At 64.9% G+C, this 53,155-nt stretch carries 61 protein-coding genes, 1 tRNA gene and 1 pseudogene (2 of these 63 cut by a window edge); 28 read left to right on the top strand and 35 right to left on the bottom strand.

What is annotated here, in order from left to right:
- A protein-coding gene (locus KOF26_RS08235; protein ID WP_253201238.1) for a PEPxxWA-CTERM sorting domain-containing protein crosses the window boundary here: on the bottom strand, window positions 1-117 show its 5' portion. The gene continues 624 nt to the left of window position 1, outside the view; the window shows 117 of its 741 coding nt (coding positions 1-117); its start codon is at window positions 115-117; the stop codon falls past the left edge of the window.
- A 441-nt stretch (window positions 118-558) separates the two neighbouring features.
- Here KOF26_RS08235 and KOF26_RS08230 point away from each other — a divergent pair, with 441 nt between their 5' ends.
- The 9 genes from KOF26_RS08230 to KOF26_RS08190 all read left to right on the top strand — a co-directional run bounded on the left by KOF26_RS08230 (window position 559) and on the right by KOF26_RS08190 (window position 6,148).
- Window positions 559-1,056 carry a DUF892 family protein gene (locus KOF26_RS08230; RefSeq protein ID WP_216322956.1) on the top strand — a complete coding sequence of 166 codons (498 nt, stop codon included), beginning with the start codon at window positions 559-561 and terminating at the stop codon, window positions 1,054-1,056.
- Between the two features lie 363 nt (window positions 1,057-1,419).
- Complete coding sequence (locus KOF26_RS08225) at window positions 1,420-1,608, top strand: hypothetical protein (RefSeq protein WP_216322952.1); 189 nt, start codon at window positions 1,420-1,422, stop codon at window positions 1,606-1,608.
- Window positions 1,605-2,333: an SDR family oxidoreductase gene (locus tag KOF26_RS08220; protein ID WP_216322949.1), complete on the top strand. Its 729-nt coding sequence runs from the start codon at window positions 1,605-1,607 to the stop codon at window positions 2,331-2,333. Before KOF26_RS08225 ends, KOF26_RS08220 begins: the two co-directional genes overlap by 4 nt.
- Before the next feature lie 13 nt (window positions 2,334-2,346).
- Window positions 2,347-3,417, top strand: a complete 1,071-nt coding sequence (locus tag KOF26_RS08215) for a lactonase family protein (RefSeq protein WP_216322945.1) — start codon at window positions 2,347-2,349, stop codon at window positions 3,415-3,417.
- Window positions 3,414-4,151: an SDR family oxidoreductase gene (locus KOF26_RS08210; protein WP_216322942.1), complete on the top strand. Its 738-nt coding sequence runs from the start codon at window positions 3,414-3,416 to the stop codon at window positions 4,149-4,151. Before KOF26_RS08215 ends, KOF26_RS08210 begins: the two co-directional genes overlap by 4 nt.
- Window positions 4,152-4,524: 373 nt before the next feature.
- Window positions 4,525-4,833, top strand: a complete 309-nt coding sequence (locus tag KOF26_RS08205; RefSeq protein ID WP_216322939.1) for a hypothetical protein — start codon at window positions 4,525-4,527, stop codon at window positions 4,831-4,833.
- Window positions 4,834-4,845: 12 nt separating this feature from the next.
- Window positions 4,846-5,133: a hypothetical protein gene (locus KOF26_RS08200; protein WP_216322936.1), complete on the top strand. Its 288-nt coding sequence runs from the start codon at window positions 4,846-4,848 to the stop codon at window positions 5,131-5,133.
- A 25-nt stretch (window positions 5,134-5,158) separates the two neighbouring features.
- Complete coding sequence (locus tag KOF26_RS08195) at window positions 5,159-5,992, top strand: MBL fold metallo-hydrolase (protein WP_253201237.1); 834 nt, start codon at window positions 5,159-5,161, stop codon at window positions 5,990-5,992.
- Between the two features lie 15 nt (window positions 5,993-6,007).
- On the top strand, window positions 6,008-6,148 hold the full coding sequence (locus KOF26_RS08190) for a hypothetical protein (RefSeq protein ID WP_216322933.1): 141 nt from the start codon (window positions 6,008-6,010) through the stop codon (window positions 6,146-6,148).
- On the opposite strand, the pseudogene KOF26_RS08185 reads toward KOF26_RS08190, so the two are convergent.
- The 5 genes and pseudogenes from KOF26_RS08185 to KOF26_RS08165 all read right to left on the bottom strand — a co-directional run.
- A pseudogene (locus tag KOF26_RS08185) lies at window positions 6,118-6,415 on the bottom strand (hypothetical protein); the annotation flags it as partial. The gene KOF26_RS08190 and the pseudogene KOF26_RS08185 overlap by 31 nt on opposite strands.
- 3 nt (window positions 6,416-6,418) lie before the next feature.
- Window positions 6,419-6,946 (bottom strand): DUF4142 domain-containing protein, encoded by a 528-nt coding sequence (locus KOF26_RS08180; protein WP_216322929.1) that lies wholly within the window; start codon window positions 6,944-6,946, stop codon window positions 6,419-6,421.
- A 25-nt stretch (window positions 6,947-6,971) separates the two neighbouring features.
- Window positions 6,972-7,304 carry a hypothetical protein gene (locus tag KOF26_RS08175; protein WP_216322927.1) on the bottom strand — a complete coding sequence of 111 codons (333 nt, stop codon included), beginning with the start codon at window positions 7,302-7,304 and terminating at the stop codon, window positions 6,972-6,974.
- A 616-nt stretch (window positions 7,305-7,920) separates the two neighbouring features.
- The gene (locus tag KOF26_RS08170) at window positions 7,921-8,334 is read right to left on the bottom strand and encodes a putative toxin-antitoxin system toxin component, PIN family (protein ID WP_216322924.1); all 414 of its coding nucleotides are present in this window, start codon (window positions 8,332-8,334) and stop codon (window positions 7,921-7,923) included.
- Window positions 8,335-8,337: 3 nt separating this feature from the next.
- Complete coding sequence (locus tag KOF26_RS08165; protein WP_216322923.1) at window positions 8,338-8,598, bottom strand: ribbon-helix-helix domain-containing protein; 261 nt, start codon at window positions 8,596-8,598, stop codon at window positions 8,338-8,340.
- Window positions 8,599-9,051: 453 nt separating this feature from the next.
- Here KOF26_RS08165 and KOF26_RS17110 point away from each other — a divergent pair, with 453 nt between their 5' ends.
- The 4 genes from KOF26_RS17110 (at window position 9,052) to KOF26_RS08150 (ending at window position 11,935) form a co-directional block, all read left to right on the top strand.
- Window positions 9,052-9,324, top strand: coding sequence for a DNA-3-methyladenine glycosylase I (locus KOF26_RS17110; protein ID WP_363182085.1), 273 nt, complete (start codon window positions 9,052-9,054; stop codon window positions 9,322-9,324).
- 35 nt (window positions 9,325-9,359) lie between these two features.
- A complete protein-coding gene (locus tag KOF26_RS17105; protein ID WP_253201236.1) occupies window positions 9,360-9,467 on the top strand; it encodes a DNA-3-methyladenine glycosylase I in 108 nt (35 codons plus the stop codon).
- Between the two features lie 150 nt (window positions 9,468-9,617).
- On the top strand, window positions 9,618-10,238 hold the full coding sequence (locus KOF26_RS08155; protein ID WP_216322921.1) for a YqiJ family protein: 621 nt from the start codon (window positions 9,618-9,620) through the stop codon (window positions 10,236-10,238).
- A complete protein-coding gene (locus KOF26_RS08150) occupies window positions 10,235-11,935 on the top strand; it encodes a flotillin family protein (protein WP_216322919.1) in 1,701 nt (566 codons plus the stop codon). The genes KOF26_RS08155 and KOF26_RS08150 overlap by 4 nt, the downstream gene beginning before the upstream one ends.
- Before the next feature lie 36 nt (window positions 11,936-11,971).
- Here KOF26_RS08150 and KOF26_RS08145 read toward each other — a convergent pair whose 3' ends face one another.
- Both KOF26_RS08145 and KOF26_RS08140 read right to left on the bottom strand, forming a co-directional pair.
- A complete protein-coding gene (locus KOF26_RS08145; protein WP_216322917.1) occupies window positions 11,972-12,397 on the bottom strand; it encodes a hypothetical protein in 426 nt (141 codons plus the stop codon).
- Complete coding sequence (locus KOF26_RS08140) at window positions 12,376-12,915, bottom strand: class I SAM-dependent methyltransferase (protein ID WP_216322915.1); 540 nt, start codon at window positions 12,913-12,915, stop codon at window positions 12,376-12,378. The genes KOF26_RS08145 and KOF26_RS08140 overlap by 22 nt, the downstream gene beginning before the upstream one ends.
- A 263-nt stretch (window positions 12,916-13,178) precedes the next feature.
- Here KOF26_RS08140 and KOF26_RS08135 point away from each other — a divergent pair, with 263 nt between their 5' ends.
- The gene (locus KOF26_RS08135) at window positions 13,179-13,655 is read left to right on the top strand and encodes a Ros/MucR family transcriptional regulator (protein ID WP_216322911.1); all 477 of its coding nucleotides are present in this window, start codon (window positions 13,179-13,181) and stop codon (window positions 13,653-13,655) included.
- A 366-nt stretch (window positions 13,656-14,021) separates the two neighbouring features.
- Here the strand turns inward: KOF26_RS08135 and KOF26_RS17100 are convergent, their stop codons facing one another.
- A complete protein-coding gene (locus tag KOF26_RS17100; protein ID WP_253201235.1) occupies window positions 14,022-14,729 on the bottom strand; it encodes a metallophosphoesterase family protein in 708 nt (235 codons plus the stop codon).
- Between the two features lie 49 nt (window positions 14,730-14,778).
- On the opposite strand from KOF26_RS17100, the gene KOF26_RS08125 reads away from it, so the two are divergent.
- The 7 genes from KOF26_RS08125 to KOF26_RS08095 all read left to right on the top strand — a co-directional run bounded on the left by KOF26_RS08125 (window position 14,779) and on the right by KOF26_RS08095 (window position 22,232).
- Window positions 14,779-15,735 (top strand): chromate resistance protein ChrB domain-containing protein, encoded by a 957-nt coding sequence (locus tag KOF26_RS08125; protein WP_216322908.1) that lies wholly within the window; start codon window positions 14,779-14,781, stop codon window positions 15,733-15,735.
- The gene (chrA, locus tag KOF26_RS08120; RefSeq protein WP_216322904.1) at window positions 15,732-17,129 is read left to right on the top strand and encodes a chromate efflux transporter; all 1,398 of its coding nucleotides are present in this window, start codon (window positions 15,732-15,734) and stop codon (window positions 17,127-17,129) included. The genes KOF26_RS08125 and chrA overlap by 4 nt, the downstream gene beginning before the upstream one ends.
- 104 nt (window positions 17,130-17,233) lie before the next feature.
- Entirely contained in the window at window positions 17,234-18,055 is an 822-nt protein-coding gene (locus tag KOF26_RS08115; RefSeq protein ID WP_253201234.1) for a DUF1259 domain-containing protein, read from the top strand.
- Between the two features lie 388 nt (window positions 18,056-18,443).
- Complete coding sequence (locus tag KOF26_RS08110; RefSeq protein ID WP_253201233.1) at window positions 18,444-19,862, top strand: recombinase family protein; 1,419 nt, start codon at window positions 18,444-18,446, stop codon at window positions 19,860-19,862.
- A 501-nt stretch (window positions 19,863-20,363) separates the two neighbouring features.
- Window positions 20,364-20,735 carry a hypothetical protein gene (locus KOF26_RS08105; RefSeq protein ID WP_216322901.1) on the top strand — a complete coding sequence of 124 codons (372 nt, stop codon included), beginning with the start codon at window positions 20,364-20,366 and terminating at the stop codon, window positions 20,733-20,735.
- A gap of 76 nt (window positions 20,736-20,811) precedes the next feature.
- A complete protein-coding gene (locus KOF26_RS08100; protein WP_216322898.1) occupies window positions 20,812-21,141 on the top strand; it encodes a hypothetical protein in 330 nt (109 codons plus the stop codon).
- Entirely contained in the window at window positions 21,090-22,232 is a 1,143-nt protein-coding gene (locus KOF26_RS08095) for an ImmA/IrrE family metallo-endopeptidase (RefSeq protein ID WP_216322895.1), read from the top strand. The genes KOF26_RS08100 and KOF26_RS08095 overlap by 52 nt, the downstream gene beginning before the upstream one ends.
- A 3-nt stretch (window positions 22,233-22,235) precedes the next feature.
- Here KOF26_RS08095 and KOF26_RS08090 read toward each other — a convergent pair whose 3' ends face one another.
- Genes KOF26_RS08090 through KOF26_RS08080 form a run of 3 tightly spaced genes read right to left on the bottom strand, consistent with a single transcriptional unit; the run spans window position 22,236 to window position 25,165 of the window.
- Complete coding sequence (locus tag KOF26_RS08090) at window positions 22,236-23,219, bottom strand: hypothetical protein (RefSeq protein ID WP_216322894.1); 984 nt, start codon at window positions 23,217-23,219, stop codon at window positions 22,236-22,238.
- A gap of 28 nt (window positions 23,220-23,247) precedes the next feature.
- The gene (locus tag KOF26_RS08085; RefSeq protein WP_216322890.1) at window positions 23,248-24,159 is read right to left on the bottom strand and encodes an alpha-glutamyl/putrescinyl thymine pyrophosphorylase clade 3 protein; all 912 of its coding nucleotides are present in this window, start codon (window positions 24,157-24,159) and stop codon (window positions 23,248-23,250) included.
- On the bottom strand, window positions 24,146-25,165 hold the full coding sequence (locus KOF26_RS08080) for a thymidylate synthase (RefSeq protein WP_216322887.1): 1,020 nt from the start codon (window positions 25,163-25,165) through the stop codon (window positions 24,146-24,148). Before KOF26_RS08080 ends, KOF26_RS08085 begins: the two co-directional genes overlap by 14 nt.
- A 635-nt stretch (window positions 25,166-25,800) precedes the next feature.
- On the opposite strand from KOF26_RS08080, the gene KOF26_RS08075 reads away from it, so the two are divergent.
- The gene (locus tag KOF26_RS08075; RefSeq protein ID WP_216322884.1) at window positions 25,801-26,649 is read left to right on the top strand and encodes a PDDEXK family nuclease; all 849 of its coding nucleotides are present in this window, start codon (window positions 25,801-25,803) and stop codon (window positions 26,647-26,649) included.
- Here the strand turns inward: KOF26_RS08075 and KOF26_RS08070 are convergent.
- The 4 genes from KOF26_RS08070 to KOF26_RS08055 form a co-directional block, all read right to left on the bottom strand.
- Entirely contained in the window at window positions 26,625-27,575 is a 951-nt protein-coding gene (locus KOF26_RS08070) for a DNA-methyltransferase (protein WP_216322880.1), read from the bottom strand. The two genes, KOF26_RS08075 and KOF26_RS08070, sit on opposite strands and share 25 nt — an antisense overlap.
- 151 nt (window positions 27,576-27,726) lie before the next feature.
- Complete coding sequence (locus tag KOF26_RS08065; RefSeq protein ID WP_253201232.1) at window positions 27,727-28,722, bottom strand: site-specific integrase; 996 nt, start codon at window positions 28,720-28,722, stop codon at window positions 27,727-27,729.
- Complete coding sequence (locus KOF26_RS08060) at window positions 28,719-29,777, bottom strand: hypothetical protein (protein WP_216322876.1); 1,059 nt, start codon at window positions 29,775-29,777, stop codon at window positions 28,719-28,721. Before KOF26_RS08060 ends, KOF26_RS08065 begins: the two co-directional genes overlap by 4 nt.
- A 286-nt stretch (window positions 29,778-30,063) precedes the next feature.
- Entirely contained in the window at window positions 30,064-30,282 is a 219-nt protein-coding gene (locus tag KOF26_RS08055; protein ID WP_216322873.1) for a hypothetical protein, read from the bottom strand.
- A gap of 146 nt (window positions 30,283-30,428) precedes the next feature.
- Between KOF26_RS08055 and KOF26_RS08050 the strand changes: the two genes are divergently transcribed.
- A complete protein-coding gene (locus KOF26_RS08050) occupies window positions 30,429-30,764 on the top strand; it encodes a helix-turn-helix domain-containing protein (RefSeq protein WP_216322870.1) in 336 nt (111 codons plus the stop codon).
- Between the two features lie 3 nt (window positions 30,765-30,767).
- Here the strand turns inward: KOF26_RS08050 and KOF26_RS08045 are convergent, their stop codons facing one another.
- The 13 genes from KOF26_RS08045 to murA all read right to left on the bottom strand — a co-directional run bounded on the left by KOF26_RS08045 (window position 30,768) and on the right by murA (window position 43,144).
- A complete protein-coding gene (locus KOF26_RS08045; RefSeq protein WP_216322867.1) occupies window positions 30,768-31,325 on the bottom strand; it encodes a hypothetical protein in 558 nt (185 codons plus the stop codon).
- Between the two features lie 274 nt (window positions 31,326-31,599).
- Window positions 31,600-32,406 (bottom strand): hypothetical protein, encoded by an 807-nt coding sequence (locus tag KOF26_RS08040; protein WP_216322864.1) that lies wholly within the window; start codon window positions 32,404-32,406, stop codon window positions 31,600-31,602.
- Between the two features lie 197 nt (window positions 32,407-32,603).
- A complete protein-coding gene (locus KOF26_RS08035) occupies window positions 32,604-34,208 on the bottom strand; it encodes a DUF6538 domain-containing protein (protein WP_216322862.1) in 1,605 nt (534 codons plus the stop codon).
- 101 nt (window positions 34,209-34,309) lie between these two features.
- Window positions 34,310-34,385: transfer RNA gene (locus KOF26_RS08030), tRNA-Glu, on the bottom strand.
- 42 nt (window positions 34,386-34,427) lie between these two features.
- Complete coding sequence (gene recJ / locus KOF26_RS08025) at window positions 34,428-36,206, bottom strand: single-stranded-DNA-specific exonuclease RecJ (RefSeq protein WP_216322859.1); 1,779 nt, start codon at window positions 36,204-36,206, stop codon at window positions 34,428-34,430.
- 39 nt (window positions 36,207-36,245) lie between these two features.
- A complete protein-coding gene (locus tag KOF26_RS08020; RefSeq protein ID WP_216322855.1) occupies window positions 36,246-37,322 on the bottom strand; it encodes a sensor histidine kinase in 1,077 nt (358 codons plus the stop codon).
- 38 nt (window positions 37,323-37,360) lie between these two features.
- Window positions 37,361-38,329 (bottom strand): class II fructose-bisphosphatase, encoded by a 969-nt coding sequence (gene glpX / locus KOF26_RS08015; RefSeq protein ID WP_216322852.1) that lies wholly within the window; start codon window positions 38,327-38,329, stop codon window positions 37,361-37,363.
- A gap of 172 nt (window positions 38,330-38,501) precedes the next feature.
- A complete protein-coding gene (locus KOF26_RS08010) occupies window positions 38,502-39,794 on the bottom strand; it encodes a homoserine dehydrogenase (RefSeq protein WP_216322849.1) in 1,293 nt (430 codons plus the stop codon).
- Between the two features lie 120 nt (window positions 39,795-39,914).
- Window positions 39,915-40,463, bottom strand: coding sequence for a glycine zipper 2TM domain-containing protein (locus KOF26_RS08005; RefSeq protein ID WP_435876841.1), 549 nt, complete (start codon window positions 40,461-40,463; stop codon window positions 39,915-39,917).
- 98 nt (window positions 40,464-40,561) lie between these two features.
- Window positions 40,562-40,732, bottom strand: a complete 171-nt coding sequence (locus KOF26_RS08000) for a (2Fe-2S)-binding protein (protein WP_216322846.1) — start codon at window positions 40,730-40,732, stop codon at window positions 40,562-40,564.
- Between the two features lie 224 nt (window positions 40,733-40,956).
- The gene (locus KOF26_RS07995) at window positions 40,957-41,235 is read right to left on the bottom strand and encodes an SWIB/MDM2 domain-containing protein (RefSeq protein ID WP_216322843.1); all 279 of its coding nucleotides are present in this window, start codon (window positions 41,233-41,235) and stop codon (window positions 40,957-40,959) included.
- A 303-nt stretch (window positions 41,236-41,538) separates the two neighbouring features.
- Window positions 41,539-41,925, bottom strand: a complete 387-nt coding sequence (locus KOF26_RS07990) for a DUF167 domain-containing protein (protein ID WP_216322840.1) — start codon at window positions 41,923-41,925, stop codon at window positions 41,539-41,541.
- Window positions 41,861-43,144 carry a UDP-N-acetylglucosamine 1-carboxyvinyltransferase gene (gene murA, locus KOF26_RS07985; RefSeq protein WP_216322837.1) on the bottom strand — a complete coding sequence of 428 codons (1,284 nt, stop codon included), beginning with the start codon at window positions 43,142-43,144 and terminating at the stop codon, window positions 41,861-41,863. Before murA ends, KOF26_RS07990 begins: the two co-directional genes overlap by 65 nt.
- Before the next feature lie 216 nt (window positions 43,145-43,360).
- Here murA and KOF26_RS07980 point away from each other — a divergent pair, with 216 nt between their 5' ends.
- A complete protein-coding gene (locus KOF26_RS07980; RefSeq protein WP_216322834.1) occupies window positions 43,361-44,065 on the top strand; it encodes a Crp/Fnr family transcriptional regulator in 705 nt (234 codons plus the stop codon).
- Window positions 44,066-44,078: 13 nt separating this feature from the next.
- Here KOF26_RS07980 and clpS read toward each other — a convergent pair whose 3' ends face one another.
- The 3 genes from clpS to KOF26_RS07965 form a co-directional block, all read right to left on the bottom strand.
- Entirely contained in the window at window positions 44,079-44,405 is a 327-nt protein-coding gene (gene clpS / locus KOF26_RS07975) for an ATP-dependent Clp protease adapter ClpS (protein ID WP_216323158.1), read from the bottom strand.
- 199 nt (window positions 44,406-44,604) lie between these two features.
- Window positions 44,605-45,063, bottom strand: a complete 459-nt coding sequence (locus KOF26_RS17095; protein ID WP_253201231.1) for a phasin family protein — start codon at window positions 45,061-45,063, stop codon at window positions 44,605-44,607.
- 410 nt (window positions 45,064-45,473) lie between these two features.
- Window positions 45,474-47,192 (bottom strand): PHA/PHB synthase family protein, encoded by a 1,719-nt coding sequence (locus tag KOF26_RS07965; protein WP_253201271.1) that lies wholly within the window; start codon window positions 47,190-47,192, stop codon window positions 45,474-45,476.
- A 148-nt stretch (window positions 47,193-47,340) separates the two neighbouring features.
- Here KOF26_RS07965 and KOF26_RS07960 point away from each other — a divergent pair, with 148 nt between their 5' ends.
- The 3 genes from KOF26_RS07960 (at window position 47,341) to bfr (ending at window position 49,552) form a co-directional block, all read left to right on the top strand.
- Window positions 47,341-48,552 (top strand): LL-diaminopimelate aminotransferase, encoded by a 1,212-nt coding sequence (locus tag KOF26_RS07960; RefSeq protein WP_216322827.1) that lies wholly within the window; start codon window positions 47,341-47,343, stop codon window positions 48,550-48,552.
- 182 nt (window positions 48,553-48,734) lie between these two features.
- Window positions 48,735-49,040 carry a polyhydroxyalkanoic acid system family protein gene (locus tag KOF26_RS07955; RefSeq protein ID WP_216322826.1) on the top strand — a complete coding sequence of 102 codons (306 nt, stop codon included), beginning with the start codon at window positions 48,735-48,737 and terminating at the stop codon, window positions 49,038-49,040.
- A 26-nt stretch (window positions 49,041-49,066) separates the two neighbouring features.
- Window positions 49,067-49,552 carry a bacterioferritin gene (gene bfr, locus KOF26_RS07950; protein ID WP_216322825.1) on the top strand — a complete coding sequence of 162 codons (486 nt, stop codon included), beginning with the start codon at window positions 49,067-49,069 and terminating at the stop codon, window positions 49,550-49,552.
- 48 nt (window positions 49,553-49,600) lie between these two features.
- Here the strand turns inward: bfr and KOF26_RS07945 are convergent, their stop codons facing one another.
- Genes KOF26_RS07945 through KOF26_RS07935 form a run of 3 tightly spaced genes read right to left on the bottom strand, consistent with a single transcriptional unit; the run spans window position 49,601 to window position 52,543 of the window.
- Complete coding sequence (locus tag KOF26_RS07945) at window positions 49,601-50,227, bottom strand: YceI family protein (protein WP_216322824.1); 627 nt, start codon at window positions 50,225-50,227, stop codon at window positions 49,601-49,603.
- Window positions 50,227-51,570, bottom strand: a complete 1,344-nt coding sequence (locus KOF26_RS07940) for a YceI family protein (protein WP_216322823.1) — start codon at window positions 51,568-51,570, stop codon at window positions 50,227-50,229. The genes KOF26_RS07945 and KOF26_RS07940 overlap by 1 nt, the downstream gene beginning before the upstream one ends.
- A gap of 52 nt (window positions 51,571-51,622) precedes the next feature.
- Window positions 51,623-52,543: an ROK family protein gene (locus tag KOF26_RS07935; protein WP_216322822.1), complete on the bottom strand. Its 921-nt coding sequence runs from the start codon at window positions 52,541-52,543 to the stop codon at window positions 51,623-51,625.
- Window positions 52,544-52,572: 29 nt separating this feature from the next.
- Between KOF26_RS07935 and KOF26_RS07930 the strand changes: the two genes are divergently transcribed.
- On the top strand, window positions 52,573-53,155 hold the start of the coding sequence (locus KOF26_RS07930) for an acyl-CoA dehydrogenase (RefSeq protein WP_216322821.1). It continues 629 nt past the right edge of the window; 583 of the gene's 1,212 nt are visible here — the first part of the coding sequence; the start codon lies at window positions 52,573-52,575; its stop codon lies off the right edge, out of view.

Raw genomic sequence — 53,155 nt, 5'->3', positions numbered from 1 at the left:
GGTGGCGATGGCAGCCAGCGCCATCGCGCTTCGGAAATGAGTCATGATTTTCTCCTCCTCCTGATTTTTGTGCAGCAAGACTTGTGCCAAAATTCGAGAGTGGAGGTTGTGCGCCAACTCCCTGTCCGCGTCTGATAAGCTTTGCCCGCTCCTGTAAAAGATATCGACATTATGGAACCAACGGCGTTCACGTTCCGGGCTTTCTGCGAATGAGAGCAATTCGCAGCTGTAAACCGCAGTGAACCTTCATGGCAGATCGCAGCCATTTCCTAGAATCCCCGGGCCGGGGAAGGCCCAACCCGGACAACTTTGGCACAGTTGTAGACATGTAAGTTGATCCGACGCCGGTTCCTGATCGCAAAGCCGGAATCCGATCGTATCGCATCGTGATTGCGACGGGGCCGATCACCATCGAATGGCGGCAGCACGCGTCCACGTTGCCGCCTCTACGGATGACGATCGTTCCACGTCGCGCAGGCGCTGCGACGCAAGCGGTTGCCGGGAACGCTGCGGAACGGCGCGGGTTGAATGGAAACGCAGTTGAGAAGGATTTTCGAAATGAGTAGCGACGCCAAGGCTGTTTACCAGAGCTCACTCTCCGCAACCCATGCAGCAGAGAAGCAGGGTCTGCAGATGATGGAGACGCAGCTTACGCACCTCCAGAATTTTCCTGACTATGCCGCCGTCCTCGAAGCCCATTGCGCCACCACTCGCGAGCAGATAGCTCGCATCGAGCGCGCCCTGGAGGAGACCGGCAGCAGCCCGTCGACGATAAAGGAGGCGGTTACACAGACCGTCGGCACCGTCGGCGCGGCGGTGCACACCGTGTTTCCCGACACGCACCTCAAGAACATGTTCACCGGCTACGGCTACCAATTCTATCAGATCGCCGCTTACACCTCACTTGAGGCGCTGGCCGAGGCTGCGGGCTTCGCCCATCACAAGGCGTGGATCGAGCAGTCACGTCAGGAGGAGCAGCAAGCGGCTGATCGCGTGAAGCCCCTGATCGCCTCGGTGACGCTCAAGTATCTGGAGATGGAGACTCAGTCCAAGTAGAGCGGCGCGGCCGGCACCTGCCTTCCCTTCGGCTTGTCGATGGCGGAATCCCGCTTTGGCAGCTCGGGGACTGGCAGCGTAGCGGTGCCTTGCCAAGGGACTTCAAGCGCATCTTGATTCAGCACCACCGAATACCTCCGCATCGCTGCGAGCGTGCCCTAGTTGGACGGCCTATCGTGCTGCCGGCGATGCGCGCGCCCGTTGCGGGCGGCTACGCTTGCCCCTCGCGCACCGCCTTTGCGAAAGGGCATGGTGCCTGGGGCTCCGGCCAATCGTCATAATCCATGTGAAGTCGCCGCCTGGCGCCGGAACCCACGCGTCTCCATCCCGGTTCTAAGGCGAGCAACCGGCATGGAAATAGTGATGGCGACACGCGCCCTGAGCCCCGAGATCACTGCCCCCTATGTTCTCGCGCTTCGAGAGAGGTTGCCGAAGAGCAGAGACGCGCCGGTCGCGGCCTCGATCGAGGTGACGGACATCACGATGCCCGCCGAGAGCATTGCGGACGCGCAGGCGCATGGCCGCATCATCCCGATCTGGAAACCGGCATGAAGCGCCATGTCGAACTCACCGGCAAGCGCGTGCTGGTGACCGGCGGGACAACCGGCATCGGCCGGGCCACCGTCGCGCTGCTCGCCGCGGAGGGGGCGAAGGTGCTGACCTTCGGCCGGGATCGCGCGACGGTGGATGCGGTGCTCTCCGATCATGACGGCGTCGCCGGCCTCGCTGTCGATGTCGCCACCCGCGCCGGGGTCGAACAGGTGTTCGAGGCGGTGGACGCCGAGCTCGGCGGCATCGATATCCTCATCGCCTGCGCTGCCCTTGGCGCCGAGCCCATTCACGAGATGGAAGAGGATGACTGGCGCTACGTCATCGAAACCAACCTGATCGGCTATCTTGCCTGCGCTCGGCAGGCGATCGGGCGGATGCGAGCAGCCGGCGGCGGCCACCTGCTGTTCGTCGGCTCGATCAGCACGGAGATCAAGGCTGCCGGCGAGAGCGTCTATTCCGCGACCAAGGCCGGAGTGCAGGCATTCGCCGAAACGCTCCGCAAGGAGGTCGCCGCAGAGAATATCAAGGTCAGCGTCATCCAGCCCGGCTCGGTGGCGACGCCAATGCAGGAGTGTAGCGACGAGGAGAAGCGCGAGGCGCTGGCCGGTCACGAGATGCTCCACGCCGAGGAGATCGCCGAAGCGATCCTCTTTGCGCTGACCCGCTCCGAGCGCGCCGATATCGTCAACCTGCGCATCGAGCCGCGGCTGCAGAAGACGTCGTGATGACGATTGCGTCATGACTTCCGCTTCGCCCGTAACGCTCCACGTCGGCACCTATGACAAGGGCGGCGGCGAAGGCCTCGTGACGATCGGCTTCTCGCCCGATGAGGGATGGAGCGTCGACGCCACCATCGGCGAGATCCGCAACGCCTCCTACGGCGCCAGTTCGGCGCGCTTCGGCCTCCATTATCTGGTCGACGAGCAGGCCGACGGCGCGCTCCTGGCCTGCCGGGAAGGCCGCCCGTGGCGGGTGCTGGCCCGCCTCGCCACGCAGGGCGCCGAGCCGTGCTATGCGTCACTCGATCCCGCGGAGCGCTGGCTGGCGGTGGCCAATTACGGCAGCGGCGACATCGCCCTGTTTGCGCTGCATCCCGACACCGGGCTGCCGCTGGTGCCGCCGACGATCCGCCGGCATCACGGCAGCGGTCCGGTCGCGAGCCGCCAGGACGGGCCGCACGCCCATTGCGTCCTGTTCGCCCGCGACGGGCGCGTGCTCTATCATGTCGATCTTGGCAGCGACGTGATACTCGCCCACCCCGTCGATCCGCGCGCCGGCTTCGTTGGCGAAGCGAGGATCGCCTATCGCGCACCGCCCGGCGCCGGCCCTCGCCATCTCGTGTTCCATCCGCACCTTCCGCTCGCGCTACTGGTGTGCGAACTCGCCGCGACCCTGACCTTGTTCGACGTCGCCGACGGTCGCCTGACCGAACGCGTCACCGTTGCAACCGCGCCTCCGGGCTGGACGGGGGAGAATCTCGGCGGGCACCTCGCCCTGAACCAGGCGGGCGACCGGGCCTATGCCACCAATCGCGGCCATGACAGCGTCGCCGTATTCGCGCTCGACGACCATGGCGCGCCGACGCTGCTCCAGCATGTGCAGAGCGGCGGCGTATCGCCGCGTCACTTCCTGCTCCTCGAGACGGCGGGGCTGCTGGTGCTGGCCAATGAGGAGAGCGCGACCCTGTTCGCGTTCCGGATCGAGGCGGACGGACGGCTGTCCCCCTGCTCGGAGCCGTTTCATCTGGCCGGCGCGGCGTTCGTGCTGGCGGCGCACGCACGGTCATGTTCGAGGGAGAATGATCGATGACCATGTTGGATGGCAAACGGATCCTGATCACCGGCGGTGCCGGTGGCGTCGGCCGGGCAGTGGCCGAGCGAATGCTGGCGGCGGGCGGCCGCGTGCTGCTCAGCGACCGCGAGGATGCCGCCTTGCGTGAGCTCGCCGAGCGGCTCGGAAGCAGCGGCGGCGAGATCGCCACGGCTACCGTGGAGCTATCCGACCCGGCCGGACCCGCCCGGCTGTTCCAGCGCGTTGATGAATGGCTTGGCGGGCTCGATATCCTGGTCGCCTGCGCGGGCGTCGGATCCGGGCCGCTCTCCGAAATGGACGATGCCGGATGGCGCCACGTCATCGACAGCAATCTCGTCAGCTATGTCGCCTGCACCAAGGGCGCCGTCGAGCGCATCAAGGCCGGCGGCACGCGGGAGGGCATGATCATCCTCGTCGGCTCGATCAGCGTTCACATCAAGGCCGTCGGCGAGAGCGTCTACAACGCTGCCAAGGGCGGCGTGGCAAGCTTCGCCGAGACGCTGCGCAAGGAGCTGATCCCCGACGGCATCCGCCTGACGCTGATCGAACCCGGAGCCATCGCCTCCTCGATGCAGCCTTTCCCGCCGGAAGAACGGCAGCGGATGATGGAAGACAACAAGCTGCTGCCGCCGGCACAGGTGGCCGAAGCAATCCTGTTCGCCGCAACGCGACCGGCCGGTGTCGATGTCGTCACGCTCCGCATCGAACCTCTCGACCAGAAGATCTACTAGCCGGCGCACAGCCATCAGACCCCGGATAAGGCCCCGGGGAGGAACCGGCCACGACATGTCCCGCCCTGGCTGCCGAGGGATGGACGGCGCAACTGCGCCCGCTCCTGCTCCGTTCGCCGACGCCTGTTGAGCGCCTGCCGGGTGGGAGGCAGGTTGCCGCCTTCGCAGCCCATGTCAGTCATTCCGCTCCTGACTGGGCGGATGAACGGGTGCCGAAACAGTAAATTACAAACTTAAAAACTGCGAATAATTCGAGACTGAATTAACATAAGTAAGTTTTGGCTTAGAACCTGTGTTGATTTCCGTTTTTATTTGGATGTTGCAACTCGGCGCGTCTCGATGAGTTGTGATTCACAATATCGGGAGCAAGCTAATGGCCGATCTTCACAGGCGATCCAGCCCGATGGTGACGGTCGTCGCGGTCATCGCCATCCTGCTCGCGCTGGCGACGATCGGATGGCGCGCGACCCACATCATGGGCCGCATCGAGGGATCGGGCTCGGCGGCGTCGTCGAGCTTCCTGGCGTGGTGCGTGGTCGGCCTTGTCATCATCGGCATCGGTACGGCCTTCTTCTCGATACGCAGGCATCGCGGCGCCGGCGAAGGCAATGAGCGAGCGGCATGGATCACCATTGGTGTCTCGATCGTGGTTTTCGTCCTTGCCCTGACGGCGACCGCGTGAGGCGGCGAGACAATGGAGAAAGAGATGAATGCCAGGATCGCCAACCCCGTCCTTCTGTTCCTCGCCGCGGCGGTCGCGGTCTTGCCCGGATGCAGCGGTAGCAACGGCGAGAAGAGCGCGGTCATCAACAACGAAGGCCAGTCCACCGAAACCATGGCTCCCGCTGGCGGCGACAACATGAGTGACATGAGCCAGGCCAACAGCGCCGCGGAGCAGGGCGCCTATGCAATGGACGGCAACACCACCAACAGCACGAGCATGACCGACGCCGCCGGCAACAACAGCGCGCAACCGCGCTGAGCGCCGGCTGAGGCTTGATGATCGCATGCTGAAGGTCCATCACCTGAACTGCGGGACGAGCTGCCCCTGGGGCGGCCGGCTGTTCGATGGCACCAGCCCGGGCTGGCTGACCGGCCATATCGTCTGCCATTGCCTGCTGATCGAGACGGATGCGGGGCTGGTGCTGGTCGATACCGGGTTCGGCATGCGCGATGTGATCGAGCCGCGCCGCCTCGCCCGCTTTTTTCGCGTCCTCAACAATATCCGATTGCGGCCGGAGGAGACGGCGATCGCCCAGGTTCGCGCGCTCGGCTTCGACCCGCGTGATGTGCGCCACATCGTGATCAGCCATCTCGATTTCGATCACGCCGGCGGCATCGAGGATTTTCCCAACGCCACCATCCACCTCACCGCCCGCGAAAAAGAGGTGGCGGATGAGCGCCGGGGCGGGGCCTTTGTCGGCACGCGGCGCTATCGGCCGCGGCAATGGGACGAGGCCGCCGACTGGCGCCTCTATCCCATGGGCGGCGGCGAGCCCTGGTTCGGCTTCGACGCGGTCCGCCAGCTTGAGGGGCTGCCGCCGGAGATTTTGCTCATCCCGCTTGCCGGGCACACCTGGGGGCATAGCGGCATCGCGGTCGATGCTGGCGGCGGCTGGCTGCTGCATGCCGCCGACGCCTATTTCTTCCGCGGCGAAATCGGATCGGAGCAGAGAGCCTGTCCGCCGGGCATGCGCGCCTATCAGCGCATGATGGAGGTCGATCGCATAGCCCGGCGCAGCAATCAGGCGAAACTGCGCGCGCTGTCACTGGGGCATGCGGCAGAGGTGCGCATCTTCTGCGCGCATGATCCGGTTGAGCTGAGAGCGCTACAGGCCTAGGGCGTGAGCTCGATAGTGGCGATCGCCGCGATTGCGCTGGAAAGCGCGCTGGCAAAGGGCTGCGCACAACGCTCCCCCCGTTCGCGATTAGCGATCGACTTCGCCGAACACGATATCCAGCGAGGCGAGGATCGCGGTGACATCGGCGAGCAATAATCGAGCCGGTCGAAATAGGGGATGGTCTGGAGCTAGGGCTTGGTTTCGATGAACTTCTCAGTGCCGCGATGGAGGAATCCCACGTGCGGGTCGACGCGGTCGACTAGCTCGGCGTCGAGTTCGAGGACCAGGCGGAGCACGCCATGGGCGGCCGGATGCTGTGCCGAAATTGATCGTGTAGTGATTAATCTCGATCCCGGCATCCGGCTCCGCAACAGGCGTCAGCCTGTCGTCTGGATTGTCCGGCGCGGCGACAGCCCCCGCCATGGGTTAGCCTCCCCCCGGCAGGGCGCGCAGCGCGTCGATATGCCGCTGCACGATCGGTACCGCCTGACCTGCGACGCGGCGGAGCGCGGCATTGTCGCCATTCGTCGCATAGTCGCTATGCAGTGCCAGCGCCTGGTCATGGGCCACGCGCTGCTGCCGTAGATAGGCCGTATCGAACGCCTGCCCGGAAAGCCCTTGCAGCTCCTGGATCATCGCCTGCTGTGGCGGCTCGAGCGTTGGCGGCTGCGGGGTCATGCCGGCGGTGTGCGCCGCTTCGATGACCTGTTTCGTCGTCATCTGATGATGCTGGATCATCATCTGGCCGAACTGGCGGACCTCGTTGGCCGCGGCCTTCTGCAGGGCGAGTTGCGACGATTGGATCTCGTAGAGATCGCTCGCGCCGGCCTTGGCGACGTAAAGGGCCGGATCGCCCGACGCCGCGGCAGCGGCCGGCGGCGTGGTCTGGGCCTGCGCAGCGCTGGTCCATGCCGCGACCGCGACCGCGATCGAGCTGAGGATGATCAGCCTCATGTTCCTCTCCTTGTCAGCCCGTCGGTCAGCGCGGGCGCGAGCTCTTTTTGTGCGACGTCGTATTGGGGTCGGTCACGCGATCGTCGCCGACGCTGCTGTTGTTCTGCATCGGCGTGTCGGCCCCGGAATGACTGCCGGCAGGTGCGGGCGCCTGAGCGCTGGTGGAGGCGCCGGGGCCCATGTCCGGCCGATCCGCCCGGCCTGACGCGCCGGGCCCGGTCTGGATGCCGCCCTGGCTTCCCGCCGCGCCGGGGGCGGTCGCCGGCTGAGACATGCTCGAGCTTCCCGGACCCTGACTCAGGGCATAAGTCGGCGTCGCGATCGCGATCGCGACCAATGCAAGATCGATGGTGCGCACGTCTCTCTCCTCGATTGGAGATCGATTAACCCGCCGCGATCTTGTTGTATCCGATCAACGAATAATAATAGTTGATAATCAACTTATGTTACGTGTCGCAAAATACGAGTGAGATATTCACGTATGTTAATGCTCGTTCAAACCGTACCTTCGATCGGCGAGCCGCGCCGAGGTTGAACCAGATTATGTCTCCCGGCGCGCAGAGCAGGAGTTCGAGCACGCGCAAGCTGTCGATCCGGCAGCATCATGTGCTGGCCGCGGCCTGCCTGGACCTCATCCAAAGCGTCAGCCGCAAATCAACCACTCAGCGGATTCGCATGCAATATGGCTGGATCACCGACCGCATCCTCGGCCACTACGGCAAGCGCGCCCCGGCGTTCTTGGCGGCCTGTTCTGCCGTTCAGTTCGTCAACGGCGGTAAATTGCCGGGCCGGGCGGTGGTAATCTTCTACCGGCCCCTCATAATAAGGCCTGATTTCAGCGTGGTGACCCTGATGGGACAGGTTTCGAACTCTGTCAGGATGCCGTCGGCGGAGTTTCGACGATTGCTCGAAAATTACAAGGCCGCGTTTAGGAAGGCGGCCGGAAAGCGCTCGCGAGCAGGGGCCGGGGGGATTTACAGGCCCAGCAGGTCCGCCAGGGCTTTCGCGGTCACGATCCTCGTAGTGCCATGGGAGACGAGGTCGAGGAGATCGCTCTTGTCCCCGGTGGCAAGGAATTCGGCCTGGGCGGCTTCGCTGAGCGCCAGCAGGAAATCGTCACGTGGATCGGGTGAGCACCGCGTGGCCGGGAGCCGTTCGGGCATCTCGGCGACGGCGGCGATCCGATTGACGAGTCTGCCGGCTTCGGCGGGCCGGATGAGAGTCCGGATTTTCTCCCGGCGCGATACTTCGCGAATTTCGTCGAGCTGCAAGGCATGGCTCACCAGGATGAAGCGACGGTCGATCCAGGCGTCAAGCAGCCGCGCTGGCGTTCCCGAAGGCGACAGCAGCGCGCTGAGCAGGATGTTGGTGTCGAGGATGACCCGCACGAATCAGACGCGTCGGCCAGCCCAGAACCCCGGCGCCATCTCGCTCAGCGCCTCATCGACAAGGCTTTCAATCTGTGCTGGCCCAAGGTCCTTGTTGCGCGCCCGGACCTCATGAATCGTCTCGCGGAGGATCTCGCGGTTCACCGCCTCCTCCACGAAGCGCGACAGATCGCCCTTCCGGCCGCCACGCGAGGCCAGCAGTGTACGCAGCGCGATATCCGTATCGCGCGAAACCTTGAGACTCCAGCGGCTCAGTTCACCCATTTGCGCGCCTCAAAAACGTCCAGACGCTTATACGTATAAGCGTCCAATTGAGCAACCCCGGCCAAAGGGCAGCTCGCGTCGAAGCCCGGCTTCTGCTCTTGGGCACGCCCCCTCCGCGAGAGGGGCGGTGCTCAGCCGGTTCAGCGCATCGTAGAAGTAGGCAATGGTGTTGCCGTTGCGCAGCCGGCGGACGCTGACATTGGACGCCGGGTCATAGGTCAGCTCCTCATAGTCGGTCGTCGAGCTCCCGCCGCCGGTCTGGTTAGGGAAATAGGTACGGAACGACCGATCGAACCGATCATAGGTAAAGGTCGTGACATTGCCCTTGCCGTCGCCGAACGCCTGCTGTCCAGCGCTGGGAATTCCCGGAGCGAGCCAGTTGAGGTTTGGGATGTGCTTCGCCTTATCGATGCCGATGTTGGCGGAGGCTTAAATCCGGAACGAGTTTAGCACGTGCGGCTGGGTGTCGAGCACCTCGAACATGGCTCCGACGTCGATCGCGTCGCCAACTTCAGCGAGGCCGATGTCGAGCGGCTGCTCCAGGATCAGGGCATCGTCCGCCACCACGGCAAGATCGCCGCAGTCATCAACTATGCCCGCCGCGCGCAGGAGCTGATCCGCGCGGAAGGATCGTTTGCTGCCTATATCTGGCGCTTCGAGCCGGCGGCGGAGGCGATGCCGTCGCCTCCACCTCGGCCGCGTCGATCGCGTTTTCCAGGAATCTGAAGAAGCGCGGATGAGCCTTCGTCGGCCCCGTCAACGTGCACGCCTTCATGCAGGCGATGGGCCTGGTCAACGATCATGTCGAAGGCTGCATCATCCGCCAGCGCGCCGCGGCGGCGCGAGAGACGATGGCGCTGCCGGAATAGATCCGGACCCTTGTCCCGCCAATATCTTCATTCCGGACTGATTCGGCCCGTTGCGTCCCCATAACGGAGACGGAATAAGCATCATATGCGAGGGTGGGGCAGTTTGGCGCGGATGGCCTTTGTGGTCCTCCTCGCCGTCGGGGGGGTGGGATGCTTGAGCTGCTGACCGCGCCGGAAGGGGCGATCTTCACGGCGGCGCTCGTGCTGATGTTTGCGATCGGTGCGATTGAGGCGCTGGGCCTCGGCGCCAGCGGTCTCGGCGTCCACCTCGGACTCGACGCGGATCATGACGGGCTGCTCGGGTCGCTGGGCGTCGGGCGCGTTCCCCTGCTGATCCTGCTTACCGCGTTTCTCGCGACGTTCGGTGCAATCGGCATGGTAGGGCAGCAGTTTGCCGCCATATTCACCGGCGCGTTCCTCTCGCCGGTCATCGCCGTCCCCGGGGCGCTGGTTGCGGCGGTGCCGCTGACGGTGCTGGTCGCCCGTGTTCTCGCTCGTGTACTACCGCGTGACGAGACCACCGCGATCGGTGTCGACGAACTCGTTGGTCTCACTGGTACGGTCATGATCGGCAAAGCGGTGACGGGATCGCCGGCGCGGGCGCGCGTCGTCGATCGTCATGGACAAGCACATCATGTGCTGGCCGAGCCCGACATCGAAGGCTCCTCCTTTGAGGAGGGCGACGTCATCCTGTTGGTGCGTCGCGACGGGCATCAATTCCGGGCGATCCTCCACGATCGCCCGCGCTACTCCGACTGGAGCATTTCATGAACGATCTCGTCGTCCAATCCTCCGGGGTGACCAGCGTCCTGCTTTACGCCGGCGTGCCGCTGATCGCGCTGATAATCATCGGTGTCATCATGGCCCGGCTCTATAAGCGCGCCTCCAAGGAGATCGCGTTCGTGCGCACGGGTTTCGGGGGGGAGAAGGTGGTGATGAACGGCGGCGCGCTGGTGCTGCCCGTGCTTCACGAGACGATGCCCGTGAACATGAACACCGTGCGGCTCGCGGTGGAGCGCCGCAACGGGGATGCGCTGATCACGCTCGATCGTCTGCGGATCGATGTGCGTGCCGAATTCTATGTGCGCGTGCGGCCCGACCGGGAGGCTCTCGCCACCGCCGCGCAGACGCTCGGTCAGCGGACCATGCATTCCGAGCAGCTAAAGGAGCTCGTCGAGGGCAAGTTCGTCGATGCGTTGCGTTCCGTGGCGGCGGGCATGACGATGAACCAGCTCCATGAGCAGCGCAGCGATTTCGTCCAGAAGGTGCAGCAGGTCTCCTCCGCCGACCTGGCGATGAACGGCCTGGAGTTGGAGAGCGTGTCGCTCACCGGCCTCGACCAGACGTCGATAGAGCATTTCAATGCGAACAACGCCTTTGACGCCGAAGGCCTCACCAAACTGACGGAGCAGATCGAGCTGCGCAAGAAGACGCGCAACGACATCGAGCAGGACACGCGTGTCCAGATTGAAACGAAGAATCTGGAGGCGAGCCGTCAGTCCTTCCTGATCGCGCGCGATACGGAGTTCGCCCGGCTGGAGCAGGAGCGCGAACTCGAAGTCCGCCGGGCCGAGCAGGCGTCGGAGGTGGCGCGGCAACAGTCGGAGCGGCAGCGCGAAGCCGATCAGGCGCGCATCATTGCCAAGCAGCAGACGGACTCCGCGCAGATCGAGGCCGATCGCGCGATCCAGCAGGCGCGCATCGCTCAGACCCAGGCCATCGAGATCGCGAGACAGGAACAGCAGATCGCCGTCCAGAACAAGAGCCGCGAAGAAAGCCAGGCTAAGGCGCAGGCGGATCAGGCCCGCGCCGAGGCGGTGGCCGCCGAGGAGCGGGTGGCCACGGCTCGCGAGACGGAAATCGCCGAGCGCCAGAAGCGGATCGAATTGATCGATGCCGCGCGCGAGGCCGAGCGCGCAGCCATCGCTTTGAAGGTCCAGGCGGAGGCTGAGGCCCGTGCCGCCACCGATCGCGCGGCAGCGCTTCGGGCGGCAGCCGAAGGCGAGGCAGAGGCCGAAAAGCTGCGGGCCGAGGCAGCGCGCGTCCGCTTCGAGGTGGAGGCGGCCGGTCAGCGCGCGGTTAACGAGGCGGCGAACCTGCTGTCGAACGACCAAGTGTCGCTGCAGACGAAGTTGGCCTTGCTCAAGGTCCTGCCCGAGCTGGTTCGCGAGGCGGCGAAGCCCATCGAGGCGATCGACAGCATCCGCATCGTCCAAGTCGACGGCCTGACCGGCCGCGGCGGGGCCGAGGGCGGCGTGCCAGCCGCGGGCGGCAATGACGGCAATCTCGCCAACTCGGCGGTCGCCGCGGCGCTGCGCTACCGCGCTCAGGCGCCGGTCATCGATGGTCTGATGAAGGAGCTGGGCTTCGACGGCAGCACGCTCGACAAGCTGGTCGGCGGTGCCGTCGGTCAAACAGCGCCGCAGCAGCGCGCGAATCCCGACGAGCTGGTGCCGCGCGGGAGCTGATCGGACCACGCGGTGGAGCGCGTCTCGCCGCCTAGCTCACTCGTCCGGTCCGGTTTCGCCGCGCCTGCCGCTGGCCGCCGTCCCGGTCACCGCGCGTTGTGCCATCCGCTGTCCTGAACAGGATCGAGTTGAGGCGGGGTCGATCAAGCGGCTATCTGTGTCCGATGAGCGGTTCGGATGCTCCGTGATGCTGAAAACCCCGCCCGCATGACTGAACGCGTAGTCAACGGCGACCGCCAGCTTCTCCATCGCGTCCGGCTGGTCCGCGATCGGTAAGGTGCTGAGATAGCCTAGTAGGTCGACGGGATCGGTGACGCGCAGCTCGTCATCATACCTGACCACGTCGACGCTGGCGAACACGCTTTGCATGAGCGTGAGCCCCTGCTCCGATGACAGCGGCTCGGGCCGGGGATCAGGCTCTTCCTCGAACGGCGCCCGCACTAGCGCCGAAAGCTCCGCCATCGTGCCTGCCGGGTTGAGCACGACGGCCACAGAACCCCCGCACGCGTGATCCTCGCCATCTCCTTCAACCCCGCCAGGGGGTCGGCGAGATGGTGAAGCATGTGGACGGCGATCGTCGTGTCCACGCAGCCGTCGGCAATCGGAAGGGCGCCCGCATCGGCGACGCATGCCTCAACGTCGTGCCACCGCTGCATGGCCGCGACGGAAGCGCGGGCTGCGTCCACCATGCCTTTGGATATGTCGAACAGGCGCAGCTTCAGATCGGACGGCACAATTTGCGGTGCGTTCGTCCAGAACGATCCCGCCCCGCATCCCACGTCGGCGACTATGCCACCCTTGGGCAGCGGAACGTTGGCGGACAACCATTCGAACCAGTCACGCCGACCGTAGCGTGTATGCAGGATTGACCGCGCCTTTAGCCGATCTGGGAAGCGATACTGAACATCGCGAAGGAAGCGCTGCTCACCATCTGCCATCAAGCCCTCGTTGATGAACCGCGCGAAGTTCGTCGCGCGCATTCGATCGCGGGGCGATCCCATGCTTCCTCGTTGGAAACCCTTAATGGGCAAGCCGGCCCAGATCGGTCTCTCCCACGTCTCTTGTGATGCCGCTTCCCCAGAGCTCGTTGCTAGAGGCGCCTGCACGCCCGCCTTTCTGGTTGAGCAAGCGATTCCCCGATCATGAGGCCGGTACGCGAAAGATTTGCCGCTTGGCCGAGGTGGCTGGTTGTTGAACCCGTCATAATGGGGCGTACCGGATCCTCACGGGTACAGGAGTTCACATGACTGAAGAAAACGCCGCGGCCGGCCTGATCGATCTCACCGCGGATATCGTCGCCGCCCATGTATCCAACAACACTGTTCCGGTGGCAGAGCTGCCGGCTCTGATCAAATCGATCCACGATGCGCTGGCCGGCGCCGGCAGGGTGCCCGAGACGCCTGCCCCCGAAAGGCCGAAGGGCGTTGTCTCGGTGCGGGCGAGCATCAAGCCGGACGGGCTTATTTCGATGATTGACGGCAAGAAGTACCAGACGCTCCGCCGCCACATCGTCCGCCAGGGCTATACGCCGGAGAGCTACCGCGAGGCCTTCGGGCTGCCGCACGACTATCCAATGGTGTCGGCCGATTATTCGGAGCGCCGCCGCGAAATGGCCAAGAAGGTCGGGCTCGGCCGAAGGCCCATCGTCTCCGGCAAGGTGCCTGCCGCGGCCGCTCTCGCCAAGGCGCGCCGCACATTGAAGATCGCCACGCCGAAATGAGGAAGGGGGGGAGCGCTCGGCTCTCCCTCCTCGCATGTAGCAGCGAGGTGGGTGGAGCCAAGCGGAGGATGCTCGCTACCATAAAGCGGTCGGCCTGTTCCCGTTTGACCTGCCAGTCCGCGATGCGCCCCATTCCAGTCGTCTGAAGTCCACACTCCGCGTACCGGAACCTGCCGTTCATCATCAAGCTCATCGCACTGCCGTGAATGGCCGACATGGGCGACTTAGCCGACCGGCAGCTATGGGGAGTGCCGAAGCGGATGGCTCCCGCTCGCTAGGTCCTCGGCCGTCTGAGAAGGACCGAGTTTTGGGATGCGCACAGCTTCCCGAAGCCCGTCACAGGCGGAAAATGGGGATTGTCGCGTGCTAGACGCGACCCGTACGCGAGGCTCTGGACCAATCGAGACGGCCATTGACCTCGGCATCGCGAGCGGCTTGCTCCCAATCATACTCCACCGACAGAAGCTCGGCAGCCCAGCGCCCCATTTCCTTCGATAGCACCGCATAGCGCGCATGGGGTGATCCGCTCTCGACCAGATGCGGATAGGGGCGATCGTCCTCGTAGGCCGGAAGGCCGACGCTGCCCGGATTGACGATCATGCGTCCGTCATCAAGGGTCATGACGCGCTGAACATGTGTATGGCCGCAAAGGATCACGGCCGCATTGGCGCTGCCTGCGCGTTGTTCAGCTTCTTCGCGAGTGGCTTCACGGAGCCCGTCTTCTGTCACGGTCTCCAGAAAATATTCCAGCTCGCTGTCCGGCGTGCCGTGAACGAGCAGCACATCATCGGACAGGCGTGCCAGGATCATCTGCCCACACCCGGCTATCGAAGAGCTCCACGCCGATGCGAACCGCGCGAACGCGATACTCGGCAAGGATGTTGGTCCGCAGGTCGCCAGATCGTCGCTGCAGCTGAAGCCGACCCGCGGCTGACCATCGATCATCTCATAGCGCAGACGCATCGATCCGCTCACTGTCAGACCGTCGGCCTGCTCTTGCGCCTGAACAGGCATCGGTGTTGCGAGGAAACAGGCGGTCGCGAAAGAAGCTCCACCCATAAAGCGCGTAGTCATTGATATAAGTGTTCCGTCGATTCGACATTGGTGATACATATGCATCATCATGACGACAACCGAGTCCGCCGATTGGCTTGCGCTGCTTCACCAGCTCCCCGCGAGGCCGCCCTATCTGCGTGTGAAAATCTGGCGACGCTTGCAGGCGATCGGTGCAGTGCCGCTCAAGAACGCGGCGCATGTCCTCCCTAGGACTGAGGCGAACCGGGCAGCCTTTGCCGAGCTTCTCGATGAGATTGTCGCGAGTGGTGGCGAGGCGACCTTGCTCATCGCCCAACTCGTGGCGGGCCAGAGCGACGGCGATGTCAGGGGGCTCTTCGATGCGGCGCGCGATGCCGATTATGCGGATATCGCAGACGCTGCGCGCCGCCTGATCGACACCGGCCCTGCAAGTAGTCAGGACATTGCGCGCTTGCAAAAACGCATGGAGGAGGTCGGACGCCTCGACTTCTTCGGCGCGCACGGCCGACAGGATGCCGAAGCTGCGCTCGGCGACCTCGATCGCCAACGCTATCAGCATCCCGACGTTAGCCGGACCGATCCTGCGCCGACGCTCCAGCCCGCCGATCTGACGGGCAAGACCTGGGTCACGCGCCGAGGCATCCACGTCGACAGGATCGCCTGCGCCTGGCTCATTCGCCGCTTCGTCGATCCGACGGCATCGTTCCGCTTCATCGACGGCAAATCGAATCAGCCCGAACCGGGCGAGTTGCGCTTCGACATGGCCGACGCCGAGTTCACGCATGAGGGCGATCGCTGCAGCTTCGAGACGATCGTGTTGCGCGCCGGTCTTGCCGAAGACGCTGGCCTAGTCGCCATCAGCGAGATCATCCATGACCTCGACATTGCCGATGGAAAGTTTGCGCGGCCCGAGACGCCCGGCGTGGGTGCGATGCTCTCGGGCGTCTGCGCATCTACCGATGACGATCTGGAACGTGTCGCGCGCGCGAGCGATGCTTTGGATCAGTTCTACGCCTATTTCTCCAGCAGAAAGATTGAGCGATGAACGCCACCGTCGCGACCGCCGAAGTAGCTGCACCTCCGCACGATCATGGCATATCGTTCGGCGAAGCCGTGCGGGTCTGGGCGCGGATCGCCGCGTTGAGCTTCGGCGGGCCGGCGGGTCAGATCGCGGTGATGCACCGCATCCTCGTCGATGAGAAGCGCTGGATCGGTGAGGACCGGTTCCTGCACGCGCTCAACTATTGCATGCTGCTGCCCGGCCCCGAGGCGCAGCAGCTCGCTGCCTATATCGGTTGGCTCCTGCACAAAACGAAGGGTGGCCTCGTGGCGGGCGCTCTGTTCGTGCTGCCCGGCTTCCTTGCAATCCTCGGTCTGAGCTATGTCTATGTGCTGTTCGGCAAGACGCCGCTGATCGAGGGGCTGTTCTTCGGACTGAAGGCCGCCGTCTTAGCCGTGGTGTTTCAGGCCGTGGTGCGGGTCGGCTCGCGGGCGCTCAAGAACAGCGTCATGCGCGGGATCGCCGCCGCTGCGTTCGTCGCGATCTTCTTTCTCAATGCACCGTTCCCATTGATCGTCTTGCTGGCGGGCTTGATCGGCTTTCTCGGCGGTCGTGCGGGCATCACCGCATTCAAGGGCGGCGGGGGTCACGGCGCGACGGGTGGCGAAATCGGCCACGACCGAGACACCGCTCTCGGCGAGGCACTTCCCGAGCACGCCAAGCCGAACCTGGGCTGGTCGCTGCGCATCTGCGCCGCCTTCCTGATCCTGTGGCTCGCCCCGGTCGGCCTGTTGTTCGTGCTTGCGGGGCCAAGCAACGTCTTCACGCAGATCGCCGGCTTCTTCAGCCAGATGGCGGTAGTGACGTTCGGCGGCGCCTATGCGGTGCTTGCCTATGTCGGCCAGGAAGCGGTCGGCACCTATCATTGGGTGGCGCCGGGTGAGATGCTCGATGGCCTCGGGCTTGCTGAGACGACGCCGGGTCCGCTCATCATGGTCACGCAGTTTGTCGGCTTCCTCGCCGCGTTCCGCGACGTTAGCATGCTGCGGCCGCTGGTCACCGCGACGCTGGGCGCGGTCCTGACCACTTGGGTGACATTCATGCCCTGCTATCTGTGGATCTTCGCCGGCGCGCCGTTCATCGAGCGGATGCGCGGCAACCGAGCTCTGTCATCGGCGCTCGGCGCGATCACCGCGGCGGTGGTGGGCGTGATCCTCAATCTCGCGCTCTGGTTCGCGATCCATACGCTCTTCAAGCAAGTCGAGCCTTTCCGGATCGGTGCCATCAGGTTCGATATGCCGATGCTCAGCTCGATCAACCTGCCGGCGCTCATCCTGGCAGCGGGAGCCGCGATCGCCGTATTCCGCTTCAAGGCCGGGATGATCCCCGTGCTTCTCGCCTGTGCCGGTCTGGGCGCAGCCTATGTCCTCATTGTCTGACCACCGGACCACCGGCGTCGAAAGGAGCGTGCGATGAAGAAGTTCGCGTTGATCGGTCTTGTCGGAATGCTGGCTGCTGCGATGCCCGGACAGGCCGCGGAGCCATGGGGACAGGCTATCGCGACCGCCGTCGGGAAGCCGGGCACCGTGATGCCGGGCGGCGTCTATCGGATCGGGTTTCCGCGAAGCGATCTCAAGGTCACGCTCGAGGGTGTGCCATCAAGCCCGCGCTCGCGCTCGGCTCGTGGGTGGCCTTCATAAGCCACGGCAACGGCCAGGTCATGGTGATGGGCGATCTTGTCCTGACAGACACCGAGGTCAACCCGGTGATGGCCAAGCTCATCGCCGACGGTTTCGAGATCACCGCGCTCCACAATCATCTGCTGCGCAACACCCCGCACACCATGTACATGCATATCGGCGCGACGGGCGACCCCGCCAAGCTCGGCGCGACGATCCACGATGCTCTGGCGCTCAGCAAGACTCCGCTCTCGGCCGCGCCAGTCCAAACCGCTGCCGCCCCCGAGACGATCGATCTCGACACCGCCGCCGTGGACCGGATCATGGGCTACAAGGGCAAGATCGGTGGCGGGGTTTACGCGTTCGGCATCCCGCGCGCCGAAGCGCCACGCGACGCCGGTATGGCGCTGCCGCCGGCGATGGGATCGGCCATCGCGATCAACTTCCAGCCCACCGGCGGCGGCAAAGCGGCGATCACTGGCGACTTCGTGCTGGCAGCGTCGGAGGTGAACCCTGTCCTGCGCGCGCTACGCGAAAACGGCATCGAAGTGACGGCGCTCCACAATCACATGCTCAACGACGAGCCGCGCATGTTTTTCATGCATTTCTGGGCGAATGATGACGCGCTGAAGCTGGCGCGAGGCCTGCGCGCTGCGCTCGACCGCGTCGCGGTCAATCACGGCTGATCGCTGAACGGCAGCTAACGGGTCGTAAGCCGTCGCTTCGAGATCAATCGCCAACGGCAGGTATGTCCCAATGTCGGTCGTCCGGCTAGGCTTTGGGGTCTGTCTGCTCTTGGGCGAACGAGATCCGGTCTCCAATGACCGAGATGGGCGGATAGCGGGCATATCCGCTCGGGCTTCGTGCCCGTCGTTCCGGTCTTGTTGCCATCGCCCACTCCCGGAACGGGGCATGGCCCGTCCATCGTTCGTCGCGCAGCCCTGCATCGACGTGAAGCAATGGCTAACTCCGCTGTTCCAGCTCCTGAGCAACGACAGTGACTGGGTAGGTAGCCCGTTTCCCAGAGGGAGAGGGCGTGGGATGAAGGGCGAAGGTCAGCGGAGGAGAGAGAGGATGGCTCGACCACGCAAGGGAAAGCAGCACGCCACGCGGCGCTCCGCTAGAGAGATGCTCGACGGTCTCAGGAAGGCGGTGCTCTACGCTCGCGTCTCGACGCAGGAGCAGGAGAGGGAAGGCTTTTCCATCCCGGCCCAGATCAAGCTGATCCACGGCTATGCCGATCTCAACGGCATCGGCATCGCCGCCGAGTTCATCGACGTCGAGACCGCCCGCAAGACCGGCCGCACCCAGTTCGGGCTGATGCTCGACTATCTGCGCAAGCACCTCACCGTGCGCGGCATCCTCGTCGAGAAGACCGACCGGCTCTATCGCAACCTCAAGGACTGGGTGACGATGGATGACCTCGGCGTCGAGATCCATTTCGTCAAGGAGGGCGTGGTCCTTTCCGGCGACTCGCGATCCTCCGAGAAGTTCATGCACGGCATCAAGGTGCTGATGGCCAAGAACTATATCGACAACCTGTCGGAAGAGGCGCGCAAGGGCATGAAGGAGAAGGCCGAGCAGGGCTATTGGCCGACGCTGGCGCCGCTCGGTTATCGCAACGTGCGCGGACCGGACGGCCGCAAGATCATCGAGATCGACCCGGAACGCGGTCCCGTCATCACCCGCCTGTTTGAGTGGTGCGCTACCGGGCGGTTCACGCTGCGCGAACTCGCGGACAAGGCGCGCGAGGCGGGTCTCCGCAATCGCACCGGCGGGCGGCCGGTCAGAGTCAGCACGCTCCACCGAATCCTGCGTAACCGGGTCTATAGCGGCGTCTATGAGTGGAAGGGCGAGTTGTGTCAGGGGCATCATGCGCCGCTGGTCTCGGCGGAGACCTGGGACAATGCGCAGGAGGTGCTCGACGCCCGAAGCGCCACCAATGTCCGCGCTCGGCCGATGGAGTTCCCGTTCACCGGCCTGATGACCTGCGGTCATTGCGGCTGCGCGATGGTCGGCGAGATCAAGAAGGGCCGCTACATCTATTACCACTGCACCGGCTTCCGCGGGAAATGCGGCGAGCCCTATGTGCGACAGGAAGTGATCGAGGAGCGCTTCCGCGAAGTCCTTGGCCGCCTGCACTTCGACGACGAGATCTTCGCGCTGATCCAACAGGCGATCCGCGAGGGTCATGCGGACGAGCGCCGCGAGCACGACGAGCGAATCGAGCGCCTGCGCGCCGAGGCCGATCGCCTGCTCCAGCGCATCGACACGCTCTACATGGACAGGATCGAGGGCCGGATCACCGCCGAGCTCCACGACCGTCTGGCGCCGGTCTGGCGCGAGGAGCGGGCGCGCTGCTTGCGCGATATGGAGGCGTTGTTCGGGGCCGAGGACGCCATGATCGACGACGGCCTGGCGCTGCTGGATTTCGCCCGGAATGCCGCTTCGGGCTTCGAAAAATGGCCCTTGGCGGACAAAAGAAGCGGCTGAAATTGCTACTCTCGAACTGCTCCTGGGCGAACCAGGAACTGCGCGTCGAGTTCAGGCAACCCTTTGCAATGCTTGAGAAAATTGGTGATTCGGGGTCGCCTGACAACACCTCCGAGGAAGGTGATTCCGACCACGTTTCGCGTTTGGTGACCCCAACGGGAGGGGCTTTAAGCCCCATCGTGTCACCATATTTCAGTCGCTTAGAGGTGCCTACCTTCTGGCCAGTATCACAGCTGCGCTGCCATTCCCAGCGGATAGGTTGCAGGCCCGTGCAGTTGCCTCGGACTGTCGGAATCGGTTCATTCCCGTCGTTCAGGCAGGCTTGCTCCGAACCTCAAACTGCCATTAGTGCACGCCATGGCGCCTCAGGTGAGGGAGTCTCGGTCTGACCGCTTGGGGAGACGAAGGGCTTTAAGTGGCGCACAGCTTACGGCGATGGTTAGCGCCGGCTATCGTGAAATCGGGGTGCCCCCACCACCAGGGGCTATTTTGGGGGGAAGAGTGACGGTCGAGATCAATTCCTACCAGGCTCGTGTCGAGGAATGGCTCGATGCGTGCTTTCCGCCGGCAGTCCGGTCGAATCGCGGTGAGCGCAACCATCGCTTCCTGGAGGAGGCGCTGGAACTGGCGCAAGCAAACGGCTGCTCACGTGAGGACGCGCTGGCCCTGGTCGATTACGTTTTCCGCAGACCGCAGGGCGATCCTGCCCAGGAGGTCGGTGGCGTCATGGTCACTCTGGCGAGCCTCTGCAGCGCGATAGGCCTCAACATGGACGAGACCGGCGACGTCGAGCTTGCCCGAAACTGGGATAGGATCGTAGCAATCAGAGAGAAGCAGCGGTCGAAGCCCCACGGTTCGCCGCTGCCGCAATGACCGGATGCCGGAACGATCACGGTCCTGACGGCGGCATCGGGCCCACCGGATCGGCGTTTCCCCGGAGCTTCGCTCCTTGATTAATATCACGTTCGAGGGTCAGCCGCTGTACGACATCTGCGCCGATCTCGAGCAGGCGGAGCAGGCCTACGGCAGCGTGAGCGCTGGCGCACTCGTGATGTTTCTCTCCGACGCGCGGTCGCTGGAGACGGTCGAAGAATTGCTCGACCTTTTCGGTGACGACATAAAAATCGGAGCGGACGATTCCCTTTCCGTAGCAATTGGTGCAGATTACCGCGCGGATTTGGTCGTGGTCGGGACACGCCACTCGCGCGATGGGGCGGGCCGGATCGCATGGGCAAGCGTTACGAGGTTGAAGCTGTTGGCGATTTCGAGGGTGCCGTGACCGACGGACAGGAATTCACCCCCGACTGGTTCTCCAAGCCAGGTGACTCGCTGCGTGCCCTCATGGTGCGCAAAGGCGTGGCGGCGCAGACGGTGGCCGACCGTCTCGAGGGCGGGTTGGAGACATTGCGGGGCCTTCTCGACGGTTCGCTTCCGGTCCATGACGGTCATGCGGACACGCTGTCCACGTTGGTCGGTGGCACCTCATCCTTTTGGCTGAAGCGCGAGGCCAACTACCGGGAGGGCCTTGAACGTGCCCTAGATCGCGCGATGTCCGAAGCGGACGACTGGCTCGCCCTGCCTATTCCTGGTGCGCGCCCCCGGGGCCGTCTGAGCGGGGATCGGCGGCGCGACGAGGTGCGCCGGCGTCTTGCCTTCTTCAACGTGGGCACAATGGCCGCCTGGCAGGCGCGTTACGGGCGCATCTGCTCAGAGACTCTCTTTCGTACTACGAACGCTTTCACCTCCGACGACGGTGCAGTGTTGATGTGGCTCCGAAGCGGGGAGCTCGGCGCCGACGTCGTGGACACGCGCCCGTGGAACGCCGAGAATCTCCGCGACCGGCTCCGTGCCATCAAGGGATTATCGAAGATAAGGCACCCAGAGCTGTTCCTGCCGAAGCTGCGCGCTCTCTGCGCCGAGGCCGGCGTGGCGGTGGTGACCAAGCGTGCACCCGAGGGATGCCGCGCGTCGGGGGCGAGTCGGATGATCGCGCCGGAGAAGGCCATGGTGCTGCTGAGCTTCCGCGGCCTCTCCGACGACAAGTTCTGGTTCACGCTGTTTCACGAGTTGGCCCATCTGATCCTGCACGGGCAGCGAACCTTTCTCGATGCTGACCTGGATGACCACGACGAGAGCGAGCGCGAGGCCAACGAGTTCGCCGCCCGAATGATCGTTCCGGAGGGTCGGGAGGAGGAGTTCGCTCGCCTACCTGCGACGAAGGAGGACGTAGTCCGCTTCAGCGTAGGCGTTGACGTGGCGCCCGGCCTCACCGTCGGGCAGATGCAGCACCGCAAGATGATCCATCCCAAGCGGCTCGACTTCCTGAAGCGGCGCTGGAAGTGGGAGCAGCTGCGGGCCTTCGTTGAGTAGCTCTTAGGGAATCCTGATGCACGACATGAGGTCGTCACACATCGCATAAAAATACCGACCTGGCTCCGGAGACATCTTTGGCTTGTAGGGGCCCGACGGCCAGGTGGATTTGCGCTCGTAGTCCTCGAAGCGGAGTGAGTGAAACAGGTCCTCGTCCATGTAGATTTCCATTCGAGCATGCTCGCCCGCCCGGATAGCCCGCCTGGCCGCCGCTTCGATCAACGAGATTTGGGCGAAAGGCAGGCCGAGGCTGTTTAGGGAGATGTGGTTCCGGAATTCGGATATATGGAGCAGGGGATCGTCATAATACTCGTTCGACCCCTGGGCGAAGACGCCATAAATTTCGAGCCCGAGCGTAGCCCGGTAAAGCCCCTGTAATTCCTTGAACAGGCGGAAAAGCCCTTCCGGGGCGTAGGTATATTTTACCTCGGTATCGACCATGCCGACAGTCCAATTCGTTTTTATGAGCAGGCTGTCCGCGAATGAAATGAACGAAATGTAAGGGTGACGCGCAGCGATTTCGTCGAGCGCATCCCGCAAACGGATGACCTTCTCGTGCGAGATCGCCCCGGACTTGATGGCATGGGTCATGTCGACAGCGTCGATCATTGCGAAGATCGAATTCGAACGTAGATGAAGGGCTCTGAGCCAGGTGGCACGGACAAACACGCTGACCCGTTTCTCGTATTCGTAGGCGAGAGCGGCGGCGACGAACGCATCTCGAGGAAGGAAGGTCTTGATCTCGTGGAAGCGATCGGCCGTGTTGGCATACCAGCTGATCTCGGCGCCAGCGGGCGTCACTTCGGCAATGTGGATCGGCGTGACACAACCCACTTTATATGGCGAAGCGTCCTCGTCACCTCCGATGACCTTGAGCCAGACGGTTTCCCATTCAACCATGTGGGCCTCGTCCATGACCCAGGTGTCGCGCTCGAGCGGCAGCTCATCGAGCGTGAACTTCCGAAACGAGTAGCTTGAGAAGGGCATCGAACCTGCTGATTGGAGTTCGGAAAGATCAGCCGACGTAGTGGACGAAGTGCTGCGGCGACTTCTGCCAGTTGCAGAGCGCATCTTCCATGACGGCCATGCCGACGTTCAGCGTCGCGTCGAGTTCGTTGAGCGTCGCCTGGATGGCTGCATTACCCGTCGCGCTGGTAGGGTTGCCATCGACTAGCAGCCGCGCTCCTCGGCCCGGTCCCGTTGCGCCATCGAGGTAGGCCGATCCGGCTTCGATTGGCGCCAACCCGTAGCGGGAGACGAGTGACAGGTAGTCGAACTTCGCAAGTCGGCCGAACGATCGAATCTTCATACTCCGGTAGAGGTGGTCGAAGATCGTGTGCGGATCGTTGCCGGCCGCATGCACCACGTTGGTGAAGAAGGTCGCGTGCCCTGCAGGACCGATCCAGGTCAGATAGTCGGCGATTGCACGTTTCATCGGCCGGCTCTTGGTCGGATCGAGGCTTTCATACTTGCGGTGATTGCCGAAGCTCCCGCCGATCGCCTGCCAGTTGCCGGCGATCCAGTCGTAGAAGGCGTCGGGGTCCGCGACGACCGTCGCCCATTCCCATTTGCCCGCGCCGAGCCGGCCATAAACATCTTTCAGCCGGCGCCAGCCGGAGACAGGTCGGGCGAAGTGGGTCATCAGGAAAATGAGCCAGCCGGCCTCCTCGACGTTACCCTGCTGCATATAGTGGGCGACCGCGCGCTCGGGATCGAAGGATGGATTGTTAGGATTGGCCCGGTCAGCACCGACAGGTTTAGCCTGGACTAGCTTGTAGTATTCCTCGCGTCGGAGGCTGGCGACGAACTGTAGTGCGAGCGTATCGATCGTCGCTTGGTCGGGAAGCCCTTGCAGACCCAGCGGCGTTCGGGCGTCAGCGAGCGCCGTCGCGATCCGCGCACGTTTGGTCTCCTTAGACGGCCACATCGGCGCCTCCGTCGAACGGTTGCGCCGGCGCGCCCGCGCTGACGACCCCGCGGCGGGCGAGATGAAGCCGGCCGTCCACGAAGGGGCGATAGAGTGCGTGTGCCAACTCGGTCCTGAGCCGCTCAAGCGTGCCGGTCTGCGTCTCAGGCCTCTCCTTCGCCCAGAAGACCTGGAGCAGGCGGACAATGTCCGCCCAGTAAGAATCTCCTGTCTCGGCCTGCGCGTCCAGTTCCTCGCCCGCGCCCAGCCGGGCTTCGATGGCCAGTAGCCCGTCGACGCGTCTGAAGGGATCGCCCTCGGGCATCGCGGGCATCTCGACGGTCGCCTGGAAGCCCTCCTCCACGTATTTATCGATGGCCTCGATGTAGGCGTCGTAGACGTGCATGCTGCCAACGTACTGATAATATTCGCCCAGCTCCACGCCGAGGCGCCGCGCGATCATCTCCTGCAGCATGGTGAAGCAGAAGACATCGTGTGGTAGTCCGAAATACGCGTCATTGGAGCGCATTGTGACGGAGAGGTGCAGCAGGCCTTCGCGCAGATGAAACTGCAGCGTGGTCGTGCACGGAATCTCCTTGTGATCGGCGGCTATGTCCTCCGCATTGAAAAGCTGAATCACCGCACGGCGCGATCCCTGCTTCTCAGACAGGAGTCGGTGGATGCTATCGAGCTGGTTGATGCTGCCGCGCATCGCGAGGAGTCGCGGGCCGTAGGCACCTTCGATGATTCCGTCGACGGCGTCGTCCCGGTATGCAGGTACATACCGCGAGATGAAGTCGAGCTTGTTGGAACCGGAAAGATACCAGAGCAGCTCCCCGATCGCGCTGAAAGGCTTCCCGCGGTTCTCCGAAGTGCTGATCCGCGCCCGAGGCTTCAGGATGCGCAGCGAGACGCCAAGCAGCTCCAACGTGTCGCCCCGTGAGCCTTTGTGTGGACGTCCGTGCGTCCTGATAGCCTGGTAGAGGTTGTAGAGAACCCCATCCAGGCTGTCGGCCTGTATTTCCATGCCCCTTCGCCGCCCCCGGACAGCGCCCCCAGCCATTCCTTCGCGCCGCCACGATCGAACCGAAACGCCCAATGGTCAACCCGGCGGAGCGCAAACCCCACCACAATGGAGGGAAAGCCGATCAACCTTGGCCGCCGATAGAGCATCTCGCTTGGAAAGGGGGTTGATGGTCCGAAGGTGCTTCGACCATCATCGAATACCCCGCTGCCGACCGACTATGCAATTAATTGCACGTCACTAGGATGCCCTTCATGCGGCTTTTAGGCTCTGATAAGTGTGGATTATCAGGGGTTGATCATCGCTCGTGTTTGCATCAGCCAGGATGCGGGTCACGGCTGAAGTCCGTCATCCCGCACCCGTCGTCATGCCGGACTTGTTCCGGCATCCACCCAGCCACGAGCCTCGAGGCCAGGAGGATGAGTGGACCCCGGAACAAGTTCGGGGTGACGGTGGAGATGTCCGCTTCCCCCAATAGGTGTCTGCCAAGTCCGAGGGGGCAGTTCGGGCAGGCTCTCTCTAGCAAGTGGGCCGGCACGCCAAACGCGGTCGTGACTCTAGGCGATCGTTGGTGGTAGCTCGGCTGTAATAGGGATTTGTTCGTGAGGGCTTGTGATGTCTGAAGGGTGTGGCGTCTGATGGCGACGATCGAGGTCGTGTCGGCGCAGCGTGGCATACCATCCGTTTGGGTGGAGATCGACGGAATTGACGATCGGCAGGTGACGGAGGCGAAACGGCATTTCGACGAGCTGCTAGAATCTGAGAAGCAGATTTCGGATGCGGTGGCGCTCGCGTTCGTGAACATCGTGAATGTGTGTCCAGCGGCGAACCCGTCCGATCTGTGGCAGCATGTCATCTACCGGCATGCATGCTATCTTGGCTTCTCTGATAACAGATGGAAGCGGATTTCCGGCTACGCCTTGGAAAGAGCGCTCGTGGCACTCTACAAGAGCCGTCTGGAGACCCATGGTATCCGTATGAGGATCGTCGACAAGGATGAGGCGAACCGGCTGCTTGAGAAGCTGGGTGTCGCGGGCGTCCGATCCACGAAGGTCGACATCTTTATCGAAGGGTATCGTGATGACCGTTGGGTGGTGTTCGGCGGTGCGCATGTGAAGGCGAGCATAGCGGAGCGGATCGTTGATGACGTGCCCGCTAGCTTGGCATTCATGCAGCGTGGGCTTCTGTCGGTCGCGCTGACTATGGATTCGAAAAGCTATCCGCCGCCGCACGGTAATGGTGTCAATTGGGGGGAATTCGGCGCCCGGTCCGCTGGAGTTGAGAAGGAGCGCCTGAAGCGAGGCTATATCGAAGTCGCCGGCAATTTTGATGGGCTGTTCTCGTATAACCTTCGGACACCACCAAGTCCGGCCAATACGCAGTCAGGCAAACGGATTTGGACGCTGTCCCTCGCACAGAATCCTGATCCGTTTGTCGATATGCTGGTGCAGCGCTGGGCTTCTCACCCGAACGCCATCGTCCCTTGAACCTGGTTCGCGACCGCGCCGTTGGCGATAGTCGTCATCGTCGCGTCTAGTTCGAAGCCTATATAGTGGTGGCCCATACTGGCCGCCGCGCGCGCGGTCGTACCGCTTCCCATGAATGGATCGCAGACGACTGCAGTGGTGCCATCCGGGATGCCTGCGGCACTGATGCATTGGAAGGGCAGGTCGAGCGGGAATGTGGAGCAGTGAGGTAGCTTGTTTGGTGTCATCGTCAGCTTCCACACCGACCCTACGGGAGGCTTTACGCGAAAGTGGTGCTTTTCCTCCTTCGCAAAGATGTAGATGCCCTCATGGCGACGATGCGGCCGGCGGCAAAGGCCCTCGGGTAGCGGTCGGCTCTTCTCCCAGATGACTTCACCGCGAAACAGGTGGCCCTTGTCGCCCATGGCAATGACGATGCGGTAGGGCACGGCGAGCAGATTGCCGTACTGGAGCCAGCCGGCTCCCTTCTCGATGAAAGCCTTCCGGCGCCCGCGGTTCTTCGTATAGGCCGAGTTCGTCGCTGGTAGACCCTTGCCCTCGGCGCCAAGAGAGCTGTGTGTGTAATCTTCCTCGCGCCAGTTAATCGGCGTATTATATGCGTCACCAACGTTTAGCCAGAGCGTTCCGGTCGGCTTGAGGGCTCGCATGGCCTCGTTTAAAATCTCGACCAGATTGGCGACATAGTCTCGGGGATCGGCCTCGGAACCCAAACCTCCGGCGCCGCGCTGGCCCCAATAGGGTGGCGAAGTGACGATGACGTCGAGGCAGTCATCGGGCAAGCCGCGTAGGCCCATGAGGCAATCTACGTTGTGGGTCTGATCGAGTTCCCATTTGCCGAGCTTGTCCACGTTCGAATTGTCTAGTGCCACCGTTAACCTCGTCAGATTCGATGTTTCCATTTCGTGCCAGCTGGCGTCCTGGGTCAAGCCCACATGCGACGATGGGAAATTGCCGTGTAGTTCTGCCCGATTATGCTGACGTTCAGCGGGGGCAAAAATCCTCTCAAGAGTGATTGAAAGTACCAAGGCTTGCGAGGCCCTGTCTCGAGCAATAGCGTCTCGCTTTTGAAGGTGTCGTTCATAATATCGCTCCCGCCGCGTTGTCGGTGAACATATCGCCGTCGCGGATATAGCGGATCAGCATCGCGTCGGAGGCATGGCGGGTCTGCTGCCGTATTTTCCACATGGACGCACCGGCCACGGCGGCGCTGGTCGCGAGGCCCGCGCGTAGGCTGTGGCCGGAGAACGCATCGGGTGCGAAGCCGGCGGCTTCCATCCGCTTCTTGACGATCGTCGAGATCGCCCCGCCGGATAGGCGTCCCTTCGCGATACGTCCGTGTCGATCGATGCTGCGGAAGATCGGCCCCCGTTCGATCCCCGCTAGGGCGAGCCAGTCGGTGAGGTGCTGGACCGGGCACCAGCGCGTCCGTCCAAAGGGGATTGCGATCTTGCGGCCTTGCCCTGCCTGGTCGGTTTTAGAGCGGCGCAGATGGAGCACGACCCCTAGCCGGACATGCTCGATATCCTCGCGGTCCAGTCCGACAAGCTCAGACCGGCGGAACGCACCCGCGAAGCCAATGAGCAAGAGGGCCTTGTCACGAACATCGATTGGGCGACCGCCGATCCGCTCCAGCACCACAAACAGGTCGTCGCGCAGAAGGGCCCGAGCCTCGCGACGCGCCATGCCCTCGGTTCGCCTGATCCCGCGCATCGTAGCCGCCACGATCTCGGCTTTGGTGGGATCGGGGTAACCGCAAGCCCGATGTGCTTTGGCGATGGCGGCGACCCGTCGCTGGATCGTCGTGACGGCATGGGTTGTGGCCATGTCAGCGAGATAGGACGCAAAGGCTTCAGGGGAGCAGGGGATGTGCCCGCCGGAGGCCTTGAAATGCGCCAAATCCGCCGCGTAGGCGCGTTTGGAGTTGGCGGAGAGGGAGTGGGCCAGGAGATGGCGGATTGCCTCTGGAAGTGGGGATGCCGTCCATTCCCGAAATGCGAGCAGGTCGCCCATATAGGCGGGATCGTTCGTGCAATTAATTGCACAACTAGGGTCGAGAGCCTTCTCCGACATCATGCCGCGCTCCCTCCGTTCGCCTGGGCGGCGAAGAGGCGATGGCGGATGACGTTGAGATGATCGAGATTCGCCCGCACCACCTCGACTAGCGGCTCGATGCCCGCGCGTGGGCAGCCAATCTTGAGCATGTCGGTTTCGAGGCCAAGCGCTTCCAGCTCATGCGATCTGCTCCACACCAGGCGGCGCGCGATCGGTGTGGCGTCGGCGTAGAAGGCCGCCATCGCGGCTATGTCTCGCGCGCGGAAATCCGGAACATGCTCGGATAGCACGGCATCGACAGCGACATTCTCATGGATGAAGCGCGCGATCGCCCGCTTACCGAGCCGGGTATGCTTGTCGAACGTCCAAAGAGGAACACCCCGGCAGGACAGTGCGGCTGGCACGCTCACATCTGCGCTCCGACGTTCCTCGTCACCTTCACGCCATAGCGCCCAAAGCAGCGGCAGCATGACGACCATGGGTTCGCGGCTCTTTCGCGCAGCGGTCTCGATGATGGAGGAAAGCGGATGGGGAAGGCCCAGCAGATCGAAGCCGTGAAGCAATAGCGGCAGATTGCTGGGCCGGACCACACGTGGGCCACCGCTATTGACGCCCGAAGCATGCCACGTCGCGATGGCGCGTCGAATGACCGATTGACCCCGGTCAACGGCGGCCGCGATCTGCTCGTCCGTGGACAGCAGCGCGACACTCTCGCGCTCTTGTTCATATTCAGGGTGCTGGATCGCGGCACAAGCCAGATAGTCGCTGGACCGATCCTTCGGAGCCTCTGCCAGACGCCGGGCGAGGTCGGCCGCGACCTCCTCGTCCGTGCCGAAGGGCTTCCGCACAGTGCGGTCGATCCCCACCAGCGTGACATGCTGGACAAGGTCGAGATCAGCGATTCCGACGTCTTCGCACGCGATGATGAGGAAGCGCCCCCAGATGCCGGTGCCGCGCTGGCGATGGAGGGCCTGCGCCGCGCGGACGGCGTGCTCGACCTCCCCCCGGCGGATCGCCTTCTGGAGCAACGAGCTGGCAACCCAAGGGTCGAGGATCGCGGGAATTTCTGATTGCATGGTCTGCCTCCTGTGAGGGAGGTCGAGAACCGAGTGACCCACCATGATCGTTAGCTTCGATAGCGGCGGGGCCAATAGAAATCCGCTATATCGCTCGTTTGGAAACCCACCGCTGATCCCCGCATATTCGGGGTGGCGGTGGAGCGGTCGATCCCCCCGGGAATGCGTCAGCAAGGCGGCTGGGGATGCTGAAATCGACGAGTCCTTCGAAGTGTCTAGAGACGGGGCCCACGCCCATCTGAGACAGGCTAGAGACAGCAGCAGATAGCGATGGCGGTCCGTCTTTTTACTGGCCGAGGCGTCCCGGAATGGGACCCACAACCAGGTCGCACGGCTCCGATCGAATGACGCCTTTGAGATAGATGGCCTCGGCCAGCACGGACAGGATCACCACCAAGATCGCGGCGATGCCTACCAGCCACCTCCGTCTGATTCTCCGGTTGCGGTCATCGGCTTGCAGCTTCCTGCGCAGCTCACGAACAGCGTCTGACAAGGCTTGCTCCATTGTGCGTGGGTTCCCCGCGGGAGCCCCGAAGGAACTTACTTGTGCGTCGAGGAGTTGCAAATAGATTACGATATTCTCCGAAACTAGAATCCACGTCGGTGATGGAGAATCGAATACGCCCCTAACCATGCCTTGGAGGCAGGGGCATGGACGATCTACGCCGCAGGTTCGGAAGGCTGGTCAAAGCGCATCGGGCGCGCTTAGGGCTGACCCAGGAAGCGCTGGCCGAGCGCGCTGGTGCTTCCACCGACATGATTTCGAAAATCGAATCAGGAGCCACGGGCGCGCGGTTCGGTATGATCACCCAGCTTGCCCAGGCCCTAGGCGTAGACCCCGCCGAGCTGTTCACGTCCGAACTGCCGTCCGGCCAGCTTCAGCGGGCTGCCCTCAACGATATCACCATCAGGCTCGCCGGCCTTGGTGATGGTGAGCTGCGGTGGTTGGGGGAGTTGATCGAAGCTGCACTGAGGCCTCGAGCCTAACTCCTATTGAGCTTTCTGCAGATGGATTCGTGCCAGCTCGGTAATAGCCTCTTCCTTGCCTACAAGCCCTCTCCCGCGCTTGCGGGCGTGGCACGCGATCAACGCTGCCTCGACGAGGGCATATTGCTCGGCCGATAGGCGTAGGAGGACGGCGCGGGTCGTAGCCGCCGGGGCAGCGTCGTGGAGGGTGAGGGCGGCTGTGAGCGCGTGCGCTGTCGTTGTCAGGGCGGTCTGAAGTAGGGCCTCTACATCCTCGGGGCTGACCTTCTCCATGCTTTTGACGTGCTGGGCAACGATGCGGAGCTTGGTCCAGCCGATCCGTTCGGCCCGCTCCTCAGGGATGCGGTAGCCGTTGAGAAGCGCACCCACGCTCAGCAGATAGAATAGTGCCCGGAGTTTGATCCCGGCGACTCGTTCCACATCATACAGGACTGAGCGATCCTCCTGATATTCCGCCCACAACGCGAGGGCGAAGGCGTGGAAGCTCTTGGTGGGCTTGGCAGCGAGCGTCAGGGCTTCCTGTTTGAGGGAGGTGATATCGGAAGTGTCTTGGGCTGACATAGGCGCTTCTGCCTGGGGCTGAGCACCCGGACTTAACGCCTGGGTCTTACGGAGGAGTTAAGTGCAATTAATTGCACGAGCTGGTCGCGCGCGTAAATTTCTTCTTTGATATCGTATCTATCGTCTCATCCTTTCCCGAGACCCAGGGCATGGCCTAGGAGCGAAGCGACTAGCCATGCACTGATATGTCCGTTTCTCTCTCCCCGTGGATATATCAGTGTATGGACTAATATAACTGTAAGAACATGGGATAAGAGAAACAGACATTTTTGCGCTATGGGGTGCTTTGGGGCTCCAAGGTGGCTATCTTGGCGTTCAGCCTGGTGCTCTCGATGAGGTCGATTTTCCCTCCCTCTTGCACGATGTCGAGATACGCCTGCAGGGCAATATCAGGGTTGCCGGCGATCGGACCAAGGGTTGGCCAGTGGTAATATTTGTCTTCGATCCGATCCGCGATCTTCGTGTAGGATATGAACTTGTGCCAGCCGTTCCAAGAGGTGAGGCAGGCGATAGTGGGAAAGGCGTCGTCGCCCAGCTTCTTCACACACTGGCGGAGCAAGCCCATTTCGTGGGGCTGCACGTTGTAAGAAATGCGTTTGCCGGCCTTCAGTTTCTCCAGCGCAGGCGCCCATTTTTGAGCGTCCTCGATACGCTTCAGTAGTCGCTTATGGGGTTTGCCAGCGTGCTTCGCTCTGATGGCGTCTGTCGGCCAGATTTGCATCGCTGCCTCGTTGAAGTGCGCCAGTCCGCGGACCCACACGGCGCGGAGCCTGTACATATGATCGGTTTCGCAAGGCTCGGTCCCGAGCTTCAGCAGAATGTGCTTGCCGTCCTCGGACGTTTGCCGATGGATGTAGTGGAACGGTGGTTTCTGAGCATTACGCGCGATCGTCTTTTCATTCACGCCCAGTTGACTGGCGATTCCGCCGAACGTGCTTGAAAGCCAAGTGAAGCCCTCGAACTCATAGTCCGCATGCTCCAATATCAACTCGGCGAGCTTCCGGGCGGTGCGCTTCAGATGCCCTATGACGACAGCGGGCGGCGGGGGTGCAGATTTCTGCACCTTGATTTTGATGGCCACGGTTCTTGCTCCTTTCGAGTTGCGTCGAGAGGGGCGCGGGACGTAGGAATGCTGTTGTAGATCAGCGTCGTCTCGGCGCTCCTGAAAGCTCCCGCCTGGCCGGGCGGGGGCTTTCTCGTTTCAAGCGTGATGCCGTTGCGGGTGTGGCGACGACGCTGGGGCTTGGTTAAGTCAGCCCGCGCCAGAAGCTGGGTCGGCTAGCTCGCTGGCGGCGGGGGTAGTTTCACGCCCACGGGTTTCACTTTTGCCATGCCCTTGACGAGCTGGAACAGAGAATGGCCGTTGCCGTAATGGTCGGCGACGTCCTCTCCGCCGTGGCCCATGATCTGGCGTGCTACGCCCTCAGGCACGCCGCAATGGCGGGACAAATCTTTGAAAGTATGGCGAAAACTGTGGAATACGATGCGCTTGTCAGTAATCTTTATAGTATTACGTAAGTAAAAACTCCACCATTCGCCCCATTTGCTGCCAAATCGCCCGTAAGCTCCTGGCTTGAGCAGGTGGAACAGGCGAGTGTGCTTGGCATCCTGTTGGGCCTTTACAAATGTGAGGAAGCCGAGCGCTTCCAGCACAGGATGCACGGGCACGAGGCGTTCACTGTCCACGGTTTTGACCGTGGTACCGTCCTCACCATCGACCTCGAGAATCTTGATGAACCAGCCCTGCTGGGTCTCACCCTCACCGTCGATATAGGCACGTTGGGCCACGTCATGGGGGCGAAGCTGGGCCATCTCCTCCAGACGGGCTCCGCTGAACAACGCCAGCAGGGGAAGCCAGTAAGCGGCTTCCCCGCGTCCACGAAGGGGGCGTTCGCCATCCGCATGAACGGAGCCGGCGAATATCGCATTGAGGTCGTCGGAGCCGAAGGGCTGGCGTTTGTCCTTGGACTTCTTGGGCACCTTGATTGTGATCCCCTTTGCGGGGTTGGCGGCAAGGTGGCCGTTTTCGGTGGCCCAGCTCAGCACGGTGCTAAGGCGTCCCAGCCGGGTCTTGATGTTCGCGGGGCTTTGGGCGCGGGCTATCAGGGCTGCCTTATAGGTCAGCACATCATCCCGTGTGATCGCCCCCACCGCCTTGGTGCCGGTGTGAGCAAGAAACTTGCGGGCTTCGCTCCGATGGCTGTCTATCGACTTCTGGGAGGGGCGGCGCTCTGCCGCCCAGGCGTCCACGATGTCGGTGTCGAGTACGGCCGTGCTGGTCGGAGCAGGGGCCTGTGCGGGATCAAAGAGGACGTCGTGGAAGGCTTTGCCGTTATCGTCTCTGAGTCGTCCGATGCGACGCCGGGCGACTTCCACCAGGCCCCGCCGCACGACTTCAGCGAACTGGGCGATCAGCGCGGCGTCGGTCAGGTCCACGCCGTTAGCGTGAGCGATGCGGTCGGCAGCTAGCGATACGAGTTCGTCCTGGCGTGGATCGGCGGCATTGGTCAGGATTCCGAGTTCAATTTGGGCATCCTCCAACCTCCCCGCTAATTTTTGCTCGCTATCGGCTGGAGCCAGCGCCAGGCGCTCCGACGCCTTACGATCCATCGTCTCCACGGTTTCGCGCACATAGCCCGTCAGAGTATCCAGCGACACGCCAGCACGGCCCGAGCCGGGCCTGATGCCTTTTTCCGCAGCTCGGAACATCGCATCCGCGCGAGCATCTTCAACGACGCGGCGGCGACGCGCTTCCTTGGGGCTGTCGGTGCCCAGCGCCTTCCGAATGAATTTCTTGCCTACTATGTCGACGAGGTCGAGCGGGACGCGGCGGTGATAGTGGAAGGTATCCCCGCGCTTCAAAAGCCGGTGCATGTCAGCCATCTTTTCCATGCCTCTTTGTATCACAAAATTGTGACCCACAGGCACTTATAACTGACTGAAAACCGCCACTTTGGCCCAATCTCTGGGCTTTCGGCGAGCTTTGGTGACCCCAACGGGACTCGAACCCGTGTTTTCGCCGTGAAAGGGCGACGTCCTAGACCGCTAGACGATGGGGCCGTCGCGGTGAAGCCAGCCGCTTAGGGGAGGCGCGGCGCCCGGTCAACCGCAGCCATCGGCGAACGCCGCATCGTCGATATGGAGCTCGGCAGCCTCGCGGCCGGTCCATTCGTCGCGTCGTGCGCGGCCGGCCAGCCACAGCCAGCGTCCCGGCCCGGCGCCGAGCAACGCCTGGCCCAGCGCCGTGTCGCGCTGGCGGAAGGCGACCGCCTTCAGGCTGCGTCCGTCGGCGCCGGTGGCGACGACGCGTACATGCCCGTCGCCGACCGTGTCGGCACGGGTCAGCCGCACCCGGCCCGCCGCCACCCGCGGCGCCGGCCAGCCCGCGCCATAGGGCCCGCCCGCATCCAGCGCGTCGACCAGCGCGCCGGTCACGCCGCCCGGCGCTACCACCGCGTCGAAGGACAAGGCGCGATCTTGCCGCGCGCGCCCCACCGCGTCTGACAGCCGCGCCTCGAGGCACGCGCCGAGCGCCTCCAGCCGATCCGCCGCCACCGTCAGCCCCGCCGCCATGGCGTGTCCGCCACCGGCGACGAGATGGCCCTCGTCCTTCGCCGCCAGCACCGCCGCGCCGAGATCGACGCCGCTGATCGAGCGGCCCGAACCCTTGCCGGTGCCGCCCTCCATCGCCACCACTAACGCCGGCCGGCCGAACCGCTCCTTGAGGCGCCCGGCGACGATGCCGATCACGCCCGGGTGCCAGCCGGCGCCCGCGACGAGGATGACGGCGCGATTGTCCTGGCGCAGCGCCTGCTCGACCGCGGCCTCGCTCACCGCCTGCTCGATGGCGCGCCGCTCGCGGTTGAGGGCGTCCAGCTCCGCCGCGATCGCCGCAGCCTCGTCCTCGTCATCGGTGGTGAGCAGGCGCACGCCGAGATCGGCGCGGCCGACGCGACCGCCGGCGTTGATGCGCGGTCCGAGCGCGAAACCAAGATCGCTCGCGGTGGCGACGCGCTTGAGGCCGGCGGCACGGGCCAGCGCCACGAGGCCGATATTGCCGCCCTTGTCCATCACCTTCAGACCCTGGGTGACGAACGCGCGGTTGAGCCCACGCAGCGCCGCGACATCGGCGACCGTGCCCAGCGCCACCAGATCGAGCAGCGGCAGCAGGCTCGGCTCCGGCCTGTCGGCGAAGCGGCCGCGCCGGCGCAGCTCGCGCAACAGCGCCGCGCCGAGCAGAAAGGCGACGCCGACCGCGGCGAGATGGCCATGGGCGGCCCCCTCGGCGCTCTCGTCCAGCCGGTTGGGGTTGACGATCGCCACCGCGTCCGGGAGCGCCGTCGCGCATTTGTGATGATCGACGACGATGACGTCGAGGCCCACGCCCTTTGCCTCAGCCAGCGCTTCGAAGGCCTGCGCGCCGCAGTCGACGGTGACGACCAGCCGCGCCCCCTCCTGAGCCAGCCGAACCAGCGCCGCGCCGGACGGGCCATAGCCCTCCATCAGCCGATCCGGGATATAGGCGCGGGGGGCGGCGCCGAGTTCGCGCAGCAGGCGGATGAGCAGGGCCGCGGAGGTGGCGCCGTCGACGTCATAGTCGCCGAACACCGCGATGGCCTCGCCTGCGTCGATCGCATCGGCCAGACGGGCTGCGGCGCAGTCCATGTCGCGGAACCGGGAAGGATCGGGCATGAAGCCGCGCAGCGTCGGCTGACGGTGCAGGCCGAGGGCGTCGCGCGCGCAGCCGCGGGCGATCAGCAGCCGGTCGATCAGTTCGTCGGGCGCGAAGCCGTCGTCACTGTCCGCCGCCGGCCCGCGCCAGCGCCACGCCTGGCCGAGCACGGATCGCGTCACGCCGCAAATGGGGGGAGGGCCTTGCATCCCCCCTTCCTAACAGCCCGGGGGCCGAGGGGGAATCGCTCAGTCGGCGCGTTTGGCCGGCAAGGTCAGCACGGCGCGAAATCCGCGCTCGCCCGGCCCCGCGACCAGCGCGCCTTCGGTCCCGTAGAGCGCTTCCAGCCGGCGCCGCACATTGGTGAGGCCGGTGGCGGTGCCTTGCGCGTCGGGGCTGCCATTATTGGCGATGGCGTCGTCCTCGACGCTGAGGATCAGCTTGCCCGCGTCGACCAGCGCCCCGATGCGGATCGTCACCGGCTCGCGCGATCGCGACACGCCATATTTCACCGCATTCTCGACCAGTGGCTGGAGGAGGAAATTCGGCACCAGCATCTCCGAGGCCTCGGGCACGCTGTCGATGACGACGACCAGCCGCTCGCCGAAGCGGACGGATTCGATGTCGAGATAATCCTCGAGCAGCGCCAGTTCCTCCTCCACCGCCACCAGTTCGTTGGGATCGGCGTCAAGCGAGGCGCGCAGGAAGGCGCAAAGCTTTTCGGTCATCGCCTCGGCTTCGTGGTTGCGGCGGGTGACGATCATCGCCGAGATGGCGTTGAGCGTGTTGAACAGGAAATGCGGATTGAGCTGGAAGCGCAGCGCAGCGAGCTGCGCCTGCTGTGCGGCGGAGCGGGCGCGAACGAGATCGCGTTCCTGTTCGGCCGTGCGGATGCGCGACAAGGACAGGTTGAACAGCGCCACGTTGACGCCATAGGCGCAGACATAATTGTAGATGGCGCTGTAGAAACGGCTGAGATCCTGCGGCACTTCCGCCCAGCTGGGCTTGAAGTTCGACGCCACGAAGCGGGTGAACTGGAAATCCAGGATGGTCTGGAACACCGACACCCCGGCCACCGAGGCGGCGATGACGACCGCCCGCTGCCACGTCGCCCAGTCCTGGGTGGCGCGGAAGATGGCGAACAAAGGCATCGCCAGCACCATCGACAGGAACACGGTCGAGAAATCGAGTGCGATCGAGGTCCAGTCGTCGTTGAGATGGCGTTCGACCAGAATCGGCAGGAAAGTCAGCCCGACGAACAGCCACAGGGCCACCGTGAGCATCACGGCCCGTCGCCAATAAATATCGAGCAGAGGCATTTTCATCGGTCCGCCCGCCACTCCTCTGCCGGGCCTATCGGCGTTCAGCCACCCTTGCGATGCTCGCCCTTCACCCAGCGCACCGTGCCGGAGGAGGCGCGCATCACCACGCTCTCCGTCGTCATCAGCCCGCCGGCGCGACGCTTGACGCCGGCCAGCAGCGATCCGTCGGTGACGCCGGTGGCGGCGAAGATCGCGTCGCCCTTCACCAGGTCCTTCAGGCGATAGATGCGGTCGAGATCGGTCACGCCCCATTTGCGGGCGCGGGCCTTCTCGTCATCGTTGCGGAACAGCAGCCGGCCCTGGAACTGGCCGCCGACGCAGGTCAGCGCCGCGGCCGCCAGCACGCCCTCGGGTGCGCCGCCGGAGCCCATATACATGTCGATGGTGGTGTCCGGATCGGTCACCGCGATGACGCCCGCGACATCGCCGTCCGGGATCAGCGCGATGCCGCAGCCGACGCCGCGCAGCTCGGCGATCAGCCGGTCATGGCGCGGGCGATCGAGCACGCAGACGATGATCTCGTCCGGACGGACGCCCTTGGCCTTGGCCAGCGCGGTGACATTCTCGGTCGGGGTGCGATCGAGGGAGACGATATCCTCGGCATAGCCCGGCCCCACCGCCAGCTTGTCCATATAGACGTCCGGCGCGTTGAGCAGCCCGCCTTCCTCGGCGATGGCGAGCACGGCGAGCGCGTTCGGCCCCGACTTGGCGGTGATGGTGGTGCCCTCGAGTGGATCGAGCGCGATGTCGATCCTCGGGCCGGTGCCGCGGCCGACCTTCTCGCCGATGAACAGCATCGGCGCCTCGTCGCGCTCGCCTTCGCCGATGACGACCGTGCCGTCGAACTCGAGCTCGTTGAAGGCCTCGCGCATCGCCTCGACGGCGGCGGCGTCGGCGGCCTTCTCGTCGCCGCGGCCGGTGAGCCGGGAGGCAGCGATCGCCGCCGCCTCGGTGACGCGCACCATCTCCAGGACGAGCACCCGGTCCAGCGCGCTACTCGGCTTCACCATATTCCTGCCACCCTCATAAGCTGTTTGGGCCAGCGCATAGGCTGGCGGGATTTGGATGTCGAGAAGCCTTCCCGACATGCCCGTCGCGAATTCCGGCGCTTTGGTCGGGTTTATCGGCCTTCGTGATTCGTTTCGCGGATGGCGACGCCGGTTCAGCGGTGCCGAACCGGGGTCAAAGATCCAGAATGTGCATCAGCATCGGCCGCGCCGTCAGGCTCTGCGATCCGCGCAGCCGTTCCAGCGCGTCGGCGACGCAGCGCTCAGGCCCCTCATGGGTGACCATGACGAGCTGCACCGCCCCGTCCACCGCGGCGCCCCGCTGGATGACGCTTTCGATCGAGACGTTGGCGTCGCGCATTGCCGCGGTGATCTCGGCGAGCACCCCGGGCCGGTCCGCCACGGTGAAACGCAGATAGGCGCGGCCACGACGCTCGCCGGCCTGGGCGATTTCCGGCGCGGCGAGGCTCGCCACGGGCATGGCGAAGGCCGGCCCGCCCTCGCCGCGGGCAATGTCGATGAGGTCGGCGACGACGGCGCTCGCGGTCGGCCCCTCGCCGGCGCCGCGTCCCTCGAAGAACAGCCGCCCGACGAAATTGCCTTCCGCGACGATGGCGTTGAGCGACGAGGTGACATGGGCCAGCGGATGGGTGACCGGCACCAGGCAGGGGTGGACCCGCTGAAACAAACCGCCCGGGCCGGCCTCGCCGACGCCGACCAGCCGCACGCGGAAGCCGAGCGCCTGCGCCTCGGCGATGTCGATGGCGAGCACATCGCGGATGCCGGTGATCGCCACCGCGCCGAAATCAATGCGCGTGCCAAAGGCCAGGCTGGCGAGGATCGACAGCTTGTGCGCGGCGTCGACGCCGTCGATATCGAAGGAGGGATCGGCCTCGGCATAGCCGAGCCGCTGGGCGTCGGCGAGCACTTCGGCGAAATCGCGGCCCTCGGCCTCCATCGTCGTCAGGATGAAGTTACAGGTGCCGTTGAGGATGCCGTAGACCCGGCTGATCTCATTGGCCGCCGCACCCTCGCGCAGCCCCTTGATCACCGGGATGCCGCCGGCCACCGCCGCCTCATATTTGAAGGCGATGCCGGCCTCCTCGGCAGCCTCGGCAAGCTCAAGCCCATGATGAGCGATCATCGCCTTGTTGGCGGTGACGAAGGCCTTGCCCGAGGCGATGGCGGCGCGCGCGAGCGTCAGCGCCGGCCCGTCCGATCCGCCGATCAGCTCCACCACCGCATCGACATCGGCGCGGCTGGCGAGGGAGGCGGTGTCGTCCGTCCAATCGAAGCGGCTGAGGTCGACGCCGCGGTCGCGCGCCCGGTCGCGTGCCGAAACGGCGACGATCTCGATGCCGCGCCCGGCGCGCCGCTTGATGAGGGTGCGGTTCGCGTCGATCAGCTTGATCACGCCCGCGCCGACCGTGCCCAGCCCCGCCAGCGCGACGCGCAGTGCTTCACCCATCAAAAATCCCCTTCGCCTATGCCGATTTGCGCTGGCACAGGCGGAGGGGATCAATCAAGCCCGGTGGCATATTCGCTCAGATCACCGAGAGGCAAAATCCTCTTTGGGAGAGGAGCATTCCTATCGGCATTTGACGCCGCCGCGGTCCACCTCCCGGCCGAGCAGCGCGCCGCCGCCCGCACCGAGCACGGTGCCGAGCGTCGAGGAGCGCCCGTTGTCGAGCGCATTGCCGAGCACGCCGCCGAGCACCCCGCCGAGAATGAGCCCGGTCGTGCCGTCATCCCGGCGGCAATAATAACGCCCGTCCCCGCCGCGATAGATGCGGTCGTTCCGGCTCAGCGTGCGCGTCCGGTAATAGCGGCCGTCGCGATAATAGCGTTCGGCGTAATAGCCGTTCGACCCCGGTTCGCGGCGGTTCCAGTCATAATCGCGGTAGCGACGCCAGTCGCGGCGTTGCGACTGCCGCAGATCCTGTCGTGCCTCACGCACGTCGCGGCGCTGTTCGCGTACGTCGCGCCGGGAACCATAGGCCTGGGCCTCGCGCAGTTCGCGCTGCTCCTGGCGCAGATCGCGGGCGGCATCGCGCGTCTGATAGGATTGGGCGCCGGCGGCTGTCACCAGCGACCCGGCAAGCAAGGCGATCATCCCCGTGAAGACCATCCGTCTCATCTTTTCCCTCCATATCCGGGGTAACGATGCAGGGCCAATGCGCGGCGGCGCGCAAAGGTTGCTTGTCCGGACCGTGGGAGGTGTCGCCGGCGGCGGGCTCAGGCCGCGGCGCGCTCGGCGGAGATGATTTCGCGGGCGAAGGGCACACACTGGCCGCACTGGGGGCGCCGGCCGAGCGTGGCATAAGCCTGACAGGGGCTCTCCGCTCCGGCGCGCGCGGCTGCCCGCACGTCCTTCTCACGGATTGCATTGCACACGCAGACAACCATCGACTCGACGTCCCCGCTGGTGATGGCGGAGAAGTAGCGATACTGAGACTAACTCGCAATAGCTTTCTGACGAGGCTGGCCTCGCATCGCCGGATGTCGCGGGACAGCCAGAATGGCCCCCACCGGATACGTGCGCCCGGGTACCCCGATTCGCCGGGCGTTCGCATCGGGATCGCCGGCGGCGGACCCTGGATCAGGCCCGCGCGACATGCCGGCGGCCGGAGTTACTTCACGTGCGCGGAAACGTGCTTGTTCATCTCGAACATGCTGACCTGCTTCTTGCCGAAGATCTTCTCGAGCTTGGCGTCGGCGTTGATCTGGCGCTTGTCCTTGCTGTCCTGCAGGTTGTTTTTCTTGATATATTCCCACAGCTTGCTGACGATTTCGCTGCGCGGCATCGCGCCGGCCCCGACGATCGCGCCGAGATCGGCCGACGGCGTCACCGGCTTGTGGATGCCGCCGGTCTTGGCGGCCGCAGGCTTCTTCGTAGCTTCCTTAGCCATGAACTTCCCTCCGTATTCTGGCGGTCGCGGACGGCTCGCGGGCCACCATCTGTTCATCGACGTGCCGGCGGTTCCGCCCCCTCAGGCATCGTCGTCCGTTGCCGTTCTATATTGCGACATTTCCTGTCGCGCAGCCACTTTATGCTTCGGGTGTGCAAACGGGATATCATGAATCTCGCCCGCTATGGCGGCTTTAGGGCAGTTGTGCCCGGTTACGAGTCGTTCGCGAGAGTCTTCACAAGGTCCCGGATGCCTCCCCATCCGTTCCGCACCAGTAATCAACGGTGGCGCGAAAAGGTTGCATCAATTCTCGTTCAGCCAGCTGGCGATACGACGCGTCAGCATGGCCGAATCCCCTGCCAGCAGGAGCAGCTTGGCGCGCCCTGTCTCACCGGACAGGATGGTGACGGCGCGCGGCGGGATATCCAGGCTTTTCGCGACGAAGCGGATCAGCGCCTTGTTGGCCGCCCCCTCGACGGCCGGGGCCGCAACGCGCAGGCGGACGACCAGCCGTCCGTCCGCCGCCTCCGCCACGCCCTCCACCGCATCGCGCCCGGCGCGCGGCGTCAGCCGCACGGCCAGCCGCAGCCCGTCGGGATGCGGCGATACCGGGAGGCGCGCGGGATCAGCCGTCGGACTGGCGCTCGATATCGGCGCCGACGGCGGAAAGCTTCTCCTCAAGCCGCTCATAGCCGCGGTCAAGATGATAGACGCGGTTGACCTGCGTTTCGTCCCCGGCGGCAAGGCCCGCCAGCACCAGCGACATAGACGCGCGCAAATCCGTCGCCATCACCGGCGCGCCGACCAGCCGCTCGACGCCGCGCACCACCGCCGAGCGCCCGCGCACCTGGATGTCCGCGCCCATCCGCGCCAGCTCCGGCACATGCATGTAGCGATTCTCGAAGATCGTCTCGGTGAGCACGCTGGCCCCGTCGGCCAGCGTCAGCATGGCCATGAACTGGGCCTGCATGTCGGTGGGGAAGGCGGGGAAGGGCGCCGTGGAAATGTTGACCGGCTTGAGCCGCCCGTCCGCGCTGACGCGGATGCCGCCGGCCTCGGTTTCGACGATCAGTCCGGCGTCGCCGAGCCCGGCGAGCACGGCGGCCATGTCCTCTTCCCGCGCGCCGGCGAGCAGCAGTGAGCCGCCGGTGATGCCAGCCGCGCAGGCGTAGCTGCCGGCCTCGATCCGGTCCGGCATCACCATGTAGGTGGCGCCGTGGAGCCGCGGCTTGCCCTGCACCACGAGGCGCGAGGAGCCGATACCGTCGATCTCCGCTCCCATCGCCACCAGGCAGCGGCAAAGGTCGACGATCTCGGGCTCGCAGGCGGCGTTGTCGATCCGCGTCTCGCCGTTGGCAAGGGCGGCCGCCATCAGCGCATTTTCGGTGGCGCCGACGGAGACGATCGGGAAGACGATATGGCCGCCCTTGAGGCCGCCGTCCGGCGCGGTGGCGCGAACATAGCCAGCGGCGATCTCGATGACCGCGCCCAGCGCTTCCAGCGCGCGCAAATGGAGATCGATCGGGCGATTGCCGATCGCGCAGCCGCCGGGCAGCGACACCGTCGCCTCACCGGCCCGCGCCAGCAGCGGCCCGAGCACCAGGATCGAGGCGCGCATCTTGCGCACGATGTCATAGGGGGCGACGGTGGAGCTGAGCCGCGCGGCATGGATCGTCATCGTCCGCCCGAACGCCGACGGATGGGTGCCGGCGATGGCGGTGGAGGCGCCGAACTGGTTGAGCAGGTGGCCGAAGCTTTCGACGTCCGCCAGGCGCGGCAGGTTTTCGAGCGTCAGCGGCTCATCGGTCAGCAACGCGCAGGGCATCAGCGTCAGCGCTGCGTTCTTGGCTCCGGAAATCGGCACGTCGCCGGACAGGCGGTTTCCACCGCGGATGATGATGCGATCCATGGGGCCGCTTCTATCGGCTCGCCGACGCCGCGCAAGGTGGCCCCGGTCCGGTGCGCGGCGGAACGCCTCGGCCTCGCCACGGGATATTCGTCTATCTGATCCAGATTAAAGCGAAATCTCCGGGCGTTGCGTAGGAAGACGCCCCGCCCGCTGGGGGGGCGCAGAGGGGGTGTTCGTTTGCCTGACGGGGCGCTGGCCGAACGGCTGGCTCGATATATGAAGCTGACCGCCGGGGAGCGGGACGTCCTGCGCGTGCTGGAAAGCCAGCGGCGTACCGTTTCGCGCGGCACCATGCTTCGTCGCGAACGCGACCCGGCGGACGGCATGTGGGTATTGCAGTCCGGCTGGGCGGCGAGCGCGCTGGGCATGCCGGACGGCAGCCGCCAGATCACCAAGGTCCATCTTCCGGGCGATGTCGTCGGCACCCCGGGCGGCGCGCTGAATGGCGGGGTGGAGACGGTATCGATGCTGACCAGCGGTATCGTCAGCCCGTTCCCGCGCAGCGTGCTGACCACCGTGTTCCGCGATCATCAGCGGCTGGCCGCCCTGTTCTTCGTGCTCGTCCAGGTCGAGCGGGTGTCGCTTTCGGATCGGATCGCCTCGATCGGGCGGACGGATGCGCGCGCCCGGGTGGCGGCGTTGCTGCTCGATCTCACTCACCGGCTGCGCCTGACGAATCCGGCGATGGAGGACCGGCTGTCGCTGCCGATGACGCAGGAGGATATCGGCGATACGGTCGGCCTCACCGCGGTGCACGTGAACCGGATGATGCGGGCGCTTGCCGATGACGGGCTGATCGCGCGCGGGCCGGGATCGATCCGCCTGCTCGACGAGCCGGGGCTGGCCCGGATCTCAGGCTATATCAGCCGTTGGTCGAGCCCCGACACGAGCTGGCTGCCGGAGCCCCCGGAGGACGCCTGAGCGCGCAGGCCGGTCAGGCCTTCTCCAGCGTGCATTGGAGCGGGTGCTGGTTCTGCCGGGCGAAATCGACGACCTGGCTGACCTTCGTCTCGGCCACCTCGTAGCTGAAGATCCCGCACACTCCGACGCCCTTCTGGTGGACGTGGAGCATGACCCGCGTCGCATCCTCCAGGCTCATCCGGAAGAAGCGCTGCAGGCACAGCACGACGAATTCCATCGGCGTGTAATCGTCGTTCAGCATCAGCACCTTGTAAGGTGTCGGCTTCTTCGTGCGGGTGCGCGTGCGGGTGGCGACGCCGAGTTCGGTGTCGCCCGACTCGCCATCACGCGGGCCGGCCATGCCGACCACGGAAAATTCATCGGCGGAAGTCGCGTCCGACAGCATCAAATCCAGTCTCCGGAAAGCCGAGGATATGGCAAGCGACGGCGGCGGGGCAAGAGGCTGGATCACTTGGGGAAAACGCATCGCCACGAAAATGGCCGCGCCGACGATGCCGGCGCGGCCATTTTTGGATCGGTTTCCCGACGCCGGGCATGCCTTAGAGCGAGGTGGCCTTCACCTTCTCGGCGGCGACGGCGAAGCGCGAGGACAGCGGCTGGGCGATTTCGCCGGCCAGCTTCACCAGCTTCTCCGACACGCGCGAGCTTTCGGCGACCATCGCGTCGAACGCGGCGCGGGCATAATCGCTGTGCAGCTGCAGCAGCTCGGTCGGGGACTTGGCGGCCGCGAGGCTCTTGAAGGTGGCGGTGGCCTGCTCGAGATTCTTCTTGCCGAAGGCGGCGGCGTCCTGGCCCAGCGTCTCGGCGGCCGAGGCCGCAACCTTCGAGGAGGCGATCACCGCCTCGATATTGCCCTTCGTGAAGTCGCCCAGTTCCTCATAGAATTTGGCGCTCTTCTCCAGCGCCGCCTTGGTGCGGCCCTGAACGTCGGTGAACGCGGTCTGAAACTTCTCGGCGGTGTTCTCGGCGGTGAAGGTCGGATTGGGCGTGGTGGCCATTTTGGAGATTCCTTCGGCTGCGATTTGCTTGACTGGCTGGGGCTTCACAACGGCTTTGGCGGGTTCGGCGACCGGCGCGGCCGGGCTGGCCGCGGCCGGGACGACCGGCTTGCGCACCGGCGTGGCCATCTTGGACTTTACCGCCGCCTTGGCGACGGGAGCCGGGACGACCGGGGCCGGGACGGGCTTTGCCGCGACCGGCGCGGGCGTCGGCGACTCGGGTAGCGCCTTCGCCCCCGCAGGGGCCGGGGCGGGCTTGGTCTCAGCGGCAGGCTTCGCCGCGAGAATCCTGGGCTTTTTGGGATCCAGCATGCACAACTCCGCTGATGTTGCATTGCACAATATGCAATCCCGGCGGCGTTTGCAAGTAGTTTTTTGTGCGTTGCAACATGCCTGTCACACGGCTCGTCTCACCGCATGCGTACATATCGCCCGGGGGCCGGTTCGATCGCCTTGAGCCTGCCCTTGCCGGGGATGCGCGCGCGCTTCGCGGGCACCTCCTCCCCCGACAGCGGCAGCAGCCACGCCAGCCAGTCCGGCCACCAGCTCCCCTTGGTTTCGCTGGCGCCGCGCAGGAACGCGTCGAAGCTGCGCACCTTTCGGTCGTTCGTCCAATATTGATATTTGCCGGCGGATGGCGGGTTCACGACGCCGGCGATATGGCCCGATCCGGCCAGCACGAAGCGCAGCGGCCCGGCGAAATGCTCGGTGATCTTCCACACGCTCTCGGCGGGCGCGATGTGATCCTCGCGGCCGGCCTGGACATAGGCCGGCGTCCGAACGCGGCTGATGTCGATCGGCGTGCCGTCGACGGTCACGGCGCCCGGCTTGATCAGCTTGTTGTCGCGATAGAGATCGGTGAGATAGGCGAGGTGCCAGGCGGCCGGCAGGTTGGTGGTATCCCCGTTCCAGTGGAGCAGGTCAAAGGCGGGATAATCCTCCCCCAACAGGTAATTGTTGACGACATAGTTCCAGATCAGGTCGCGCCCGCGCAGCAGGTTGAAGGTCAGCGCCATGTAGCGGCCGTCGGTATAGCCATTCTCCGCCGACAGCTGGCGGATCATGTCGAGCTGCGCGTCGTCGACGAACAGCTTGAGATCGCCGGCCTGTGCGAAATCGACCTGCGCGGTGAAGAAGGTGGCCGATGCCACCTTGTCCGCCTGCCCACGCGCCTCGAGCAGCGCGAGCGTGGTGGCGAGCGTGGTGCCGGCGACGCAATAGCCGATCGCGTGCACCGCCTCGACGCCGAGCCCTTCGCGCACCGTGTCGATGGCGTCGATCTGCGCCTTCACATAATCGTCAAGCACCACCCCCGCCATGTCGGCGTCGGCCGATTTCCAGGAAACCACGAACACGGTTAGCCCCTGTTCGACCGCCCAGCGGATGAAGCTTTTCGCCGGGTTGAGATCGAGGATGTAGAAGCGGTTGATCCAGGGCGGAAAGATGATCAGCGGGACGGTGCGCACCTTCGGCGTCGTCGGATCATATTGGATGAGCTGGTAGAGCGGCGTTTCGTGGACGACCTGGCCGGGCGTGGTGGCGATGTTGCGGCCGAGTTCGAACGCGCCCTCGGCGACATGGCTGAGCTGGCCGCGCTCAAGGTCGCCGAGCATGTGCTCGAGGCCCTTCAACAGATTCTCGCCGCCGGTCTCCAGCGTGCGGGCGATGACCTGGGGGTTGGTGCCGGCGAAATTGCTCGGGCTCATCGCGTCGACGAAGGCGCGGGTGGCGAAGCGGATCTGCTCGCGCTGTTGCGGGTCGAGCCCGTCGAGCGTGTCGACGCCCTTCAGCATATGCTCGGCGATCAGCTCGTAGCTCTGGCGGATCATCGCGAACAGCGGATGGCCCTGCCATTCCGGCGCGGCGAACCGCCGGTCCGCGGGCCTGTCTGGCGCCGCCGCTGCCGCCGCGGCCGGATCGAGGAAACGCTGCCACAGCGCGATGCTCTCCGCCCAGAAGCTTTCCTGGCTGCGCGCGAACGCCGCCGGGTCCGGGGTGGGGAGGGCGGGCATCGCCGGCATCGCCAGCTTGTCCGTCGCCAGCGTGCCCGGCGTGGCGCCAAGCCCCTTCAGCCCGAATTCCAGCATCTTCTGCTGCATGCGCCCGATCAGCCATGTCCAGTGCTGCATCTGGGCGAGGTCGGGAAGCGGCCATTCGGCAGCCTTGTCCGTCCTGGCCCCATTTTCTTCGGCCACGCTGCTCTCCGCTGACATTGCTGCCTCAAAAGGTCTATAGCCGTCTCGGCGCGAGCCATCCACCACCCTGGAAGGGAGAACAATGTCCACCGATTTCTACCGCATCCGCAGGCTGCCCCCTTACGTCATCGCCGAAGTCAACGGCATGCGGGCAGCGGCGCGCGCGGCAGGGGAGGACATCATCGACCTCGGAATGGGCAATCCGGACCTGCCACCGCCGCCGCACATCATCGAGAAGCTGGCGGAAGTCGCCGCCAATCCATCCGCCCATGGCTATTCGGCATCGAAGGGCATTCCCGGCCTGCGCAAGGCCCAGGCCGGCTATTACAAACGCCGCTTCGGGGTCGACCTCGATCCGGAAAGCGAGGTCGTCGTCACGCTCGGCTCCAAGGAGGGGCTCGCCAATCTCGCCCAGGCGATCACCGCGCCGGGCGACGTCGTGCTGGCGCCAAACCCGAGCTATCCGATCCACACCTTCGGCTTCATCATCGCCGGCGCCACGATCCGCTCGGTGCCGACGACCCCGGACGAGCGCTATTTCGAAAGCCTCGAGCGGGCGATGCGGTTCACCGTGCCGAAGCCGTCGGTGCTGGTGATGGGCTATCCCTCCAATCCGACTGCCGAGACGGTCGATCTCGCTTTCTACGAGCGGGTCGTCGCCTTTGCGAAGGAACATGGGCTGTGGGTGCTCTCCGATCTCGCCTATTCGGAGATTTATTTCGACGACCAGCCGACGCCATCCATCCTGCAGGTGCCAGGGGCGAAGGACGTGGCGGTGGAATTCACCTCCATGTCGAAGACCTACTCGATGGCCGGCTGGCGCATCGGCTTCGCGGTCGGCAACAAGACGCTGATCGCGGCGCTGACGCGGGTCAAATCCTATCTCGATTATGGCGCCTTCACGCCGATCCAGGCAGCGGCCGTCGCCGCCATCAACGGCCCACAGGACATCGTCGAGCAGAACCGCCAGCTCTACAAGCGGCGCCGCGACGTGCTCGTCGAGAGCTTCGGGCGCGCCGGCTGGGAAATCCCGCCGCCGCGCGCCTCGATGTTCGCCTGGGCGCCGCTGCCGCCGGCGCTCGCCCATCTCGGCAGCCTCGAATTCTCCAAGCAGCTGCTTACCCATGCCGGCGTCGCGGTGGCGCCGGGCGTCGGCTATGGCGAGGAAGGCGAGGGCTTCGTCCGCATCGCCATGGTCGAGAATGAACAGCGCATCCGCCAGGCGGCGCGCAATGTGAAGCGCTATCTCCAGTCGATGGGCGTCAACACGCCGGCGCGGGGGCTGGCCGGCTGATCCGATCCCCGTCCGGGCACGGCGCCGCCGGCCCGGACGGGACATCCTCTGATGATTGCCATATGCAATAACGGCGTCATTTATCCGCTGTATTTAAGAGTGACTTGCAGCGCCCTGCGATAATCGGTCGCAGATCAGGAAATGCTTGCAAATCGCCCACGCATGACTCATCCACTTGCGTCATGAGCGGCCCTATTCACGTCGATATCCCGCACCAGCTCGGCAAGGAGGGCGCGCGTGCCCGGCTGTCCGCCAATGCGCACAAGCTGGCCCGCCACGTGCCCGGCGGCATGGCCGAGGTGACCACCGGGTGGGAGGGCGATCGCATGACGATCACTGTCGCCGCCATGGGCCAGACCGTCACCGCCTATGCCGATGTCCGGGAGGACGTGGTGCATGCCGAGATCATGCTGCCCTTCCTGCTCTCGATGTTCGAGGCGCCGATCGCCGCCGCCATCCGCAGCGAGGGGCCGAAGCTCCTCACCTGAGTCCAATTTCTCTCGGAGAACATGCCATGAAGGGCGACGAGAAGGTCATCGAATATCTCAACATCTGCCTGAAGAACGAGCTGACGGCGATCAACCAGTATTTCCTGCACTATCGCATGCTCGACCATTGGGGCGTGCAGCGTCTCGCCAAGTTCGAATATGGCGAATCCATCGACGAAATGAAGCATGCCGACCGCCTGGCCGAGCGCATCCTGTTCCTGGATGGCTTGCCCAATTTCCAGCTGCTCGGCCGGCTGCGCGTCGGCGAGACGGTGGAGGAGGTGCTCAAGGCCGATCTCGCGCTCGAGGAGGAGGCGATCCCCGCGCTGCGCGAGGGCATCGGCCATTGCGAGACCGTGAAGGATTATGTGACCCGCGAGCTGTTCGTCTCGATCCTCGAAAACGAGGAGGAGCATGTCGATTATCTGGAGCGCCAGTTCGACATGATCCGGCTGATGGGCATCCAGAACTACGTCCAGCTCCAGTCCAAGCCGGCCGACGCGGAGCGATAAGCGGACGTCGGAAAAGCCCTCTCCCCGATGAGAGAGGGCTTGGTCGGATCAGCCCGCGGCAGGCGCCGGCTTGTTGAACTCGATATCGAGCAGCAGCTCGACCTCGTCGCCGATCGGGCCGAGGCGCGAGGTGTAGCCGAACTCCGAACGCTTGAACTTCGTCGTGCCGGAGAAACCGACGACCGAGGCGTTGCGCGCCCCCTTGCCGGCGCCGACCATGCGTGCGTCGACGACGATCGGCTTGGTCACCCCCATGAAGGTGAAGTTGCCGGTGATCTTGCCGGTGGTCGGTCCGGTGCGCTGGATCGAGGTGGAGGTGAAGGTCGCCGTCGGATATTTGGCGACGTTGAGGAAGGTGTCGCCGATCAGCTCGTCCGCGAAGCCGGCGATCGGCGTCTGGATCGACTTGACGTCGACCGTGACGTTGACCTTCGAAGCCTGCGGCTGGGCAGGATTCCAGTCCAGCGAGCCGGACACCGTGCCGAAGCGGAAGGTGCTGAGCGAGGAGCCGCCGCCATGGCCGATGCGCGCGATCACCGAGGCGTGGCGGCCGTCGACATTATAGGTTCCGGCGGGCGCGGCGGCGGGATCCTGGCTCACCTGCGCGATCGCGACGGCGGGGAGCGCAGCCATCGCCGGGGCGAGGGCGAGCAGAAGGGCGGCACGAAGGGTCATTATTTGCTCCTTGCGGTGGTTATCGGTTGCGGCGCGTCGGCGGTGATGCGGACGTTGACGGTGACGAGCGCGGGCACATCGTCGGTTGACGCCCATTCGCCCTGGCCGACGCCGAAGCTGGTCCGGTCGATCTTCACCTCCCCCGTCATGCGAGCCGTCTTGCCTGTTATGGCAAGCGTGAAGGGCAGCACAAGCGGCCGCGCCACGCCGCGCAGGTCGAGCGTGCCGCGCGCTTCATAGCGCTCGCCGCCTAGATGGCGGAAATCGCTGGCTGTGAAGGTCGCCCGGGGATGCGCCTTGACGGCGAACCAGTCATCCTCGGGCAGCGAGCTTTCCGTGTCGGTGACGCCGGTGTGCGCCGAGGCCATGTCGATCGTCACCTTCACCGATGATCCGGCGAGCGCGTCGGGATGGAAGCTGATCGTGGCATCCCAGCGATCGAAGCGCCCGTCGATCGGCCCGCCCGACCAATGCGAGGCGAAGCCGAGCGACGAGCGGGCGCGGTTGACCGTCCACTTCACCGGCGCGGCCGGGCCGGCGACGGCGGCGGGCGGCGGCGCGGCCAGCGGCTCGGCTGCCGGCGGTGCAGCAGCGGGCGTCACGGCCGGAGCGGCAGGTGCCGGTTCAGGCGCGCGGGTTACCGCCGCCTCGGCCGGCGGCGGCGCCCCCAGCGGGATCGGTTTCAGATGGATGCGGTTGCCGATGGCTACCAGCGCCAGCGCGATGCCGATCGCCGAGATCGTGATCGAGGCCAGCGCTCCGCGATCCGGCGTTCCCCTGCCGAAGATCGGCACCATCCGCGCCATATCCCCGCCGCGATCGACGAACTGGTGCTTCAACGCGCCCAGCACGTGCAGCGCGACCAGCGCATAGGCGAGCCACGCGAGGGCGTGATGGCCGAAGCCGGCGGCTCCCTCGACGCGCGCCTTGCTGACCGCGTCCAGCGTCGCCACGGCCGGCACGTGCGGCCACGGCCACAGCCCGTAAAGCACGGTCGGGATCGCTGTACGGCTCGCCGAAACGAGCAGCCAGCCGGTCAGCGGCATGCCGATCAGCAGCACGTAGAACAGCACATGCACCGTATGCGCCAGCCCGCGTTCCCAGGGATGCAGTGTCGGCGGGAATGGCGGCGGGCGGCGGGTGAGCCGCCACGCCAGCCGCAGCAGCGTCAGCATCAGCACGGTGATGCCGATCGACTTGTGGAGCTGATAGACGGCATAGGTTTCCGGCCCGCGCGGCCCATCCATTCGCCAGCCGAGGCCGATTTCGAACAACAACAGGGCGGCGATGAGCCAGTGCAGCGCGATGGCGACGCTGGAATAACGAAGATGGCGCACGGTCATATCGGTCTCGGCCTGCCTTATCCCCTCACCCTAGCCCGACAGCCGGACAAGCTTATGTCATTACAGACATATCCGTCATTGTCCGACTGGCCAGCAGATAGGCGCCGACCAGCCCCGACGGCTCGACACAGGCGGGCGGCGTGATCAGTCGCGTCACCGCCGCGTGCCCATCCAGTTGTGCGATATAGCCGCCGAGAAGTTCATGGGTGCGCCTCCGGATCGGCTCGATCAGCGCACCGCCGCTCATCACACCGCCGCCGAGGATGATTCGCTCCGGCGCCACCGTGAAGACCAGATTGGCGCAGAGCTGAGCCAGATAATCCGCCTCCACGGTCCAGAAATCATGATCCGGTGGCAGTCTGTCCCCTTGCGCGCCCCAGGCGGCGAGCACCGCCGGCCCGCTCGCCAGCCCCTCCAGGCAATCGCCGTGAAACGGACAAATGCCGGCGAAGTCGGCCTGCGCCGGATGGCGGCGGATCAGCATATGCCCGCCCTCGGGATGGCCGAGGCCGTGCACCGGCCGGCCTTCCAGCACCAGCCCGACGCCGATGCCGGTGCCGACCGTGACATAGGCGAGGCTGGCGAGCGGCCGGCCCGCCGCCGCCGCCTCGGCCAGCGCCGCGGCATTGACGTCGGTGTCGATCCCGGCCGGCACGCCGAGCATCGCCCGCACCCGCCCCAGCAGGTCGGCGCCGGCCCAGCCCGGCTTTGGGGTGTGGAGGATGCGGCCATAATCCGCGGCCCGGGGATCGACGCCGAGCGGCCCGAAACTGCCGATGCCGGCCGCCGCGATCGGGCCATGCCGGGCCGAGGCTTCGGCGAAGAAGGCGGCGACATCGGCGAACGTCGCCTCCGGATCGCGAGTCGGCATGGTCCGCGTCGCCAGCGAGGGGCCGCCCGAGGCGGGCGCCACCCCGCAGACGAACTTGGTGCCGCCTGCCTCGATCCCTGCCAAAAGCCGTGTCTCGCCCATCGCTCATCATTGCCCCGATCGGGGGCGGGATGCCAAGATGGCCCGCGAAGGAGACAGAGACCGTGCCCCAGCCCCCGTTCGATTGGGAAGACCCGCTGCTCCTCGACGAACAGCTCACCGACGAGGAGCGGATGATCCGCGCCACGGCGCGCGATTATGCCCGCTCGGCGCTGCTGCCGCGCATCGTCACCGCCAACCGCGAGGAGCGGTTCGACCGCGAGATCATGGCCGAGATGGGCGCGCTCGGCCTGCTCGGCGCGACGCTCCCTGCCGAGGAGGGCGGGGTCGGGGCGAGCCACGTCGCCTATGGCCTGATCGCGCGCGAGGTGGAGCAGGTCGACAGCGGCTATCGCTCGGCGATGAGCGTCCAGTCGTCGCTCGTCATGCACCCGATCCACGCCTATGGCAGCGACGCGCAGCGGCGGAAATATCTGCCCGGCCTGGCGGCGGGCGAGCTGGTCGGCTGCTTCGGCCTCACCGAGCCGAACCATGGCTCCGATCCCGAGGGGATGGAGACGCGCGCGGAGCGCGACGGCGCCGGCTATCGCCTCACCGGGACCAAGACGTGGATCACCAACGCCCCCATCGCCGACATCGCCATCGTCTGGGCCA

It is taken from the genome of Sphingomonas quercus (assembly GCF_018863195.1).
GTDB classification, from domain to species: Bacteria; Pseudomonadota; Alphaproteobacteria; order Sphingomonadales; family Sphingomonadaceae; genus Solisphingomonas; species Solisphingomonas quercus.
Note: the sequence above shows the minus strand (reverse complement) of the source record. Positions and strands in the feature narration are given on the sequence as shown.

What these genes read in the sequence shown, in the direction of transcription:
- KOF26_RS08230 (WP_216322956.1), top strand. Translation starts at nt 559, where the DNA reads ATGAGTAGCGACGCCAAGGCTGTTTACCAGAGCTCACTCTCCGCAACC.
- KOF26_RS08225 (WP_216322952.1), top strand. Translation starts at nt 1,420, where the DNA reads ATGGCGACACGCGCCCTGAGCCCCGAGATCACTGCCCCCTATGTTCTC.
- KOF26_RS08220 (WP_216322949.1), top strand. Translation starts at nt 1,605, where the DNA reads ATGAAGCGCCATGTCGAACTCACCGGCAAGCGCGTGCTGGTGACCGGC.
- KOF26_RS08215 (WP_216322945.1), top strand. Translation starts at nt 2,347, where the DNA reads ATGACTTCCGCTTCGCCCGTAACGCTCCACGTCGGCACCTATGACAAG.
- KOF26_RS08210 (WP_216322942.1), top strand. Translation starts at nt 3,414, where the DNA reads ATGACCATGTTGGATGGCAAACGGATCCTGATCACCGGCGGTGCCGGT.
- KOF26_RS08205 (WP_216322939.1), top strand. Translation starts at nt 4,525, where the DNA reads ATGGCCGATCTTCACAGGCGATCCAGCCCGATGGTGACGGTCGTCGCG.
- KOF26_RS08200 (WP_216322936.1), top strand. Translation starts at nt 4,846, where the DNA reads ATGGAGAAAGAGATGAATGCCAGGATCGCCAACCCCGTCCTTCTGTTC.
- KOF26_RS08195 (WP_253201237.1), top strand. Translation starts at nt 5,159, where the DNA reads ATGCTGAAGGTCCATCACCTGAACTGCGGGACGAGCTGCCCCTGGGGC.
- KOF26_RS08180 (WP_216322929.1), bottom strand. Translation starts at nt 6,946, where the DNA reads ATGAGGCTGATCATCCTCAGCTCGATCGCGGTCGCGGTCGCGGCATGG.
- KOF26_RS08165 (WP_216322923.1), bottom strand. Translation starts at nt 8,598, where the DNA reads ATGGGTGAACTGAGCCGCTGGAGTCTCAAGGTTTCGCGCGATACGGAT.
- KOF26_RS08155 (WP_216322921.1), top strand. Translation starts at nt 9,618, where the DNA reads ATGCTTGAGCTGCTGACCGCGCCGGAAGGGGCGATCTTCACGGCGGCG.
- KOF26_RS08150 (WP_216322919.1), top strand. Translation starts at nt 10,235, where the DNA reads ATGAACGATCTCGTCGTCCAATCCTCCGGGGTGACCAGCGTCCTGCTT.
- KOF26_RS08145 (WP_216322917.1), bottom strand. Translation starts at nt 12,397, where the DNA reads ATGGCGGAGCTTTCGGCGCTAGTGCGGGCGCCGTTCGAGGAAGAGCCT.
- KOF26_RS08140 (WP_216322915.1), bottom strand. Translation starts at nt 12,915, where the DNA reads ATGCGCGCGACGAACTTCGCGCGGTTCATCAACGAGGGCTTGATGGCA.
- KOF26_RS08135 (WP_216322911.1), top strand. Translation starts at nt 13,179, where the DNA reads ATGACTGAAGAAAACGCCGCGGCCGGCCTGATCGATCTCACCGCGGAT.
- KOF26_RS17100 (WP_253201235.1), bottom strand. Translation starts at nt 14,729, where the DNA reads ATGACTACGCGCTTTATGGGTGGAGCTTCTTTCGCGACCGCCTGTTTC.
- KOF26_RS08125 (WP_216322908.1), top strand. Translation starts at nt 14,779, where the DNA reads ATGACGACAACCGAGTCCGCCGATTGGCTTGCGCTGCTTCACCAGCTC.
- chrA (WP_216322904.1), top strand. Translation starts at nt 15,732, where the DNA reads ATGAACGCCACCGTCGCGACCGCCGAAGTAGCTGCACCTCCGCACGAT.
- KOF26_RS08115 (WP_253201234.1), top strand. Translation starts at nt 17,234, where the DNA reads ATGGGGACAGGCTATCGCGACCGCCGTCGGGAAGCCGGGCACCGTGAT.
- KOF26_RS08110 (WP_253201233.1), top strand. Translation starts at nt 18,444, where the DNA reads ATGGCTCGACCACGCAAGGGAAAGCAGCACGCCACGCGGCGCTCCGCT.
- KOF26_RS08095 (WP_216322895.1), top strand. Translation starts at nt 21,090, where the DNA reads ATGGGCAAGCGTTACGAGGTTGAAGCTGTTGGCGATTTCGAGGGTGCC.
- KOF26_RS08090 (WP_216322894.1), bottom strand. Translation starts at nt 23,219, where the DNA reads ATGCCCTTCTCAAGCTACTCGTTTCGGAAGTTCACGCTCGATGAGCTG.
- KOF26_RS08085 (WP_216322890.1), bottom strand. Translation starts at nt 24,159, where the DNA reads ATGTGGCCGTCTAAGGAGACCAAACGTGCGCGGATCGCGACGGCGCTC.
- KOF26_RS08080 (WP_216322887.1), bottom strand. Translation starts at nt 25,165, where the DNA reads ATGGAAATACAGGCCGACAGCCTGGATGGGGTTCTCTACAACCTCTAC.
- KOF26_RS08075 (WP_216322884.1), top strand. Translation starts at nt 25,801, where the DNA reads ATGGCGACGATCGAGGTCGTGTCGGCGCAGCGTGGCATACCATCCGTT.
- KOF26_RS08065 (WP_253201232.1), bottom strand. Translation starts at nt 28,722, where the DNA reads ATGATGTCGGAGAAGGCTCTCGACCCTAGTTGTGCAATTAATTGCACG.
- KOF26_RS08060 (WP_216322876.1), bottom strand. Translation starts at nt 29,777, where the DNA reads ATGCAATCAGAAATTCCCGCGATCCTCGACCCTTGGGTTGCCAGCTCG.
- KOF26_RS08055 (WP_216322873.1), bottom strand. Translation starts at nt 30,282, where the DNA reads ATGGAGCAAGCCTTGTCAGACGCTGTTCGTGAGCTGCGCAGGAAGCTG.
- KOF26_RS08050 (WP_216322870.1), top strand. Translation starts at nt 30,429, where the DNA reads ATGGACGATCTACGCCGCAGGTTCGGAAGGCTGGTCAAAGCGCATCGG.
- KOF26_RS08045 (WP_216322867.1), bottom strand. Translation starts at nt 31,325, where the DNA reads ATGTCAGCCCAAGACACTTCCGATATCACCTCCCTCAAACAGGAAGCC.
- KOF26_RS08035 (WP_216322862.1), bottom strand. Translation starts at nt 34,208, where the DNA reads ATGGCTGACATGCACCGGCTTTTGAAGCGCGGGGATACCTTCCACTAT.
- recJ (WP_216322859.1), bottom strand. Translation starts at nt 36,206, where the DNA reads ATGCAAGGCCCTCCCCCCATTTGCGGCGTGACGCGATCCGTGCTCGGC.
- KOF26_RS08020 (WP_216322855.1), bottom strand. Translation starts at nt 37,322, where the DNA reads ATGAAAATGCCTCTGCTCGATATTTATTGGCGACGGGCCGTGATGCTC.
- glpX (WP_216322852.1), bottom strand. Translation starts at nt 38,329, where the DNA reads ATGGTGAAGCCGAGTAGCGCGCTGGACCGGGTGCTCGTCCTGGAGATG.
- KOF26_RS08010 (WP_216322849.1), bottom strand. Translation starts at nt 39,794, where the DNA reads ATGGGTGAAGCACTGCGCGTCGCGCTGGCGGGGCTGGGCACGGTCGGC.
- KOF26_RS08005 (WP_435876841.1), bottom strand. Translation starts at nt 40,463, where the DNA reads ATGAGACGGATGGTCTTCACGGGGATGATCGCCTTGCTTGCCGGGTCG.
- KOF26_RS08000 (WP_216322846.1), bottom strand. Translation starts at nt 40,732, where the DNA reads ATGGTTGTCTGCGTGTGCAATGCAATCCGTGAGAAGGACGTGCGGGCA.
- KOF26_RS07995 (WP_216322843.1), bottom strand. Translation starts at nt 41,235, where the DNA reads ATGGCTAAGGAAGCTACGAAGAAGCCTGCGGCCGCCAAGACCGGCGGC.
- KOF26_RS07990 (WP_216322840.1), bottom strand. Translation starts at nt 41,925, where the DNA reads ATGAGCGGCTTGAGGAGAAGCTTTCCGCCGTCGGCGCCGATATCGAGC.
- murA (WP_216322837.1), bottom strand. Translation starts at nt 43,144, where the DNA reads ATGGATCGCATCATCATCCGCGGTGGAAACCGCCTGTCCGGCGACGTG.
- KOF26_RS07980 (WP_216322834.1), top strand. Translation starts at nt 43,361, where the DNA reads ATGAAGCTGACCGCCGGGGAGCGGGACGTCCTGCGCGTGCTGGAAAGC.
- clpS (WP_216323158.1), bottom strand. Translation starts at nt 44,405, where the DNA reads ATGGCCGGCCCGCGTGATGGCGAGTCGGGCGACACCGAACTCGGCGTC.
- KOF26_RS17095 (WP_253201231.1), bottom strand. Translation starts at nt 45,063, where the DNA reads ATGGCCACCACGCCCAATCCGACCTTCACCGCCGAGAACACCGCCGAG.
- KOF26_RS07965 (WP_253201271.1), bottom strand. Translation starts at nt 47,192, where the DNA reads ATGCAGCACTGGACATGGCTGATCGGGCGCATGCAGCAGAAGATGCTG.
- KOF26_RS07960 (WP_216322827.1), top strand. Translation starts at nt 47,341, where the DNA reads ATGTCCACCGATTTCTACCGCATCCGCAGGCTGCCCCCTTACGTCATC.
- KOF26_RS07955 (WP_216322826.1), top strand. Translation starts at nt 48,735, where the DNA reads ATGAGCGGCCCTATTCACGTCGATATCCCGCACCAGCTCGGCAAGGAG.
- bfr (WP_216322825.1), top strand. Translation starts at nt 49,067, where the DNA reads ATGAAGGGCGACGAGAAGGTCATCGAATATCTCAACATCTGCCTGAAG.
- KOF26_RS07945 (WP_216322824.1), bottom strand. Translation starts at nt 50,227, where the DNA reads ATGACCCTTCGTGCCGCCCTTCTGCTCGCCCTCGCCCCGGCGATGGCT.
- KOF26_RS07940 (WP_216322823.1), bottom strand. Translation starts at nt 51,570, where the DNA reads ATGACCGTGCGCCATCTTCGTTATTCCAGCGTCGCCATCGCGCTGCAC.
- KOF26_RS07935 (WP_216322822.1), bottom strand. Translation starts at nt 52,543, where the DNA reads ATGGGCGAGACACGGCTTTTGGCAGGGATCGAGGCAGGCGGCACCAAG.